We start from the raw sequence: 57,671 nt of genomic DNA on the forward strand, positions 1-57,671 counted from the left end.
TTCAGGAATAAAAAATGTCAGATTTCCGCCAGCAAGCTCTCGATTATCATGAATTTCCAGTAGCAGGTAAAACTGCTGTTAGTCTTACTAAACCTGCTCAAACGAGCCATGATTTATCTCTGGCATACAGTCCTGGTGTTGCCGAGCCTGTACGTGAAATTGCCGCAAATCCTGACGATGCATATCGCTATACCAATAAAGGGAACACTGTTGCAGTTATTTCAAATGGTACAGCAATTTTAGGTTTAGGTAATTTAGGCCCATTAGCATCTAAGCCAGTTATGGAAGGCAAGGCCTTACTGTTTAAGCGTTTTGCGAATATCGACTCTACAGACATTGAGGTGAAACACCGTACCACTGCAGACTTCATCAATACGGTTGAATCGATTGCGGATACATTTGGCGGTATCAACCTTGAAGATATTAAAGCTCCTGAGTGTTTTGAAATTGAGCGTGAGTTGATCGCTCGCTGTAATGTCCCTGTGTTTCATGATGATCAGCATGGTACTGCCATTGTTACCGCAGCAGGAATGTTGAATGCGTTAGAGATTCAAGGTAAAAAAATCGAAGATGCCATCTTTGTGTGCCTAGGTGCAGGTGCTGCTGCCATTGCGTGTATGACAATGATTGTTAAGTGTGGTGCACAACGTGAAAATGTTTACATGCTGGACAGACAAGGCGTTATTCATACTCGCCGTGAAGACATCAATGAGTACAAAGCATTATTCGCTAACAATACTGACAAGCGTACACTTCAAGATGTGATTAAAGATGCTGACGTGTTTTTAGGCCTATCAGGTGCAGATTTATTATCGGCTGACGATATTGCGTTAATGGCGCCAAATCCAGTTATCTTTGCCTGTTCAAACCCCGACCCTGAAATTAAGCCTGAGATTGCGCATAGTATCCGTAAAGACTTGATTATGGGAACAGGCCGCAGTGATTACCCGAATCAGGTTAATAATGTACTTTGTTTCCCGTTCATCTTCAGAGGTGCATTAGATGTGAGAGCGTCACAAATTAATGATGAAATGAAGATTGCGGCAGTTAAAGCCCTTGCTGCTATTGCTAAAGAGCCAGTTCCTGCTGAAGTCCTTGCTGCTTATCCAGACGTCGATTCAATGACCTTCGGTCCAGAGTACGTGTTGCCTAAACCAATGGATCCACGCTTACTAAAAAATATTGCGAGTGCGGTGTCACAAGCGGCTATTGATTCAGGTGTGGCAGTATTAGATAAAGTACCTACTGATTACTCACTGTAAGCGATTGGTAAGGTGAAATACAAAAGGGGCGAAAGCCCCTTTTTTGTGTCTACAGAAATCGATAAAGATTAGGTTTGCCTTTTACTATAAGCTACTGAATAATCATCTACAGTTGAGTGGTGAGTATTTGGCATGATTAGGCCAAATGCTGATAATAATAAAATCTCACAGTATTGCGCTTTAGCAGGACGCTGATAAATGAAATTAACCAAAATTTTAACGAAAAAATTGACCAGTTTTTGGCTATTGTCATTAACTGCTGTCGGAGCGATTTTTTTATTGGTGCATTAATCAGCTTTATCCAGCTCACCTACAAATTTCAGCAACAAAAAGTCACTCAATTAGAATCAATGCTCGTGGAGCATTATCAGGCTGACAGTCATTGGGAGCTACATGCTTGGCTACCGCCGATTTTAATCGCCTACAATACCACTTCATTTAAATTAACTCAGGGCGATACCATTTTATTTGAGTATTACTCGCCAACACCTGAGCCTAATCCAACCTTATATAAACACGTTATCGACGCAGATAAGTCGTTATCGATGGAGCTTAAGCTACCTCAGCCGTTTTTATTACATCAATTAGGCTGGTACGAGTATTTAAGCTTATTGATTTCATTTATCGCGATTGCTTTATTTGTCCGCTATGGTCTTCGCTGGTTTAACCATGAGCTTGATGGTATTGAGCAAGTTGCCGAGCGCAGTATGCTTGTGATTGAGGGGGAGCATGAAAAAGCACTGCAATTTTCAGGCAAAGGCCGCCCTCGCTTAGTCAATAGGGCAATGACTAAGTTGCTTGAACAACTGCAAGATGCGCAAAAAGAGCGTGGCCGCTTTGACCAATTTATTCGCTCTAAAACCTTCCTCGATCCTGCTACTCGTATTGGTAATCGAATTTTCTTTGAAAATAGACTCGAAGCACTGACGCATCAAAGCAGTATGATTGCCCACGGTGTGATCTTGCTCATTAACTTTGACGATTTGGATTTACTGCTTCAACAAGAAGGCGATGACATTGTTAATGAGCAACTTAACGACTTCGTACAAGCGATTACACAAGTTTTACTCCCCTATGAAGATGTCACTTTTGCACGGTATGATTTTAATCAGTTTGTGATTGTCGTCCCTCAGCTTTCTTTAGATGAAGCTGATAGTTTGGCAAACAAACTGCTGAAACTGGCTATTAGGCAACTACAAAATCAGTCAGACACTCAAGATAACTATGTGCATTTAGGCGCTGCTTTTTATAGTGCAGGAGACATGCAAGAACAAGTATTAGAAGAAGTTGAAATGGCACTAAAAGCCGCGCAGCTTCAACGTAGTAATAACTGGTTTATGTATGACAAAGGCGCTGTAGATAAGGAAATAGCAAAAGGCTCTGTGCGATGGAGAAGCTTTTTAGAAAACACATTAGTGAATAAGCGCTTTGTTGCGATTACGGAAAAGGTCATTGATAGTGATGGGCATACTTGCCATCAAGAGGCATTTAGCCGTGCAATTGATAATCAGGGTAATGAAGTTAGGGCGACCTTATTTATTCCAATGGCGAACAAGTGTGGCTTGATGCCTCAAGTTGAAAGGCAATTAATAGAAACAGTCATGTTTGATTTGATGGTGAATAATCAAGATCACTATAGTATTAACTTAAGCCTCGACTCGTTAACGAGTCGTGCATTTAGCCGTTGGTTAAAAATCACCTTGATGGAACATCGTCATTTAGCTTCCCGTCTTACTTTTGAGGTGTCAGAAGATATTGTGGTGAAACATCAGCATAAATTGGTAGAAAATTTGAATATGCTTCGCAAAATAGGAGCTAAGCTGTGTGTTGACCATGTCGGATTGCAAGTTGTGGGTACTCACTATATTCAAGAGTGCCACTTTGACTTAGTAAAACTACACCGTTCGATTATTCACCAAATCCACCTAAAACCTGAAAACCAGTTATTTATTCGTAGCCTAATTGGCGGCTTATATCGTGCTGAAGTGCAGGTATTTGCTGAAGGTGTGACTCAATTTGAAGAATGGCAAACATTGAAAATTTTAGGTGTGAGTGCCGCTCAAGGGGATTTTTTTAATTAACAGCGACCCCAACCCTGTGTCGCACATTGATACCTTCCAATCCAAAGTGGTATGTAATTTGTATTGCTTTATATTTCGCCAAATTAACATCTTATTCACCATTAACAATTGCGCTACATTTGGGGTGTGGTGAGATTGTAAAACTTGAGTATCAAGGCATAACAATCTATCTTAAATGTATACAATATTTTTAAGATTATTTTTCTATAAAATTAAGTGATTAGCAGTTAAAATGTCGTACGGTATTTTTTTGACTTATTTTCCTGCTCAGAACGTTCTTTATGTTACATAGTTGTTGGTTTTGAACTGGTATTTTTGAGTGAAGTGAATCGTTGCTGTGAAGTTGCATGGTCTTTGCCGCTATGTGTTATTTTCCTGATTATCTGGGCACAGGGTTTTGAATGAATAATGGTTTTTTAAGTAAATTGACCTTTTGGCGCCAAACTCAAGTTTCTGCAAAACTTGGGGTGTATATCAGTGCAACTCACATTAGTGTTTTCCAGGCCGATTTATCAGGTACTCAACAGCAAGAACTTGATTCTACTAATCAAAAAAACGCTAACCTCAGTTTATCTGACAACATACAGCAATTTGCCTTTAACGGTGAGAATTGGGCAGAGGTGCTGGCTGAGATTAAAGCGAGCTTTGGTGCGGCGAAATTACACATTGTATTGGCTGAATCATTTTATCAATTGATTGTGGCTGATAAACCCAATGTAGAGGCGAATGAATTAAACCAAGCATTATTATGGGCGGTAAAAGATTTAGTGACCGAACAGGTGACGAACATTCAATTAGATTATTTTGAATCATCGCTCACGACAACAGGAAAAATAAACGTTGTGGTCGCCAATAAAATGCAACTTTCTACCTTGGCACAATCCTGTGAGCAGCATGGCTTTGTAATTGAGGATATCACCATTGAAGAGTTAGTTATGCCGCGTTTATTTGACGATCAAGCACCGCACATGGTGGTGAGTCATGTACCAGAGCAAGAACTGTTACTAACGGTCGTCAAACAAGGTGAGCTGTTGATGCAGCGTCGAGTTCGTGGATTTACCCAAATAGATAAAGCCAGTGCCGCCGATTTGCAGTATGGACTCGCTGACAATCTGAGCTTAGAAATTCAGCGTTCAATGGATTATTTTGAAAGTCAGCTGCGTCAAGCTCCGGTTGCTTCAATTGATTTATTGATTGATGGAGAGTGCCAAGCGTTAGTGCCATTGGTATCGCAGAACTTTAATCAACCAGTCAGCGCAATTGAACATACGTCTGTGGCAAGTCAATTGGCTTATTTGGCCGCGGTGGAATTAACCGGAGGTGATGCATGATAAAAACCACGGTTAATCTTTACAGTGCAGATTTATTGCCTGCTAAATTAAGATTGTCTTTCCAGCGCATGATGATGGCAGTTGGCGGGCTTATCGTATTTAGTATGTTGATTTGGGCAATTGGCTATTGGTCTGTTACAGGTCTGAATGCAGAAGTGTCGAGCGTTTCTGCTGCTAAATCTTCACTTGATACTCAAAAAAATGCACTTGAATTAGAGATATCAACTCGTGCACCAGATCCAGAACTTGTTGCGAGTGTTGAATTGGCTCAACAGCGTTTAGATTTAAAACGTTTATTATCGGGTGAGCTCAAGCAACGTGAGAATTTAATCAGTCAAGGCTATTCAAATTTACTGACCGATCTTGCTAGCGTATCAGATGGTTCGGTGTGGCTCAGCCAAATTAACATTAACCAACAACACTTTGAGTTCGAAGGTTATGGGGCGCAGCCACAAAGTATTCCGTTATGGGTCGAGAAGTTAAAGCACACCGAAACATTGAAAGGGTATGCATTTTCAACCATGACGATGGATAGAGGCGAGTCAAAACCTATTGCTTTTAAGTTATCTAGCACGCCAGACGTGGAGGTAAAAAAATGAAGCAATTATGGCAGCAATTAGACACTAAATTTAATGAGCTGAGTCAGCGTGAGCGGGTCTTAATTTGCATTGCAACTCTAGTTGTTATCGCGATGGTCGTTTACCTTCCTGTTGAAAGTATCTTTAAAGAAAGACAAAAGCTTAATCGACAGTTAAGCCAATTGAATACCGATATATCCGTTTCTGAGCAGCAAATCGCTTTGTATCAGCAACGATTAGCAATGGATCCCAACACAGATTATCGCAACCGATTAACCTTGATTGAAGAGCAAACGGCTGTTGCTGATGCAGAGCTTGATAAACAAATGGTATCTATGGTGCCTGCTAGCTATATGCCAACCGTGCTCACTAACTTGCTTGCCAATGTTCAAGGCGTGAAGCTGTTATCTTTTGGATCGATAGCGCCAACACCGTTATTGCAAGTGGGCGAAGAAGACAAAATGAACTTATACAGTCATGGCATTCATTTGACGTTGGAAGGGAGCTTCTTTTCCATTTTGGCATTTATTGAGTCAATAGAATCCATGCCAGATAAATTGTATTGGAAACGTCTCAATTACCATGTTGATACTCACCCCAATGCCACTGTCGAACTCGAGCTATATACCTTGAGTATTAATAAGGAGTTTATCAGTGTCGCAGAATAAATTAATTTTATTAGTGCTGGGCTTGTGTGTTTTTAGCGGGTTTGCTTCAGCCAAGTCATTAAGAGATCCGACATTACCAGGACAAGGTTATGTGACGGCCTCAAGTGGTGGGGAGCGAGTTGAATCATTGGTACTCAATAGCATTGTAAAAAGTGCTAGCCCTCACGCTGTAATCAATAATCAAATTTTTTCTGTTGGTGAGCGTGTTGATGGCGCCAGAATTGAATATATCGGCAAGAGTTACGTTAATTTGTCTGACGGACGAAAGCTTAAGCTATTTCAGTCGATAACAGAGCGATAGGACAAGAACAACAATGAAATTTATTAAATACGCAACCCCTCTGCTATCTCTTTGTTTGCTAGGTTGTCAAACAACAGACAGACCTGATCCAACGACGTCTAAAACGGAGTTGAGTCAATCACTCGCTGAAGCGCAAACGGCGCAAAATATTGTGCCGCCTCCTGCGCAAATGCCTGAGGAAATTCAACGTGAACTCAATGGTTCCAGTTTACTTGGTGGGGCGACATCTTTACCTAAAGAGCGTCGATTTGATGTGTCTGCTAATGATGTAGATGCAAAAGTTTTCTTCCCAAGCCTTGTTCAAGGAACGCCACTAAGTGTTGCTGTTCACCCTGAAGTTAGCGGGACTATATCCATTTCATTAAACGGCGTAACCTTGTCGGAAGTGATTAAAGTTGTTGAAGATATTTACGGATACGAAGTGAGCCGTGAAGGTCGTATTTTGCGTATTTTCCCTGCTGGAATGCGCACAGAAACTTATCCGCTAAATTATCTTTATATGGAACGAGAAGGGCTATCGTTAACCTCGGTGAGTTCTGGCCGTATTTCAGATAATAATGACAATTCAAACTCCAACTCGAATTCGAATTCGAACTCCAACAGTAGCTCATCAAGTAGCAACTCGAGTAATAATAACAACTCCAACAATAATAACGATAGTAACGACAACACTAACGGCACCTTTATTCGCTCGAAAACGAAATCTAATTTCTGGGGTGAATTAGAGAAAACCTTAGTATCAATTATCGGTAATACAGGTGGCGGGCGCCAAGTTGTGATAACGCCACAAGCAGGCTTAGTGACTGTAAGAGCGTATCCTGATGAATTACGTCAAGTCAGTACATTCCTGAAAAAAGCGGAAACGCACTTACAACGCCAAGTGATCCTAGAAGCTAAGATATTAGAAGTAACATTATCGGACGGTTACCAACAGGGTATTCAGTGGGATAACGTATTAGGACACGCAGGCAGTACCGATATTAACTTTGGGACTTCACCAGGTAGTGGCTTAAGCGACCAAATCACTAATGTCATTGGTGGTGTGACGTCAATTAGCCTTACAGGAACAGACTTTAGCACCATGATCAGCTTACTTGATACCCAAGGCGATGTAGATGTGCTGTCCAGTCCTAGAGTCACCGCTTCAAACAACCAAAAAGCCGTAATTAAGGTTGGTAATGATGAATACTTCGTAACTGATGTCTCGTCAACGACAGTGGCAGGTACAACACCTGTAACGACTCCTCAAGTTGAACTCACCCCTTTCTTTTCAGGTATCGCGTTAGATGTGACACCACAAATCGATGCAGACGGTAATGTGTTATTACATGTTCATCCATCCGTTATTGATGTCTCAGAGCAAGTTAAAGAAATTAAAGTTAGCGGTTCAAGTTTAGAGTTACCACTGGCTCAAAGTGAAATTCGTGAGTCAGACACTGTGATTAAAGCCTCTTCAGGGGATGTCGTTGTGATTGGTGGCTTAATGAAAAGTGAGAACATCGAAGCGTTGTCTAAAGTGCCTTTATTAGGTGATATTCCATTTATTGGAGAAGCTTTTACTAATCGCAGTAAATCAACAAAGAAAACAGAACTTATTATCATGCTAAAACCTACCGTAGTAGGAGCTGATACTTGGAGTAATGAATTACAACGCTCTAAAGATTTACTTGATCGTTGGTATCCTGAGCAGGAGTAACGGCTAAATGCCGTTGAAAATGCTATGTATCAACAACACTTTGGCTTAACTCAGTTACCTTTTACGTTAACACCGAATACGCAATTCTTTTTGGGTTAACGCCGCATGTTGAAGCATTACAAGTGCTGCAAACTGCGATTGAGAATGGTGAAGGCTTTATTAAAGTCACAGGGGAAGTTGGCACGGGTAAAACATTGATTTGCAGAAAGCTGCTCAATGATTTACCGGAACAATACCATTGCGCATATGTGCCAAACCCTTATTTAAGCCCAGAAGAGCTTCGTTGGGCATTAGCGACAGAGTTGGGGCTTTCATTAGATGAGAACTTAAACCAGCAACAGCTAACGAGTTTAATTCAAAGCAGGTTACTTGAGCTTAATCAACAAGGTTTACAGGTCGTTTTAGTATTGGATGAAGCCCAAGCTTTGCCGAATGAAAGTTTGGAAACTTTAAGGCTATTTACCAACCTAGAAACAGAAAGCACCAAGTTAATTCAAGTGGTGTTGTTTGGCCAACCTGAATTAGATGAACGACTTGAAGATAACAAGCTAAGGCAACTAAAACAAAGAATAACCTTTAGTTATAAATTAAGACCACTAGCGTGGGATGAAATCCAAGCCTATATCGACTACAGGTTGTCCGTTGCTGGTTATCAAGGTCATTCATTGTTTAATGACAAAGATGTAAAACTTATTGCCGCTGCAGCACGAGGGGTTCCTCGTTTGGTGAATGTGATTACTAATAAAGCGCTGTTACTTTGTTTCGCAGAGGGTGAAACTCGAGTTCATACAAAGCATTGTAAAGCGGCCATTGTGGATACAGAAGATGCTGAACCCTTGCCGCCTGCTCAGCAACAAGAACGATGGATTTTTTTATTACTACTTTTATGCGCTTCACTGGCGATGCTATATGTCGCTGATGTTGATTGGGTATCGATGTTAAGAGAGTCAATATGAGCGTCATTAATAAAGTATTAAAAGATTTGGATAAGCGTCAGCAACAACATTCTGATGAGAGTCCACAAGGCGCTGAGGCCAACGGATTTCAGCGACCTGAAGTACAGTTTACTAGTCAAGTTAATATGTCAAAAGGGACGACTACTGATAGTGCAAGCTCTTCTAACAAAAGCTTGCTGATGTCTGTACTGATGTTAGTCGCGGTAGCTTTGTTAGGCATAATGCTGTATCGACAGGGAATGCAGCTGCAAAAATTACAGCCATTGACACCTGAACGGGTTAACAACAATGCTTCAGTAGTGGTTAACCCTAATGAGAATTTAGCTGATGATCAGCCTATGGTTACGGCAGTTAAAAGCAGTGATGAATCTATCTCGCTGAGTCAGTCAACGATAGCGGATGCGTCATTTTCATCTAATGAACTTACTGATGACATGAAACAAGATGACGACAAGATTGCCGAAGAGGAAAGTGTCGTCGATAGGGATGTAAAACTAAAAAAGACTGACATCGAGGCGGTGGAAATTGCGAGAAATGAAAGCAAGCAAGATATTGATAGGGCTGTAAAAGTAAATAAGGTTGAGCAAACTCAAACCAATGATTCAGGTTCAGTACAAGTCAGGTTTAGCCAAAACACTCGCAGTTCGGCCATTGTCGCTGATAACCAAAAAGAAACGGCCAATAATGCCGTTACAATCAATGAATCAAAGCCAACGAGTACAACGGCAAGAAATAGCGTTAGCGCGGCAGCGAATAAGGGCAGCATGGCTGTTACTGAGGTTGTGTTATCAAATGCAGAGCTTGCACAAAAGAAATTTGATATTGCAGAGGTTGCAGAGCAGCAGCAAAAAGTAGATAGAGCCATTAAATACTATTACGAAGCATTGATGTTAGAGCCATCAATGCATCAAGCAAGAAAGCAGTTAGCATCTTTGTATTACGCGCTTAATAATTTGGGGCGAGCTGAGCAGATTTTAGCACAAGGCGTGGTTCAATTTCCTGAGGAAGTGGAACTCGCTATTTTAAAAGCCAAAGTTGAGAATGCATCATTTAGTCCTGATAAAGCATTAATCACCTTATCAGGAGTGAGTGATAACAGCGACTGGGCAAGGGATAAATGGATTTTACAAAGTGATATTGCCCAGAAAAATGGCCAATTTGAATTGGCAGAGTCGGCATATCGCTCATTAGTCGGACTGGAGCCTTCACAAGCGCGTTGGTGGATGGGATTAGCATATGCACTCGATTCACAACAAGCATATAAAGAGGCGGCAGAGACTTACCGTAAAGCGTTATCTTATCGAGGCTTATCAACTGGTGCTATGACGTATATAGAACAACGATTAATTCAACTTGAAGGTAGCCAATGAAACCAAAATTAAAAATGCGTTTAGGCGATCTTCTCGTTCAAGAACACATTATTACTGATGACCAATTAACCCAAGCTTTATCTGAGCAACGAAACTCAGGTAAGAAATTGGGACGTACATTAATTGATTTACACTGTATTACAGAAGATCAATTGCTCAAGTTTTTATCTCAGCAATTAAACCTGCCGTATTTAGACATAAGTCGTTTATCGATTCCTTCTGAAGTCGTCAATCTTATTCCTGAAGTGCAGGCTAGACGTTATCGTGCGCTTGTGGTTAAGGCCACTGAAGATACGGTCACATTGGCCATGAGTGATCCTGCAGACTTACAGGCCATCGATAATTTAGAAGTGTTCGTAGCACCAAAGAAAATTACTATTGCGGTGACGCCTGAGCAACAATTACTGGATGCTTTCGATAACTTATATCGTCGAACAGGTGAAATTGCCAAAATTGCAGGTGAGCTTGAAGAAGAATATGCCGCTGATGACATGTTTGATTTGGCGAGCATCACTGACAGCGACAGCGATAACGAAACCACCGTGGTTAAGTTATTGCAGTCAATTTTTGAAGATGCAGTACAAATGCGTGCTTCGGATATTCATATTGAGCCAGGAGAAAAAGTATTACGGATACGTCAACGTATTGATGGCCAGCTGCATGAAAATACATTAGATGAAGTTAATATTGCTTCCGCACTGGTGCTGCGTTTGAAGTTAATGGCTGGTTTAGATATTTCAGAAAAAAGAATGCCACAAGATGGCCGTTTTCATATTGAAATCAAAGGTCATAAGATTGATATTCGTATGTCTACCATGCCAATTTATCATGGTGAATCTGTGGTGATGCGTTTGCTAGATCAATCAGCCGGCCTACTGACGTTAAATGAAACGGGTATGCCTGATCATATTTTGCAACGGATCAGAAAACAGATTAGACGTCCTCACGGCATGCTCTTGGTAACAGGGCCAACAGGTAGCGGTAAAACCACAACCTTATATGGCATTTTAAGTGAGCTAAATACGCCTGATACTAAAATTATTACTGTTGAAGATCCGGTCGAGTATCAGTTACCTCGCATTAACCAAGTACAAGTTAACCATAAAATTGGTTTGAATTTCTCTAACGTATTAAGAACAACGCTGCGTCAAGATCCCGATATCATCATGGTCGGTGAGATGCGTGACCAAGAAACGGTAGAAATTGGGTTAAGGGGAGCATTAACCGGTCACTTTGTATTATCAACCTTGCATACCAATGATGCGATTACCAGTGCATTACGTTTACTGGATATGGGGGCGGCAAGCTATTTGGTTGCGAGTGCATTAAGAGTGATTATTGCCCAGCGACTCGTTAGGCGTGTATGTTCAAATTGTATGACGGATCATCAACCTACAAGCTCAGAATTAGCCTGGATAAACACGATTGCTAAAAAAGATTTTAGTGCTGCGAGTTATAAAATAGGGACAGGTTGTCAAAGCTGTAACGGTTCGGGTTATCGTGGTCGTATTGGTATTTTTGAAATTCTTGAACTTGATGACGATATGGTCGATGCCATGCGTACAGGAAACCCGCAAGACTTTGCTCGTGCTGCGCAAAAAGTCCGACCTTTGTGCCATTAGCTGACTCGGCCTTTGAGTACCTTTATAACGGCATGACAACCATCGAGGAAGTTGCCAAATTGGTAGAAGATGTCAGTGAAATACCAGGCGCAGAAACCATGCCTGCAGATATGGGTATGGGGAGCTAAGTATGCCAACTTACCGGTATCGAGGTCGGAACAATCAAGGCGCAGCCGTAGAAGCCTTTATTGAATCAGCAAATGAAAGTAGTGCTGCTGATGCTTTGATGTCTCGAGGCATCATTCCCCTTGAGCTGCGTGAAGTTAAACAATCTCAGCCATTTAAAATGGGTAGCCTTTTTGCAAGCAAAGTCTCGCTTGAAGAGTTGCAAATTTTTACCAGACAGATGTATTCATTGACTCGATCTGGCATTCCAATTCTGCGGGCGATAGCAGGGTTAGCTGAAACCACGCATTCTCAGCGAATGAAAGATGCTTTAAATGATATCTCAGAGCAATTAACGTCTGGTAGGCCCCTTTCTGCGGCAATGAACCAACACCAAGATGTGTTCGATTCATTGTTTATCTCGATGGTTCATGTTGGTGAAAATACCGGTAAGCTGGAAGATGCATTTATTCAATTATCTAGCTATATAGAACGTGAACAAGAGACTCGACGTCGAATAAAATCGGCAATGCGTTATCCTATTTTTGTATTAATTGCGATTACCATCGCCATGGTGATCCTCAATATCATGGTCATCCCCAAGTTTGCAGATATGTTTTCACGGTTTGGCGCTGACTTACCTTGGGCAACAAAAATTTTAATCACCACTTCAAATGTATTCGTAAATTATTGGCATGTCATGTTAGTTGCTGTGGTTGGTGCAATTATTGGGATTAGATATTGGCATCATACAGAAAAAGGTGAGCGACAATGGGACCAATGGAAACTGCATATCCCAGCTGTAGGCTCAATTATTGAACGTTCAACGCTTTCTCGGTATTGCCGAAGTTTTTCGATGATGTTGGGAGCAGGTGTGCCTATGACTCAAGCGTTAAGCTTGGTCGCCGATGCTGTTGATAATAGCTATATGCACGACCGAATTGTAGCAATGCGTCGAGGTATTGAATCAGGTGAATCAATGCTGCGGGTATCTAATCAAAGTGGACTGTTTACTCCGTTAGTATTGCAAATGGTGGCTGTAGGTGAGGAAACTGGGCAAATCGATCAGCTGTTGAATGACGCCGCAGATTTTTACGAAGGGGAAGTTGATTACGACTTAAAAAACTTAACAGCAAAGTTAGAACCTATTTTAATCGGGTTTGTAGCATGTATCGTATTGATCCTAGCACTAGGTATTTACTTACCTATGTGGGATATGCTGAACGTTGTTAAGGGTTGATTGCAAAATGCAAAAACAACAGAAGTCAGAAAGCGATCTCCTAAGAACCTACGGACGTATTATTACGTTAACCTTAGTCTTGGTTATTATGGCCGTTATCGCCAGTAAGCACTTTTCGAGTGTTGAAAGTATTGGAACAAAGGGGCTGCAGCTTGAGCATAGCCGCCTGTTATATGTGTTGGCTATGGTGAAAAGTCAATGGCTAAGCCAGGGCAGGCCCAGCGCACTTAAACTAAGTTGGGAAGATACAGGTGTTGGTTCAGCAAATCGACAGCCTAATGAGGTTAAGGTTCAGCCTCAAAATAACATTATTCAGATGTCGCCTCAGGGGTGGCCGCTATTAAACTCGAGTGATGAAGCAGGCTGTAGAGCATTATGGCAACAGTTAATGGCAAGTGATTTGCATGACATTAAAGCTGATGTTTTTTTCAAAAAGAGCCAGAAATTTGTCGCTTTACCACAGAGCAAAGTGGCAGCATCAGCTATCAAGCAAGCTCTGGGCGAGTGATTTTTTTAGAAGGCAGTGATTAAAATTTAACTATTACAACTGTTTAAATGTAGAAATGATGCTAAAATTTGTTTACATATAAGCTTTAGCTAGGTAACAATAGTCTTACTGCTGAGATGTTTATTCAATGTTTGTAAGGCGTAAAATAGGTATTTTAGATATGAAATTAAGACAGCAAGGCTTTTCATTAATCGAGCTGGTTATTGTTATTGTTATTCTCGGGTTATTAGCCGCAACAGCAATACCACGTTTTTTAAATGTTACTGAAGATGCGCAAAATGCCAGTATTGATGGTGTTGCTGGTGGACTCGCAACAGCAGTTGGTTTTGTACGTGCTCAGTGGGAAGTTGATGGTCGCCGAAATACGTCCGTTATTTTAGACGGCACAGTGGTGTCATTAGACACGCGATTTGGTTTCCCTACAGGAACAAGTAATACAGATGTCACCGCTATGACAGATGCTACGTGCCAAGAAGTGTTTAATAACGTTTTACAAAGTGCGCCTCGTAACGTGATTTATAATGAAGATGCTCGTGAGCAACGCTACACGGTCAGAGTGCAAAATGGGGTGGGCGGTTCAGCCACGTCTATTGATGGCACAACCGTCACTGGAATTGACCTGTGTGTTTACCACCAAGTAGCGTCTTTAACATTAAATCAAAATTCCGGCGTCCCTTCACCTGCTCCTGACTTGTCTACTGCAGGTGCAAAAGGGGTGACATATAACCCTGGTACTGGGCAAGTGCTTAGTTTCAGCAATGACTAGATTTTATTAATTGTTTGTCAATGAAGGTTTTCAACATTGCCAAACTAAGAGTAACAATTAAAGTCGCAATATAGCGGCTCGAAAAACAACCACAAAATATGGAATGTTGAGTGGGCATTTTACAAATGAACAGATGTACAAAATTCACATATTTGATTTAAATAAAGGGTCTACATTATGCAAAAGCAACAAGGTTTTACATTAATTGAGTTAGTTGTCGTTATCATCATCTTGGGTATTTTAGCGGTAACTGCAGCACCTAAATTTATTAACCTTCAAGGTGATGCTCGTGTATCTGCGTTAGCGGGTATGAAAGCTGCTATTCAAGGAGCCAACACTTTAGTTTACTCAAAAGCAGCTTTAGCTGGTGAAGAGAAAAAGCATACAATGATACTACTCCGCCAGCTGTTGATATCGGAACTGGTACTGATGCTGTGACTCAGTATGGTTACCTACAAAGCTTTTTAGATGAAATTGAAAATGCAACTGATGTGACATTCAATATTGGCACTAGTGCAACAGATCCTACTGTAGTGACTGATAATGGTGGAGATTGGACTATTTTCCCAGGTACTGCTGCTGCGACAGTTACTATTTGGCAAGTTGGTGCTCCAGCAACGTGTACTTTAACGTACACACAAGCAACAAGCACTACAGCTTTACCTTCATTTGTAGCCGTTACAGATCCTGATAACTGTTAATCGCTATCAGAAATTTAAGCCCGCATTATTGCGGGCTTTTTTGTGTCTAAATATCAGGTTTTAAAATACTTTTGTGCTGTCGGTAACACACTATAAATCAACGGAATGATAACATTACCTTGATAAAAGAATATGCTCATGAACATTAATTATAGTGTCAACAAGAGCTGTCGTTGTTCTACTTTTTAGTGAAGGTTTTCAAATGCAAAAGCAACAAGGTTTTACACTTATTGAGTTAGTCGTGGTGATCATTATTTTAGGGATCTTGGCTGTGACCGCGGCACCTAAATTTATCAATTTACAAGGTGATGCTCGAGTTTCCACATTGCAAGGTGCGAAAGCTGCTATTCAAAGTGCTAATAGTTTAGTTTATTCAAAAGCGGCTTTAGCTGGTGAAGAAAAGAAAGATCCTGGCTCTGTTGATATTGGCGCAAGCAGTAATTTGGTGACAGTTTTTGGCTATGCTGAAGGTGATGCCGATGAACTTATTAAAGCGGTTGATATGTCTACTGAGGACTGGGATATTACAGGAACAGGCGGTACGGTGAAAATTCAGCAAAAAGATGCACCAACTAATTGTTATATTGAATATACCGAAGCGCAAACATCAGGAAGTACTCCAACTTTCTCAAGTGGTATTTCTGACGGTAATGGTGGTTTTTTACCTATGCCTACAGCGTCTGACTGCTAACATTCGTTTGTAAATAAAAGGTCTGCATGCAGGCCTTTTTTATTGTCTGAAATATTCTCCTCTATGTCGTGTTGTTACCTTTGAAACATCATTGCTAAAAAGTATTTTTAATAAAGGATATCAAGACGTTTATGTTATATTTTGCCATACTGTGTATATGAAAATGTAATAAAAGGCGTTAACCGTTCGGATGCAGGACAATCAGAGTAAACGATACGCTTCAGGCTTTTCACTTATTGAGCTAGTCACTACGATTTTAATTGTAGGGATTCTTGCTGTGTTCGTCATACCCAAATTGATACCTGAATCGAGCTACAGTGCCTACACTTTGAGAAATGAATTTATAAGTGAACTGAGGCAGGTTCAAATTAAAGCGCTTAATAACAGTGATCAGTGTTATCGCATCACTGTCGATTCGGACGGATATCAATTAACAACCTATAGTCATAACATTAATGCGCCATTTGCGGGGTGTGTCCCAGCCCTGCTGTTACGAACCGATCTAAAGCAAACCTTTAATGGTGGTGCGTATATTGAGCTTGCGAGTAATTCCAGTACCAGCTTTAGCATGGATTTCGATAATTTAGGCCGCTCAACATTGGCTTGTACTGGCAGTTGCTTTGTCGTTGTTGCTGATGAAAGCCTCACTATAGCCATGGAATCCGAGGGATATATTCATGGTTTATAAATGTCGAGACGGAGGGTTTACGTTAATTGAGCTTGTTATTGGCATGTTGGTGCTTAGTATTGCCATCGTGATGTTGACGTCGATGTTATTGCCACAGGCTGATCGGGCTGTTGATACATTATCACGGGTTCGCTCTGCTGAACTTGCTCATTCAGTGATGAATGAAATCTGGGGTAAACGTTTTGATGAAAACACGAACTCTAATGGCGGTATTCCAGCGTGTAATTCCCCTTTAGGTGTCAGTTGCTCTTCTACACTTGGACCTAATGGCGAAAATCGCAATGACTTTAATGATGTCGACGATTATCACGGACTCAACATTAACAGCACCATGCTTGATTCTAGCCAGACCTATGCAGATGTTTATATTGGCTATCAGATGTCAGTCAATGTGGAATACATAAATGGTCAAGCCCAAAAGCTGATTACCATTGATGTCACGACACCTTCAAGCGAAGTTATTACTTACCAAGTGGTAAGGAGTAATTATTAATGAAGCAAAATGGCAAGCGTTATTCGAAGATGAAGCAAGCGGGTTTTACCCTAGTTGAAATGGTCACCGTTATTATCATTTTGGGGATTTTAGTTGTTGGGGTCAGTAGTTTCGTCATATTCGGAACACGTATTTTTGTTGAGTCGAGCTCAATTGACCAAGTCTTGGGGCAAAGCCGATTTGCTATGGAAAGAATGACGAGGGATATACGCAATTCAGTCCCCAACAGTGTCAGAATTAGGACGGCCAACTTAGGTATTTTTCAGTGTATTGAGTTGCTTCCGATTGAGGCAAGCAGTAGCTATTTAGATTTGCCTATTTATCCAGATACATCATCAACGACAGGCACCATTGTTGATAATAATATTAATGTCGCGTCAGGCGTGTTTGCGATTGTTTATCCTCTAGCGAATGAAAGTATTGGCGGCGTTAACGATATCTATCAAGCGAGCCGAAATAAACGTTTTGAAGTGCAATCGAGTAGTTCTGCAGCAGACAAAATCACACTAACGTTTGCAAGTTCGGTTCAATTTGCTGAAGAGTCGCCTATTAAACGAATCTATTTTGCTAATGAGCCTGTGAGCTATTGTTTTGAAAGCGCAATTAACTCTTCGGTTGTCAACCTATATCGTTATGCCAATTATGGTTATTTCATTAGCCAACCAGTGCCATCAAGTATGGGAACTGGGGTATTAATGGCTGAAAATATTACCAATAATTTGTTAGTTGAACCGGCGATTAAAGTCACTGAGCAGAATTTAATGACGAATGCGATAGTCCACCTTGAACCACGCTTTAGTGTGAATGGGGAAACATTTAAATATCAGCATCAAGTGCAGGTGACCAATGTCCCATAACTATCGACTTAATCGAAAACCACAGCAATATGTAAACCTTGGTGCTAGCAAGCAAAAAGGCAGTGCATTAGTTATTGCTGTTTTTGTCATTATTGTGATGTTTTTATTAGCAGGTACCTTGATTCGGATGCTTGAGGATGGAGACGCATCAGTGAACGTTGAAGTCTGGGGGCAAGGGCTTTGTTTAGTGCCAATAGTGCAGCAGATGCAGAGCTAGCAAAGTTATTTCCGCTCTCTGGCGCTGTTGGTGTATGTAGCGCTAATTCAACTTGGACACCGCCTAACTCTGTGGGATTTCATGGTTGCAGTGTCACGGTAACTTGCACACCTATTAGTGTTGATGGAGTAACGCAATATCAAATTATCAGTAATGCAGTATGCGAGACTGGCGATTGCGCTGGTAATGCAGCAACGACAAATTGTTTAAGAGTGAATCGCCAAGTGGAGGTAGAAGCTCGTGGTAATTAATCGATTGAAGTTGTATTCATTTGTAATGCTTGCAGTGCTGTCTTTTCAAGTAAGTGCTTTTGAGGGCATAGATTATGCCCGCTACTTCCCAAATGTCGTTCAAGGACATCATGGTACTGCGGCGAGTTGTGAAAATATCAATCAGCAGTTAGTTATTTACGATGCTCAAATTAATGGAACAAATGGCGTCGCACTCGATTATTGCACAAGTAATTCAAGTAATGAGATTGGAAATCAAACCTGTGATGATGGTGCATCGGGGTATAAAAAGTGCGAAATATCAGGTACTGATATTGATGGTCTTGATTTGAATGCTGCTGGAAATGAGTTTTTGTTTAGCTCAGGTAATACTGGGATCTCATGGGGGCAGTGTTCTAACAATGATCTACTGGGACCTGGAATAACCGAATTTGGGAATGTGATTATTGATAAAAATAATTGCGAATTAACATTCGGTGCTGCGCCAAGTGAACCCTATCGAATCAAGAGCTTAATCTTGGATAAGAAGACCACCATTAACCTTCCAGAAGGTGACTATTGGGTTGAGTCATTTACTATTAATGGTGGCACTCCAGTAATAAATACAACGGGCAATGTCAGATTATTTGTTAATCACAGTACTTCAATTAATGGTGCGTTGACCGTTAATCAAGGTACTGATTCTACATTTACACTGATTGCCTATAACAATATTAATTTTAACAGTTCTGATTCTGAGATTAACGGTTACATATATAGTGACGGTAATATTACCATTAACCGCACCAACACCTTTAATGGCCGTATCACCTCAAGAAAATTAGTGATTAATGATGATACAACCATTAACGACGGATTTCCTGAACCTACTCCTTTCCATATTCAATATGGTAAATCTACCTCTGGTAGCGTGACTTTTGATACGGCTTTTCCTGATGGTGTTACGCCTCTTGTTTTTTTAATGCCGACTATCGAGCAAACGAATACTAATAGTGATGGCCCAGCTTCTGTATTTTTAGATGGCACACCGACGACAACTGGTTTTAGTTGGTCTCAACAGGAATCTCCGTCACCCGCAAGTCGTTATGTTGAATCTGAAGATATGACAGAAATTCACTGGGTTGCGGTGAATGCGGGAACCCATGATTTATCCAATGGTACTCAGCTTATCGCAGGAACAGTAGAGCTTGATACCGCTCTGATTGGCTCCAATAGTCAATACGTTAATGTGGCGTTACCAAGCACACAGAATGTTGTGCTGAATCAATTGCAAACTCAGGTAAATGATTGTTGGTTAACGAGCTTGTCGCAATTTAACAATACAGGGATCCGTTTAGCGATGGATACTTCTGAAGTCAGGAGTAATAACAGTCGGTGCCAGCCAGATAATTTAAATAATAATCAGATTCAGGCTGAAACGGTTGCTTATTTGAGCTTGCAATCAGGCAGTGGCTCAATTGTATTAAACAGTGAAAACCTCAATTATCATTTCGGTCAAGCGCAGACTTTTACCGCAGGTAGTGTTCAAGACCTAAGCTACCAATGCGGCTTTACGACTGCGCTTGAAGGGTTTACTAATCCCCCCATTTTTGTCGCAGGAAAAAATAGCCGCCGTGGTGGTGACGGTGGTTGGTTAAGGCGTTGCCAATTGACAAATTCACTGGTGAGTATGGTGGTTGATGAAGATACCTACCGGGATACTGATCGTCGCCATATATGGGAAAATTATAGTTTTATCGCCTTAGAAAAAGAAGAACAGGTGTTAACGTGTTTTAATGATGACTTTCAGCGCAGTGATGTGGGTGATGATTGGGTCGTTTCTGAAAGTCGCGGTGGGTTTATTCCTACTATTGTGAATAACCGACTTCGGATAACCGAAGCTGCTGGAAATCAGGCTACGTCTTCGACATATCAGCGACTTTTCCCTGCTGCAGGAAACTTAGTGACCATTGAGTTTGATCATTATGCCTATGGTGGCAGTGGTGCTGATGGTATTGCTTTTGTGTTATCTGATGCTTCAATTACTCCTCAGCCTGGTTCATACGGTGGTCCATTAGGCTATGGTGCTCGTTCGAATGTCGACGGTTTTGCGGGCGGTTGGTTAGGTTTTGGTATTGATGAGTATGGTAACTTTTCTACCGAAGGAGGCCCTGGTGGACCTGGTAGAAGACAGCAGTCTGTAGCAGTTCGTGGCTCTGGTTCGGGGACTAGTGGTTACGATTATCTACGTGGTACCTGTAATAATGGGCAAGATAACCCTAGTGGAGGTTGTTTATCGCCTACGGTTGATAATAATGAAAATGCAAATCATCGTTACCGTATAACCGTTGATTCTCAGGTCGCCGGCCAATCAATGGTCAGTGTTGAGCGTGACACTGGCAATGGCTACGAAATGCTCATTTCTCCTTTTGATGCTGCATTAGAACCTAATCAGTCAGCTGTCCCTACTGATTTTTTACTTTCATTAACAGGTTCTACTGGCGGGGCAACTAATAACCATGAAATTGATAATGTTGAAATTTGTGCGCTTGATTCCAACCCAATAGGGGTTGTCATTGACCATTTTGAATTTACTCATACTGGTGCAGCCTTAACCTGTAATGCAGAGCCCATGACATTAAAAGCTTGTGCGAATGCAGACTGTACTCAAACAGTTCCGGATTTTGTTACTGCAACATTGAGTCCTGCAACAATAGCTACTGGTGGCGGTTGGATTGGCGGTAACGTCGTTAGCTTTAGTGGTGGAAGTACCAATTTAGAGTTAAGAAATAATACCGCAGGTTCAGTGACTGTGGATGTAACAGGTTCAACCCCAGGAGCCAAACCATTCAGTACCACTTTATGTAGTATTGCAGGTAATACTCCTACGGCTGCACAATGTACGTTTAATTTTGCAGATAGTGGCTTTATTTTTGATGTGCCGGATAAATTAGCGAATAAACCCACTGGGATGATAAATATCTCCGCAGTAGAGAAAGATAGCGAAACGCTGGAATGTGTTCCTCAATTTGCCGATGTTACCAAGAGCGTGGGATTCTGGAGTGATTATATCGAGCCTAGTACCGTTATCTCAGGCCAAAATGTCTCTGTGACAGGGTCTGGTACTGCAACGAGTATCGGTACAAGTGTTGGCACACGAACGCCAATTAATTTGGATTTTGACAGCAATGGTGTTGCAGAAATTGACGTGAATTACCCTGATGCGGGCGCTATCCAACTTAACGCACAATACGACGGAACAGGTGATGAGGATGGCCTTGTTATGGTCGGGGCTGACACATTTGTCAGCTTCCCTGTCGGATTATGTGTTAGCCCAGTTGATGCTGCTGCGAGTTGTCCTGCTGGAAATCAGACTTGCGCCGTTTATAAAAAAGCGGGCGAAGAGTTTGAATTAACGATTCAAGGTATGGCGTGGGAGTCAGATGGAGATAGCGACTATTGCGATAATCTTGCAACACCAAATTATGCTCATGCAGGAATGACACTCGCAAGTTCCCTTGTGGCACCATCTCCAGGTATCGAAGGTGAAATTGGCTTAAGCAGTTATGATCACCTTGCTGCAGCAAATAACAGCAACACGATTACTCAATCAATCAGTGAAGTGGGTGTATTTGAGTTTACCGTTAAGTCAGATTCAAGTTATTTAGGCTCGAGTTTTTATGATATTCCATTGGCGAGCTCAGGTAATATAGGCCGTTTTATACCCGATAGGTTTGCGATTAGTGGTGTCAGTGTATTACCAGCGTGTACTGTATTTAATTATATGGATCAGCCTTTTTCAATGGCGATGAATATTTCTGCATTTAACATTGGCTCAGATGTCACGGAAAACTATCAAGGCGACTTTGCTTTTGCCACGGCGATATTGGTCGGGGAAAACAGTGATGATGGTGATGATAAGCGAAATCGTTTAAGTGCTTTACCAGTATCTGCTAGTTCATGGAGTGCTGGAGTGGCCACAGTTGATAGTAGTTACATGGCAAGCTTATCCCGATTGGCTGCCCCTAATAAAGATGGGCCATTTGAAGACATGGATATCGGTGTGGTTATGGTCGATAACGATGGCGATAATAGCTTTGTGGCAGATCCTGACATGAATGCGGCTACTGTTGGTAGCTGTGGTAGCAATTGCGATGCTAAGCAAATCACAACCCAACGTTTTCGACATGGTCGAGTGGTGATGGATAATACCTATGGTGCAGAAAATGATACCTTGCAAATGCCCACTCGTGCAGAGTATTGGGACGGCGCTGATTGGAGTGTGAATATTCTGGATAACTGCTCCACGGTGACACCTGCTTTAGCTACACAAGTCGATGATTCAGTATTAGGCTATCAATTCGAGCCTAGTTTAACATCTGGGCAAACCATTGTTAGAACTGGGCAATCTCCGATGTTCGCTGCAGGTGAATTTACCTTACTTTGGAATGCGGTTATTACTGGAACTGCTGCTGACTATCGTGGGCAAGTCACAGCACCACTTATCGTGCCTGAATGGCTACAGTGGTATTGGAACTGGGATAATGCTTCAACGACGACATTATATGATCCAAGAGCCAGTGCTTATTTTGGCCGTTATCGTGGTCACGATAGAATTATCTATTGGCGTGAAAAACGTTAATGGGCAAGTAGAAACCGAGTGGTTATGAGTCAGTATTGAGCGTGAGGTCGTTCACTATGTCAAAAAATGTTGAAAGCGCGTTTTTTTGACACTAGATAACCTTAAACATGCTGCTGTTTTTTTGCTCGAATAGTTGGTGTTTTTCTGCGCTGGTGGATTAATTTAGCATTATTGTAAAAAAACACCTAGATTAGCGATTGTTAACCTGTTCGGTCTTGTGGAAAACCAGTGGCATTGATAAAGTTACCTGATTTTTCTTTTTTCTGATGTTACAGAATACAGGCTAGATACATGTTCAAAAAGCTGCGTGGAGTTTTTTCAAACGACCTATCGATCGATTTAGGTACGGCAAATACATTAATTTACGTTCGTGACGAAGGTATCGTGTTAAACGAACCATCGGTGGTAGCCATCCGTGGCGAACGTGGCAGTAGCGGACAAAAATCAGTAGCTGCTGTGGGAACAGATGCAAAGCAAATGCTAGGTCGTACGCCTGGCAATATTCAAGCTATTCGTCCAATGAAAGACGGTGTTATCGCTGACTTTTATGTGACAGAGAAAATGCTGCAGCATTTCATTAAGCAAGTGCATAACAATAGCTTTTTCCGCCCAAGTCCACGTGTGCTTGTGTGTGTACCGGTAGGTGCAACCCAAGTTGAGCGCCGTGCGATCCGTGAATCAGCCATGGGTGCTGGTGCACGTGAAGTTTACCTAATTGAAGAACCAATGGCTGCGGCGATTGGTGCAGGCTTACCTGTTTCAGAAGCGACTGGTTCAATGGTCGTTGATATCGGTGGTGGTACAACTGAAGTTGCGATTATCTCGCTCAACGGTGTGGTGTATTCATCATCAGTGCGTATTGGTGGTGATAAATTTGATGACGCCATTATCAACTACGTTCGTCGTAATTACGGCAGCTTGATTGGTGAAGCAACCGCAGAGCGTATTAAACATACCATCGGTACTGCTTATCCAGGTGATGAAGTGCTTGAAATTGAAGTTCGTGGTCGTAACCTTGCAGAAGGTGTTCCAAGAAGCTTCACTTTGAACAGCAATGAAATTTTAGAGGCACTGCAAGAGCCTTTATCAGGTATTGTAAGTGCTGTTATGGTTGCATTAGAGCAGTCTCCGCCAGAACTGGCTTCTGATATTTCAGAGCGTGGCATGGTACTGACAGGTGGTGGTGCATTATTACGCGATTTAGATCGTTTATTAATGCAAGAAACTGGCATTCCTGTCATGGTTGCTGATGATCCATTAACGTGTGTTGCTCGAGGTGGCGGTAAAGCCCTTGAGATGATCGACATGCACGGTGGTGACTTATTCTCTGAAGAGAACTAAAGAGCGAAACAACGGCGGTGTTTATTCTGACAAGTATGTTAAGAGTGTCACCGCCTACATATTATGAAACCCATTTTTGTTCGTGGTATATCGCAACAATTTAGATTAACACTGGCAATATTTTTGTCGGTGGTGTTGCTTATCGCCAATGATCGTCTAGATCCCATTCGTCAGTCCATTTCCTCTGTTTTAAGTCCCTTACAATATTTAGCTAATGTCCCCGGTTTATTGCTGGATTGGTCAGCTGACTCCATCGCGACGCGAAATATGTTGGCGATGCAAAATAAAGAATTATTGCGTCAACAACTTATGATGTCTGAGCGATTACAACGCTTTGAACATTTACGTCAAGAAAACGAACGCCTTCGAGCGTTACTCGGCTCTCCAGTGCATATGGATGCTCGAAAAGTGGTTGCAGAAGTCATGGAGGTGGCAAGTGATCCCTTTAGGCATTATGTCGTGTTAAATCACGGTGCACGTACAGGGGTTTTTGTCGGCCAGTCTGTCGTTGATGCCCAAGGGGTTGTTGGACAGGTGATTGAAGTCAGCGAGCTGACGAGTCGGGTGTTATTAGTAACTGATCCTACTCATGGGATCCCTGTTCGAATTACTCGTAATGATGTTCGCGCCGTAGCACAAGGCACTGGGGATATTGACGAAATTGAATTACGGCATGTTGCCAAAAGTACCGATATTGTAGTTGGCGATTTACTGGTTACATCAGGACTTGGGAATCGTTTTCCAGAAGGCTATCCTGTCGCACGAGTGATGACAATTTCACGGGATGCTGGGCAAAGTTATTCGGTTGTTTCGGCTCAGCCATTAGCGGCACTTGATAGGATCCGTTATGTGTTGCTCATATGGCCTGATGATGGCACACAAGAGCAAGTTGATCCAGCTACCATGGTGAACGGGGCTGAACTTGATATTGAATCAGCGGAAGATGAGGTAAGCCAATGAGTGCGCATATCGCCAATGGCCGCTTTGTCGTGCTAGTGACCATATTTATTGGCATGATGTTTCAGATTATGCCGTTACCCAAAATCGTCGAGGCGTGGCGTCCTGATTGGTTATTGATGGTAATGATCTATTGGGCAATGGCATTGCCGCATCGCTATAGTATTTTAACGGCTTGGGTATTAGGAGTATTACTGGATGTGCTATTAGGTGCAACCTTAGGTATTCGTTCACTGGCTTTTTCGATTGTAATTTATGTGATTGTGATGCAATCACAACGATTACGTAATTTTACTCGCTGGCAGCAGTCTATTTTGGTCGCTATTTTTGTTTGCCTGTATCATTTTATTATTTACTGGGTTGAGTTTGTAGTGAACAGCGTGGCATTTGATTGGTCAATGTTTTTACCTGCAGTGTCCAGTATTTTCATGTGGTGGTGGGTATTTTGGGTTTTACGAAATATTCGTCGCCGATATAAGGTCCGTTAATATGGGATGGGTTCTCGCTTCGACTTCGCCAAGACGTAAAGCACTTTTTGCAGAAGCAGCTTTTACAGAGTCAGATTTTACCTTTAGGCAAGTGGCACCAGATATTGATGAGTCGCACCACGATAATGAACCAGCTGCCGAGTTTGTTGTCCGTTTAGCTAAAGAAAAAGCCAGAGTGGGTTTGACCTTATGCATTGATGAGCCAGCTGCGAAAGTGTTGGGTTCAGATACTATTGTCGTTATGGGCGAGGAAATTTTAGGTAAGCCTGAAGACATTAATGATGCAAAGCGCATGTTAACCTTGTTATCGGGTCAAACTCATCAAGTTATGACGGCAGTAGCGGTGACCAACGGTGCAATAACTCTGACTCGTTTATGTCAGACTCAAGTGACATTTTGCGAGATATCATCAGAGGCTATCGATGCGTATATCAACACCGAAGAACCTATGGATAAAGCCGGTGCATATGGCATACAAGGGCTAGGTGGTTGTTTCGTACAATCTATCATGGGGAGTTATTCCGCCGTCGTAGGATTGCCGTTAGTAGAAACGCGCGAACTGCTCCATGAAATGAATCAAATTGAATTAACTTAATCTTTCGTTCGCCAACATGTGAATGTTACCACACCCATTTTTGCTGGTAATACATTATCCTTGAAGCGCGGCGTTAAACAGGTGGCTTATGCACACAAAAGCACAGCGTAAAAAAGGATCTGAATTACTGATTAACGTTACGCCAACAGAAGCCAGAGTTGCACTTGTTGAGCATGGCGTTTTACAAGAAGTTCATATAGAACGCCGAATGAAACGTGGCTTAGTTGGTAATATTTATAAAGGTAAAATCAGCCGAGTATTACCGGGTATGCAGGCCGCATTCGTTGATATCGGACTCGAAAAAGCAGCCTTCTTACACGCATCAGATATTGTGCCGCATACTGAATGTGTTGCCGATGTAGAAAAAGGTAATTTCGTGGTGCGTGATATTGCTGAGCTCGTGCGCCAAGGCCAAGACATTATGGTTCAAGTGGTTAAAGATCCTCTTGGCACCAAAGGTGCTCGTTTAACCACAGATATAACTCTTCCTTCTCGATATCTCGTCTTTATGCCAGGCTCAAGTCATGTCGGCGTGTCTCAACGTATTGAAGAAGAAACAGAACGTGCTCGCCTAAAGAAAATTACCGAACCCTATGTCGATGAAGATGGTGGCTTTATTATCCGCACCGCAGCGGAGGGGGTGGGTGATGATGAGTTAGCCCAAGATGCTGCATTTTTACGTCGTGTTTGGGCGAAAGTGAGCGAACGCCGTAAACGTAAAGGTGCCACTCTCCTGTATCAAGATTTAGCGCTTCAAGTGCGTATTATTCGAGACTTTGTCGGTGAGGAGCTTGATCATATTCAAGTCGACTCAAGACGTACTTTTGCAGAACTTCGAGGGTTTGCTCAAGAGTTCATGCCAGAAATCGCAGACAAAATTGAGCATTACGCTGGCCCTTCTCCTATTTTTGAACTGTACGATGTAGAAAATGAAATTCAGCGTGCATTAGGTCGTAAAGTAGAACTGAAGTCGGGTGGTTATTTGATTATCGATCAAACAGAGGCCATGACAACGGTTGATATTAATACTGGCGCTTTTGTTGGCCATAGAAACCTTGCCGAAACCATTTTTAATACCAATCTAGAAGCAACTCAAGCTATTGCTCGACAATTACGGCTGCGAAATTTAGGTGGCATCATCATTATCGATTTTATCGACATGATGAATGATGATCATAAAAAGCGGGTGTTAGACAGCTTAACAGCAGCGTTAGCAACCGATCGTGTTAAAACGAGTGTAAGTGGTTTTTCAGGCTTAGGCTTAGTTGAAATGACCCGTAAACGTACTCGTGAAAGTTTAGAGCATGTGGTGTGCGGTGAGTGCCCTGCGTGCCAAGGTACAGGCTCAATGAAAACGGTTGAAACGGTTTCATATGAGATATTCAGAGAGATTATTAGATTAAATCGAGCATACGCAGCAGATGAGTTTTTGCTGTACTGTTCACCGGCGGTATTCAAAAGTTTAAGTACTGAAGAAGGCCACTTATTAGCAGAATTAGAAGTGTATATTGGCAAACAGATCCGCCTGCAAAACGAGACTTTATATACTCAAAATAAGTATGACGTGGTGATGGTGTAGTGCCCAAAAGTAAAACCGTAAAAGTGTGTCGTTTTTTGTTCCAATTTGTAGCCGTAGTACTGGTACTATTTGCGCTAGCGGTGAGTCTCATCCGAGGATTAATACCTCAGCTTCCTGAAGCGCGATACGAAGTGGTGAATTACCTCAAAGAGCAATATCAGATTGAAGTTCAAGTGGGTAAACTCAGTGCCGAGTGGCAAGCGTTTGGACCTGCATTAACGGTTAATAATCTCGTTATTCCCCCACAGCCATCGCTACCTGTGACCTTAATCGCCAACAAAGTGCACTTAAAACTCGATTTTTGGCAAACATTACTCTCTCTGTCCCCTAAAATTGAAACCGTAAAATTTGATGGCATCCATGTTGCGTTAAATGTAGATGAGCTTTCTAGTTCGAAAAGCGATGAGGATGCGAGTACCAATTTAGATTGGTTATATGCCTTGTTACTTGAGCAGCTTGAATATTTTTCTATCAGTGACGGTACTTTACAGTTGCTAAGTCATAGCCATGATTTTAGACCAATATTTATCAGTAATTTGATGTGGCATAACCAACCAGGCCTTCACCAAGCGAAAGGCTTTATGCATTTGGATTCAGAAGCGTCAGCAAGTGAATTATTGGCTCTCAGAATTGATGTCACTGGCGATGGCTACAAACCTGATGAATTAGTGGGTCAAATTTATCTCTCTGCTGAATCATTAGATCTAGGTGAGTGGGCTTCACGTCAACATGACCCTTTATTAAAATTAGATAGTATTGAATTTGAAGGTGTTGTAAATCTTAAAGCTTGGCTAGGTATAGAGCATCGAACTATCAATACAGGCTTGTTGATGTTCGAACCAAGCTGGTTGCAGTGGAATACATCTGATCAGCAAAATAATGAACAACTGCAAAAGTTTGCGATTAATGGCGGTGCGTTAAAGTGGCAACCAAATGATAATGGCTGGCAAGTTACAAGCCATGATTTAGACTTTTCGACCAATGGTGTTCCATGGCCTGAGCTTAATTTATTACTGAAAACTAACTACAGTGACTTATCGGTCCGCGTGAATGAAATTGCGCCTGAAGTGCTCACGCCATTGCTCCCTTTATTTCCTAAAATGGGAGAAAAGGGCGTGGCTCAATGGCAAGAGTTGTCACCAAGTGGCGTTATTGGGCCGCTGCAATTACTTAAAGAGTCAGGGAAACCATTCTTACTCAAAACCGAAATTAACCAACTCAAGTGGTCTGCTACAGAGGGAATACCCGGTAGTGCCCCAATTGATTTACGCTTTTCTTGGGCCAATGGTTTAGTCAATGCTGAGTTCCCAGCACAAGATTATCAACTTGATTTTCAAGATGGGTTTGAAGCACCGCTTGCGCTTAAAGGTGATGCATTTCAAGTTCAATATAACGTCGATAAGTCGCGCCTGATATTACCTCATGCTCACTTTAGCAATGCCGATATCGATCTCGCAGCATCAATGCAACTGGATTTATTAGAGCAAGCACACCTTGCCTTAAATGCTAACTTAGCCATCAATAATGTTGAACATGCGGGTCGTTATTTTCCGTTAGATGCGATGAGCGATAACTTGGTAGATTATCTAAATGGTTCGCTTAAAAAAGGCCAAATTCCTGACGCTGAAATTGTCTGGCACGGTCAACTTAATCAGTTTCCATATCAAGATCATTCTGGCATCTTTCAAGCAGGTTTTAATTTAAATGATGGTGCATTTTTGTTTCAACCCGATTGGCCAGCAGTTGAAGCGTTAAGCCTTTATGCATTATTTGAAAATGCGGCAATGGATATTGTTGTTAACAAAGGGAAATTATTGGATGTGGATGCCGACGGTGCACACGTTTATATTCCTTATATGGGTAAAGAAACGACCTTAAGAATTGAAGCTGAGGTTGGCGCTGATGCTGATGCTGCAAAAGCCGTTATTGATAATTCACCGCTTAAAACCTCAGTGGGCTCAACACTCAATGTTGTGCAAATCTCTGGTGACATTGTGAGTGATTTAGATTTAACCATTCCGCTTTATGATGGTGCGAAAGCGAACAATAAAGGCGTGATAACCTTCGATAATAATGCCGTATATATCACCTCTCCCGGGCTGCATTTAAACAGTGTGAGCGGCGCTGTCGAATTTATTAATGCTGAAGTGAGTGGTCAAGAAATCGCGGCAGATTTATTTGAGCAACCATTGCAGTTTAGCTTTGCAACAGAGCAAACGAATAGCGGTGATCTTGCTTTAAGCGTCGATTTGAACGGCCAGTGGGATTTAGATAATTTACCGAATTACATTGATAATCCATTATCTGATTATTATTCAGGAAGCCTAGATTGGGATGGTGGGTTAACGATGATTTTTGATCCGCTTGGTTATCGTTTACAAGTACAATTAAATTCAGATCTCACAGGCACAACATTGTCCTTACCAGCTCCTTTTACTAAAGCAGCCGACGAACATAGAATGCTGCGAGCTGAATTAATTGGTGATAACAAGCAGTCTTCCTTAGGGATCAAGTTAGGCAAAGAAGCTGAGTTTTGGGGCGGGTTTAATGAGCAAAGTGGCGACTACCTCGCACATTATGATCTGTTACTCGGGCGCCATTTTAAACTGGGTGATAAGCTCGTTAAAAACCAAGGTCACATTCAAATTGACTTACCAGAAGCTGAGTTGACCACATGGCTACCTCTTATCAGTAAATTTACTGATAAAGTGACATCCAGTATCGATGTTATCGCAGATAAAGAGTCAATAGTCGTCAGTGATGAAACAGCGCAAACTGCCCCTGATAATACTGCTGAAACGACAAACATTGAGCCAGTTGCTGAACTGGCTAATCAATCTTCTTCAGTAAACGTTGAATCAGAGCCAGTAGTTAACCTTACTGACCTTGATGACAAGGTGAGCTTTTTCCCGCCGTTAACCTTAATCGACGCCCGAATCGGTTCATTGAATATTTTAAGTCAAAACTTTGAGCAATTATCGTTTACAGCCAAGCCGCTTCAGCATGTATGGCGTTTCGATATTGAATCAGAGCAGATGGTGGGTAATATTGATTTTTATCCAAGTTGGCGCGAGCAAGGCCTTAAAATTGTTGCCAGTAAATTGCATTTAGCACCTAATGTGAAAGCGCCAGAAGATGCCGAATTTACCCCAAGCAATTTACTCGATAATTTACCACCACTTGCAGTTGATGTAGATGATTTTGGTTTATATAAAACGCGTTTAGGCCACCTTGTGCTACAAGGAATACCGTATGAGAATGGCTACCGCTTCCAAACGTTGACCTTAACAAGGCCAATAGTCAGCCTGCAAGCCTCTGGAGATTGGACGTTCGCCGCAGGAAAAAGCATGACCACGTTTGATGTCAATGTAAAAGCCAGCAAGTTTGATGCGTTATCTGAAGCGTTAGGCATCAGTCCTGGTCTTAAAGATGCGCCTGTGGACATGGTGGGAGAGTTTTCATGGCAAGGTGCACCGTATGAATTCTCATTAGAAACCTTAAACGGCAAATTACGCTTTGATTTGGGTAAAGGGTATTTATCTGAAGTGAGCGATAAAGGCGCTCGTATTTTCTCCTTGTTTAGTTTGGACTCGTTAGTGAGAAAACTCTCGTTAGACTTCTCTGATGTGTTTGGCAAGGGGTTATATTTCGACTCTTTTGGTGGCTCATTGGATATTGATAATGGCGTCGTAAAAACCACAGATACAGAAATGGATGCGATAGCAGGCAACATGAAAGTACGAGGCTATACTGACTTAACCACTCAAAGTTTGAATTACGATATTCGCTTTATTCCGCAATTAGCCTCGAGCGTCCCAACTGTAGTGCTATTAAGTACCAGCGCTTGGACATTAGGCTTAGGGGCCTTTGCACTCACAAAAGTATTGGAGCCAGTCATTGAAGTTATTTCTGAAATTCGTTTCAGATTAGGCGGTACAATGAATGATCCTTTGCTAGAAGAGTTAGAGCGTAAGAGTAAAGAAATCGAAATCCCTGAATCAATTTTACCTCGCGAAAAAGTGGAAACTGAGCCGCAAAGTAATCTGCAAGGTGCTCAACAAGACCAATTGCAACAGGTGAGCGAGCGATTAGATGTCAATGATTCTGGCAGTCAAACTGTGACAGAGATGACTGTACAAGACAGTTCCAATGTATCTGCAATCAGTATCGAGGCGGATAGCAGCAAAAACAGCGATAACATCATTATTAACAGCAATACTCAAACCGACACTGATCCCGATAACGCTCCTAAAGGGGAGGGTAGTAGTCCGATATCATTTGTTGATTACCAGCAACGTCAGAGCCAAGGAGGCGCTAATGCAAGTCAACTTACTGCAATGTCAGAGCAGCAGGGATGTTCAAGCCAACTTAGCTTTTATCGACGAGCAGCTTAGTCAACTTCCAAGGCAAGAAAACCAGCTTCAGCTCGTTGTATTACCTGAGTGTAGTTTGTTATTTGGTGGTCATGAACAGCAACAGTTATCAGTCGCTGGAGATGATAAAACCAGTGAGCTGAAACAGGCTTTAGCTGTATTGGCTAAACGTCATCGAGTGTATATGGTGGCTGGAACCATTCCTATTTTAGCGAATGATGGACGGGTATATAGCCGAAGTTATTTATTTGATGATACAGGTGATACCTTAGGCAGTTATGATAAGTTACACTTATTTGATGTCGAAGTTGCCGACAGTACACGCTCATATCGTGAAAGTGATACTTTTTGTCCTGGCGATCGTATTAGTGTTATCGATACCCCGTTTGGTAAAGTGGGCTTAGCCATTTGTTATGACGTAAGATTTGCCGATTTATTCCGTGCTTTACGAGCTGCAGGTGCTGATATTATTGCTCTGCCATCAGCGTTTACTAAAGTGACAGGCGAAGCTCATTGGCAAGTGTTAGTGCAAGCTAGAGCGATTGAAAGTCAATGTTATATTCTAGCAGCTGATCAATGGGGCAAACATAATCAAGGTAGCCGAGAAACTTGGGGGCAGAGTATGATTGTTGATCCTTGGGGTCACATTGTCGCCGAACGAAAAACGGGAACAGGTTGGGTGCAAGGTCAGATAGACCGACAACAACTCAACGATATTAGACAGCAAATTCCAGTCGTGGAGCACAACCGTTTTAATTTACCCGTGCTAACGACAGCACTTTAATCAAAGTATTAAAGTCAGAAAGATAAATGAGACATCGCTGTTGCGATTGATGAATTACATTTTTACAAGCCATAGGCTTAAAGAGAGAATTAATGCCATTTCTAGCTCAAGTTGAACAAAGTTTATTACATGATGGGTTAACCCTTGATGGGCTACAGGATTACCTCAATATTATTCACCAACATAATATTGATTTTTCAGATTTATATTTTCAAGGTAGCCGCCATGAAACTTGGGCGTTAGAAGATGGCATCATTAAAGAAGGCAGTTTTCATATTGAACGTGGCGTAGGGGTTCGAGCCATAACAGGTGAAAAGACAGGCTTTGCTTATGCTGATGAAATTACTCCAGCAGCACTGCAATCAGCAGCTGAAGCTGCACGAGGTATCGCAACCGCTGGTCAGCAACATCAGGTGCATGCCTTTAAGCGTCACAATACTCACGCACTATACAAAAGTGACGATCCCATTGCTGCAATGGAAGAAGCGCCAAAAATCAACCTGCTTAAACAAACCGATGCATACATTCGCAGTCTAGATACACGTATTATTCAAGTCGTGGTTAGTTTATCAGGGGTGCATGAAGAAATTTTAGTTGCAGCCAGTGACGGTACGCTTGCTGCTGATATTAGACCTTTAGTTCGTTTCAACTGTAGCGTCATTCTTGAAGATAATGGTAAACGTGAGCGTGGCAGTGCTGGTGGTGGCGGTCGTCATGATTACAGTGTGTTTTTAGCGACAGATGATGCTGGTTTACCTGTTTGTTTTGAGTTTGCTCGAGAAGCTGTACGTCAAGCGCAGGTTAATGTGAAAGCCATTGATGCTCCAGCAGGTGAGATGCCCGTTGTCCTCGGTAATGGCTGGCCTGGTGTATTGTTACATGAAGCGGTAGGGCATGGCTTAGAAGGTGACTTTAACCGTAAAGGCAGTAGTGCATTTAGTGGCAAAGTGGGTCAGCAAGTGGCATCAGAGTTAGTGACGGTGGTGGATGACGGTACAATTGAAAATCGTCGTGGTTCATTGAGCATCGACGATGAAGGCGTGCCAACGCAAAAAACGACTTTGATTGAAAACGGTATCTTAAAAGGCTACATGCAAGATAAGTTAAACGCGCGCTTAATGGGGCAAGCTACGACGGGTAACGGTCGCCGTGAGTCTTATGCACATTTACCTATGCCACGTATGACAAACACCTATATGGAAGCGGGTACTTCGACGCCAGAAGAGATGATAAAGTCGGTTAAAAAAGGCATTTACGCTCCTAACTTTGGTGGCGGCCAAGTGGATATTACCTCGGGTAAATTTGTATTCTCAGCCTCTGAAGCGTATTTGATTGAAAATGGTGAAGTGACCGAAGCAATCAAAGGCGCCACATTAATTGGTAATGGACCGGAAGCCATGAGCCAAATCTCGATGGTCGGTAATGATCTTTCGTTAGATAAAGGTGTGGGTGTTTGCGGTAAGGATGGGCAAAGTGTGCCTGTTGGTGTGGGTCAGCCTACATTGAAATTAGATAGCTTAACCGTTGGCGGAACGGCATAAACGGAAAAATAAAGGTGCTGTAATGGCACCTTTTTATTTTGTACTACACTCATTTAGAATATTTAAAATCAATCTCTTACGCTAGAAGTAAACAGTAAAACTAGTTATAATTCGCCAATTTAGAGTTATTACTCTAACTAAAGGATGAGGTTCATGAGGCATTTAGCTGTTTTCAATATCAAAGTAAGACAAGTCTTGTCACTAGTACCCATTGGGGTATTTGTTATCACTGCTTCATTATCCCATGTGGTTAGCGCTGAATCGCTTTCGTTTGCAAATGCATGGAAACAGTTATTAACTGTCAGTGATAAATTAAAAGCCCAATCCCAAGAAGTCAGCCGTGCTGAAGCTGAAGAGCGAGCCGGTGAAGACATGAATTTGCCTTCATTAAATCTTGCTGGTAGCTATACCCGTCTTGAAAAGCCCATTGAATTAGATTTACGAGATCTGAATCCAATTGCTGCAATTGACCCTGGTGCGCTTCCTCCAGCACTGGGTGAAGCGTTAGCGGCTATTCCTGGCTCTTTATTTGTGACTCCTTTTACTGAGCAGGATATTTTCCGTGCTAGCTTACAAGCTATGTGGCCAATCTATACTGGCGGTAAAATTACTGCGGCTCAAGGTATTCATGCTGCCCATGTCGAAGAGAAAAAACATCAATATTCGCTTACCTCTAGAGACATGTTTAATCAGCTTGTTGATCGTTACTTTGCTGTGGCGGTAACAGAAACCTTAGTGGCAACGAATCAGCAATTAGTGGACTCATTAACGGAACATGAGTCTCACGCACAAAAACTAGAACGTGAAGGACAAATTGCAAAAGTTGAACGCTTAAATGCACAAGTGGCACTAGAAAATGCCAAAGTAAACCTTGGCAGTGCAAAGCGTCAGCATGAAATGGCTCAAATTGCTCTATCAAGAATGCTGCATTTACCTGAATCTGATCCTACTTCAGGGTTATTCAGTTTGCCTCAGTCGCCGTCTTTACCTCGGTTAAGTCAGTTGACCTTAACGCAGCACCCTGCGCTCAAATTACTGGAAGCGAAAGAAGCGCAAGCCAATGGTCTCATTCAACTAGAGAAAGGTCGCTACCATCCAACAGTGTTTTTATATGGTAATTACACCTTATATGAAGACGATAGCTTGTTCTCACAAATTGAACCTGACTGGATGGTTGGAGTGGGGGTAAACGTGCCTATCTTTAGCCGTGATGGTCGTAGTGGCAAAGTTGAGGCTGCACAAAGTGCTTTATTGCAAGCTAAATACACCAAGGCGCAAACCCAACAAGATCTGAGTTTGCTGCTTGATCAAAGTTATCGACAACTACAACAGGCCGATGAAGAAGTAAAAGCATTGAATGCCTCATTAGCGTTAGCAACAGAGAACCTTCGCCTACGCGAACTTGCCTTTAATCAGGGGCTATCAACATCCATTGATCGAGTGGATGCTGAATTAAAATTAAGTGCAGTTAAAACTCAGCAGCTTGGGGCGCAATATCGTTTCGTGCAAGCTTATGCAAGGCTAATGACAATTAGTGGCCAATTAGATGAATTTATCGGACGCACCCAACTTCAGGAGAATCAAAATGCGGGCTAATCGAATTATTGCTGTTATCGCCATTCTTATCCTGTTGGGGATACTGGGTTATGGCCTGAAACTAGCATTTGAGCCGAAAGAGAACCTGTTACAAGGGCAAATAGAGGCTCGTGAATACAATATCTCATCTAAAGTACCGGGTAGAGTTGAGCAAGTGATGGTGCGCCGAGGCGATAAAGTTGCAGTTGGTGATTTACTGTATGCGATTAATAGTCCTGAATTGGATGCAAAGTTAATGCAAGCTGAAGGGGGCGTGATGCTGCCAAAGCCATGCAACAAGAAGCGGATAACGGGGCACGTCAGCAACAAGTGACAGCGGCGAAAGAGCAATGGTTAAAAGCCAAAGCGGCAACCGATTTAATGGCAACCACCTATCAGCGAGTTGAAAATCTATTTGATGAAGGTGTTGTTGCCAGACAAAAGCGTGATGAAGCATTTACTCAGTGGAAAGCAGCGCAATATACTGAACAAGCAGCTTTAGCCATGTATCAGATGGCAGATGAAGGGGCAAGAGTAGAAACCAAAGCCGCTGCCGCTGGTAATGCTCGCATGGCAGAAGGTGCAGTGAAGGAAGTCAGTGCAATTTTAGCTGACAGTCAAATGCGATCGCCTAAAAATGCCGAAGTAAGCGAAGTCTTATTACAGGCTGGTGAGCTAGCACCGAGTGGTTTTCCTGTTGTCAGTTTAATTGATATCACTGATGCATGGGCCGTTATGCAAATACGTGAAGACCAATTGGCAGATTTCAAGCAAGGGCAAACGGTTGCCTTAACCATTCCTGCATTAAAGGTTACTGAGGACTTTACCATTGCGCATATTAGCGTGATGGGCAGTTTTGCGACTTGGCGATCCACTGAAAGTGGCCATGACTTTGATATGCGTACCTTTGAAGTTGAATTACGCCCCAATCGCCCGATTGCAGATTTAAGAGTCGGCATGTCTGTGCTGTTAAGTGTCAATTAGCATCATTAGTTACAAACTGATTAAGGTGCTTCTTATGACTAAGGTGCGAAGATGCGGGTTTTACTAAAACAAGAATTGAAACGCTTATGGTGTTCACCCTGGCAACTGGCTTTGGTGACATATATTCCGTTAATCAGTATTTTGTGCTTGTGGTGGTTATTCAGTGCTGGGTTACCTCGGCAACTGCCTGTGGCTGTGGTTGATCAAGATAATAGCCAACTTACTCGAACCTTAACCCGTAATTTAGCCGCTAATGCCGTAATTAAGCCTATTACCTATACTCAGTTTGCTGATGCAAAGGCTGCGATGACTCAAGCAGAAGTTTACGCTGTGGTTGTGTTTCCGCATGAGTTTAAGCGTAAGTTGTTAACGGGTAGCAGTCCCACCGTCGATATTCGTTATAACAGTCAGTTTTTATTAGTCGGGAAACTATTATCGAGTCAGTTACAGCTGAGTGTAGGCGCTGGACTCATGGAAGTGGCTGGTATGAAGCAGCTTCTCAATGGTGCTAATCGTGCAACGGTTGCGGTCAACTTAAGTCCTGTCACCAGCCAAACCACGGCCTTGTTTAACCGTAACAACAATTACGTGGGATTTTTGGTTCCTCCTGTGTTAATCGCCTTATTGCAGCTTTTGGCAATGATGGTATTTGTAAACTCATTAAACGACAGCCTCATCCGTCAAGGCGAACAGTATTTATTACCAGCAAAGTTTTGGCGGCATGTTGGCGCTAAAGTGTTGTTTTATACCCCTGTAATGTTAGTGCATGGTGGCTTTATCTTAGCATGGTTATACGGCGTGTTGCGTTTACCGATTGCGGGTAATCTATTGTTACTGATAGCAGCGCAAGCAATGATGTTTTTAGCATTGTGGACCTTGGTTATTTTGGTATTTTTATTGATGCGTGAACCAGCGAGAAGCGTCAGTTTTTGCACCGCTTTATTCGCCCCAGCTTTTGCATTTATGGGGATCACTTTTCCTGTCAATGATATGCCAGAGTTAGCGCAGTGGTGGCGTTTAATTATGCCTTCTAGTCATTATATCGACTCCCATGTCAGTATTATCAGCTACGGTGCTGGAGCGCTTCAGGAATTGCAGCAAAGTATTTCTTATAGCTACTTTATTATCGTTTTAGCGTTAGCTTGGGGGTTACATCGTGTTATTTGGAATAAGCAAATTGCGCTGACTACAAGGTCACAAGGTGAAGCTGTAGGGGTCAAGTCATGAGCTGGTTGCAACTGCTATTTGTAGAGCTAAAAGCCATTTTAGCGGATAAAGCCATAGTCGTGACCATGTTTGGTGGCGTGCTGTTTTACTCGGTGCTTTATCCTCTCCCTTATCTGAACCAAGTTCCGACTCAACAACAAGTGGTTGTGGTTGATCACGACAACTCTTCATTAAGTCGCCAGTTGCTTAGACATGCAGATGCTTCTCCCAAAATTACTATCGTTGCTCAGGTGGGCAGTATTGATATTGCACAGCAATGGATATCAGAGTCGAAAGCCCATGGTTTATTAGTCATTCCAGAAGGGTTTAGGCGTAATTTATTACTCGGTAAAGGAGCCACCTTAAGTTACGGTGGTGATGCGAGCTATTTTTTAATTTATTCAGCTGTTGCTGAAGGATTAATTAGTGCAGGCATGGATGCGGGTCGGCAAATTCAGTTAGTGGGGTTGTTAGCACGAGGAGAAAACCCGCAGCAAGCTGAGCAAAGTTTACATTCAGTCAATATTAATAGCGTCCCTGCATTTAATCCCAGTTTAGGTTACACCCCGTATGTGGTGCCTGGATTGTTTTTACTAATTTTGCACCAAACGTTATTGATTGGTACGGGGATTTTAGGGGCAGGACAATGGCGCAAAAAGGGCTATTGGAATCACGTTTCACCTATGGCATTAATTGGTGCACGTCTAACTGTTTTTAGCGCCATTTATGCTTTGTTTGCGAGCTTTTATCTAGGTTATTGCTTTTATTGGTACGATGTCAGTGTGCAAGCGACTTTAACTGAGGTGGCCTTATTGATGGTGCCGTTTATTTTATCCACTGCAGCATGTGGCATTGCGTTAAGTAGTCTATTTGTAAGGCGAGAGTTACCGACACAAGTCTTGCTGTTAGTGTCGATGCCCATTTTATTTGTGTCTGGCTTTGTGTGGCCTATCGCATTAATTCCTGATCTTTTGGTGCAATTATCCCAAGTGATTCCTGCCGTACCAGCTATTATGGCTATGTTAGAGTTAAGTCAAATGGGCGCAGGTTGGACGAGTGTATTACCTTTATGGATACATATGTGGACCCTGTTTGTGCTATTTCTGTTATTGGCTTTTATTGGTGTTAAGCAACGGCTGAAAACGGAGAATGGTTAAGTAAAAAAATAGGCATTAAAGTGTCCACTTAATGCCTATTGGTTCCACATTCACTGGTTGTCGACAGAGTAAGCTTTGCTGTCGCTGTTGGTCATCTTCCAAATTATAAGGTCCCCGTTTCTAGGCTATTAAGTGCAGCTTCTAAACGAGTCAGATTTTGCTTATAAATCGGGTCTTTAGTCGCTTTTGCGGCTTGTCTAAAGTCTTCTAATGCACCAATATTATCATTTGCCAGCACTTTCATTACGCCTCGGTTATTAAAAGCATATGCGCGCATTCTCATCGACGGTAATGTTTCTTCATTGACTGCCATTCTAACGGCATCACTACACGCTTTTTCAGCAATATCAAATTGAGATAACTTAGTATATCCCACGCATAAGTTGAGGTTACGAGTATAGGTATCAATGGCTGAGTGCTTTGCTGATTTCGTTAACTCAATGCCTTCAATTAAGTCGCCTGATTGAATAGCATCTACGCCTGGAGTGTCTTCAATAAGCACCATTTTATAACGACTATTTTCAGCGGCATCAGCCATAACCATGGGTGAGCTTGCAAGTAATAAGCTTGCTGCGATAAGAGTAGGTAATGTTTTCATTGTATATTCCTTTATAGGTAGTAGCGGGTTGCTACGTGGCTAATTTAGGGAATATCTGCTTGGCTGACAAACGAGAAAATTCATTGTGATAGATGAGATTTTTTCACTTATTAGCCGCGCTAGCCTGATTATTGTTGGCCAAAGCGGGCAACCGTCCAATCTATTAATTGCTGGACCTCCATTCTTGCTTCACTTTGCCCGTGTTGCAGTAAGTAGTATTTATCATGGCTATTTAAGGCTTCATTAAAGAGTGCCACTAAACTGCCATTTTCAAACCATGCTTTACTGATAGGCATTGGGATAAGTGCGATGCCAATACCTTGCTCTGCTGCCCGAGCAACGCTAAACATACTGTCCAGTTGAATCACTTGTTTTGGCGAAAAATGCGGTAAGTTAACTGATTCTGCCCACTGTTCCCATGAATGAGGTCTTGCTTGATGAACAATTAATGGGACTTTAGATATCACCGATAGTCCTTGAGAATGCAACTGCTGAAATTGGTGAGGGTTGCAGGCTGGGATGTACTTTAGCGGAAATAATTCATGACTATGCTGATCTTGTTGTTTAGAACCTGACAGAACAATTGATAGGTCGGTTTGTCCAGTTTGTGCCGCCCTAGTTTTTACTGTGTCTAATTTTAAATTTATCTGCGGGTATTCTTGAGACCAGCCGATAAGTTGAGGGACAAATAACTCACTGGCAAAAAACTCTGGCATCGAAATGCTCACCTCTAAAGTGGTATTTGTTTGTGCGAATTGGTTTACGGTTTCTGAAAGTTTTACCATGACAGGTGCAACTTGCTGATAAAACTGCTTACCCGCATCAGTGAGCTTGATTGCCCGCGTTTGGCGTATAAAAAGAGGTTGTTGCAGGTTTTGCTCTAATTGCTTGATTTGATGGCTCACTGCTGAAGGCGTGAGGAATAGTTGATTTGCCGTTTCTTTAAAGCTAAGGCATTCGGCTGCAATACAAAAACAACGTAGTCCTCTAAGGGACGTATGCAGTGGTAACATGATGGACTCGTATAATGAAAGCAAGAAATAAGCAATTGCCAAGCCAAGTCGCTTGAGTGCTTTAACTGCCTTTATTCAGTGTGTTAAGGGCTTATAAGTCTAGTTCAGCGCACCAGTATGGTGCAGCTGAACTAGCCTACAATGCATTGTAAAGATTGGGTTCGTTATTACAGCTTATGGTGATGTTTTAGAAATACAGGTTTTCAACAGGCTTGTTGTTTACAAGCATTTCGCACTTGTCGCCTGTGCTTGATTTTGAAGATTGAATGATTCCAGCAACGGCACCAAATGCACCACCTTGATCGCCTAATACCGAACCAAAATAGCATTTACCTTCGATTTTTAAATCTCGATACTTACTCTTTAGGTTTTGAGTTGGTGTGTATGGTGGAAAGCGCCCTTTCATTAGCGGATCGCCATTAACGGACAGTTCAAGTTTATTTTTTTCAGTATCATAGATACCTGAGAAGACCAAAGTTTGTCCTTCAAACTCAACAGTTTTCTCTTGAGCAACGATAGGTTGAGTTGATGCACATGCAGTGAGTAAAGCGCAGCCAGCAAGTGTGGCTAAAATAGCGGTAGTACGCATTTAAATATCCTTTTAAGCGGTTTTTTAGATTTAATTTTGAGTATTAAACCGTAAGAAAACGAACCCTGTTTTCCCAATTGCGAAAGAGTATATCCTAGTTTTATGATATTTCAATAATAAGAAGCTCGCCGAGGCGAGCTTCTAGATAGTGGGTGATTTACGGGGTAAGCTTGATGACACTAGCTTATGGCACAAGGCATTAGCCCTGTTAAACTATTACCCTATTATAAGATATCACTGCACAGTGACACTTAGGTCCGTTTTCGTAATCAAACCACCTGGGGTTGTCACTGTTAATGTAATAGAGTCTTGACCCACTTCATCAGCAGCTGTGTAGGTAAACTTAGTGGCAACTTCATCACAGGCATGGCTTGCATCATTAGCTGCGAAGCTATAACACGTCGTGTTAGGAACGGTATAACCCTCGAAGTTGATCGTCCCATTTATGGCTGTCACCGTTAATGTCGATCCTGCTGGCATGACCTGTCTAGCACTGTCATATAGCTCCACTAATACTGTCTGCATTGCTTCAGGTGCCAAGACTAAATTAGTCACTGGATTTCTATCCACGTCGGTAGCGATAATATTAGCGGCTGAACCTGACATGGTCAGTACAGTGGCTGCACGAATGTAAGTTTTGTTCGCTTGGCCTTCACCACAAAGACTGCCTTCGCATTGGGGTCCATTGAATTTACCATCAGGGCCAGAGTAACTGGTATTGCCTTCAGCATTGAAAAACGGTTTGCCAGAAACATAAACACCGACTTCATCATCATCTCTAAAGGCATCACCTAAATCGCTAAAGCCACTTTGATGATAGGTTTCCCTGTCCATGCCATTACCAGTACAAGCGATAGGAGCACCTGCGCTATCTAAACAAGCATTAGCTATGGCTGTTCCATCAGCATCATCAAAGATGTTATTGCCGTTAGTATCAAAGAAAGTTTCATGTCCTAACGCGTAAGCGAGTACTGTTACACGATGATCAGCTGGTCGTGGATCGGCTGATGTCCATATCACAGAACAAGTCCCATTAACCGTTGAGCATGAAGGCTGGATTTGACCACCTTCAGTTGTGAAGTTGACCGTAGTGTCATCAGGTGCTGGGTTACCAAAGCTGTCTGATGCAAATACTGTTATGGTGACTTTTTCACCGTTATTGTTTCCCGCCTCTGGGTTAAATAACGAAGGAGAAATGCTAAAGCCTAATTGCTGAGGTAAACCGGTATTCACGGTTAGTTGCTCAGACTGCGTTGTGATGACATCACCCGTATCGCTGTCGGTTGCAGAGGCAAGCACACGCACAGGGGTAGGGATAGTGCCAGACTGAACAGTCACGGTAACTAACCCCTCACTATTGCTGGTTGCTTCACTGGTAATCTCACCATTTGAAAAGCTTAGCCCACCCACAATGGTATCTAAGCTGAAGTCAACAGATTGCTGGGCAGCAGGCTGACCGCTGGCACTACTTATTAAAAATGTCACTAATGACGTTTCTGTTGAGCCAGTTCCGCCTGCGCCTTTAATACGAATTTGCGTAGGTTCGGCAGATATAAAGCTTAGGCTACCAAGCGTTTGGCGTTCTAAGGAAAAATCAAATGTTGCACTAAAAGTTTCGCTACCAACAACCGCTGAAGCCACAATTTGCTCACTACGAACACTATTGCCGCTGCAGCTTGTATCTTGGTATGTTGAACTTGCACGCCCTGCAGAAGTGGTCACAGGAGAGTCTATACTGGCATCAGTACTGGCGACACAATCAGAGGTGAATGAAATGCTGGTTGGGGTTTGTAAAGGAGCAAAGCTGCCGTCATCGGCTTCTACAATAATATCAGCTATCACGCCAAAGCTTGCGCCCGCACCAATAACGTAATCGCCGTCAGTATCTGCAATTAATGTTGAGCCTAACTGATTTTCGTGGAAAGTATTACTGTCATCAATATAACCAAACTTGAGCGTACCATCAGGTATCACTTCATCACCGGCAAGGACTTCATATGCACTGGTGCCTGATACTGTTTCACCATTAAATTCAGTACTGGCTACTAAGGTGTAGGCACCTAGCTCTTCAGTCGATGCAGTATAGCTTATTGTCGCCACACCTTCGGCTGATGTGAGTGCTGTGTTTGGAGATAAACTCGCATTACCTGCTTGGAATGTTACTAGCTGATTGACGATGGGTTGGTTAGTGCCGTCGAGCACATTGGCCGTTAAGATAACAGCATCATCAATTTTGAAACTGGTTATCGTTTGACCTGCTTGAGTAATGCTAGAAACCACAGAAATGGTGTCAGGTGTCGGGACTGTATTGGTGTCTTCGAATTGATAATTACGGGTTGCTGTAACGCTATCTGCATCAGTTGGTGTATGGCTGACTAAAAGGCTGCCAGCACCGACATCGCCACTTGAACTAATAAAAACGCTTGCTAAACCATCGCTGTCAGTGAGCTTACTATCTGCACTTGCTTCACCAAAGTCAGGTGAAAAGTTGATAATCGCACCACTAACATCACTATTAGAAAGTGTTAAATGGGCTACTGCACAAAAACTTTCGTTGATATCAAAAGTGAGTGAGTCGGTGGCTGCATCACATTGTCCGTTTACTACCGTTTGGTAGCTAACACTAATGCTATAACTGCCGTCTTCTCCTCCGTTATCAGCATTGTCATCTGAAGGGCCATTACAACCGATGAGAAAACCAAGTGAAGCGATTGATAAAGGTAGTGCGTATTTTATTTTTTTAGTAGCATCAGCAACATCCCTGTATGAGTATATTTAGTCTGCTAAACCAGCGCGTAAGTATTTGAATAGTTCTTTGTGAGATTTTGATTCTGCATCAGGGCTCTTAGTGAGTTCTTTATTTGCTTGGCGAATCAGTTGACGTAACTTTTGACGTTCAAATGCAGGGTTGTCAGCTAATAATGCTTCTACTTCCTCATTTGGGTTTTCAAGTAAACGAGCACGTAACTTCTCAATAATTTGTACTTGAGCAGTTTCATTGTTGTTTTTATTCAATACGTTATCAAGTGCTGTAATAATCGGTTCGTGATCGAATCCGCGCATAAGTTTACCGATGTACTGAAGGTGACGACGGTAAGCTTCTGTTTTAGGTTTGATGCTTTTTGTTTTTAGTACAGCATCATATAAAAATTCGTCTAAACCAACTTTGTCTAGCTGTGATTTACTTAGGGCAATAAGACGCATGCCAAGCGCTTGAGCTTCCTCACTTTCTTTTTTGAACTCTGTTCTGCTGACGTAATCATCGTCATTGTCATATGGCTGATGGAAGTGGTCGGAATCGCCAACAATTTTCATAGTAAATAACCTCTAATAAATATCCGTGAATAATAACACTTCAAGGGGCATTGCGGCCACTGAATAACGGCTAAGTCGTCAATTTTGCGTAAATCTATTTGTGTTCATTAAGTGATAATTCAACATGATAACTAAAGGTTAGTTTATTTAAGGCAATTTGTGCGCTTAAATCCTTGTTTTGATGGTTATCAATACAGTTTTGAATTTGATATGCTAGTGCCAACAATGGAAACTGAAGAGTAAGTGTGTGTCTACCAATAAAATTGATACTGAATTAGCGGCGCTAAAAGATGCCGTTGCTGTTGCATTAGAGCATGCTAAAAAATTAGGCACCAGTGCTGCAGAAGTGGCGATAAGTAAGCAGCAAGGCTTATCGGTTTCAACCCGTGAAAAGGAAGTTGAAACGGTTGAATTTAATAAAGATGGCGCACTAGGTATTACGGTTTATCGTGATGGCTGTAAAGGCAGTTCATCCACTTCAGATTTAAGTCCTGAAGCAATTGCTGTCGCCGTTAAGGCCGCTGATGATATCGCAAAGTACACTTCATCTGATCCATGTAGCGGTCTTGCTGATAAAGCGCTTATGGCAGAAACCATTCGTGATTTAGACTTATACCATCCACAAGACATTTCACCTGATGAGTTAGCACAGCTTGCTATACGTGCCGAAGAAGCCAGTTTGTCAGTTGATGAACAAGTGAAACATTCTGACGGTGCAACCGCTAACGCTCATACTGCAGCAAAGGTTTACGGGAATAGTCATGGCTTTTTAAACGGCTATTGTAGCTCTCGCTATAGTTTAAGTTGTGTCGTTATTGGTGAAGAAGCCGATGGCAATATGCAACGTGATTACGATTACACCATTGCCCGTAAATATAATGAGTTAATGACACCTGAGTCGGTTGGTTTATTGGCTGCAAATAAGACATTAAATCGCTTAAATGCACGTAAGATCCCTACGGCAAACTTGCCTGTATTGTTTTCTCCAGAAATTGCGACAGGACTCATAGGGCATTTAGTGGGGGCTATTAGTGGGAGTAGCTTGTATCGTAAATCAAGCTTTTTACAAGACTCTATCCATACCCAACTATTCCCTGAATGGTTTAGTATTGAAGAAAACCCGCATTTGATTGGTGCACTTGCTAGTGCTAACTATGATAGTGAAGGGGTGGCGACACAACAGCGTCAGATCATTGATCGTGGTCAATTAGAAACGTACCTCTTAACTAGCTATTCTGCACGTAAACTTGGCCTAACTAATACGGGTCACGCTGGTGGCATTTATAACTGGACATTAAGTCATACAGGCCAAACCTTTGATGAGCTCATTAAGCAAATGGGCACAGGGTTAATTGTGACGGAAGTAATGGGGCAAGGCGTGAATATGGTCACAGGTGATTATTCACGTGGTGCTGCTGGATTTTATGTTGAAAACGGCGAGATTCAATTCCCAGTTGAAGAAATTACCATTGCAGGTAATTTAAAAGATATGTTTATGGGAATTCAAGCTGTCGCGAAAGATCAAGATTTACGCTCTTCTATTCGTACTGGCGGTATTTTATTAAGTGATATGAAAATCGCTGGTAGTTAAGCCAATTGTTGACTTAACCCATTAAAGCACTGCTTAGGCGGTGCTTTTTTATATCTTTAAAATAGTTGAGTTCCCCGAATAAATAGCCATTTACGCAGGCTTTATCATCTTTACACTTCTTTACGGTCAATTACATCCGTGCTCTGTCCTATCTCCTGAGAATGTAATTAAACAGTTAATGGAGTGAGTATGTTTAACAAAAATGTATGTAGTTTGATGATGGTTTGCTTGGGAAGTGTTTCATTAGCAGCATGTGATTCGATTGATGGCAGCAGTGATGATGATTCGGATTCTGTTGCGTACGTACAATTTTATAATGCCTCAGCGGATAGCACAGCGACATCATTAGTTTTAGATGACTACCAATACACAGACGTTGAATTTGGTGATGCAATGCCACGTTACGGATATGACACGGGTAGTGTTGATATGGAAATCTATGGTCTGGATGAATATGAGGATACTGTCAGTATTTATAGTCAGACGATCAGTTTGAGTAATGAGGCAAATCACTTATATGTGCTTTACGGTGATTATGTTTCACCTGAGTTATTAGATATCGAATATGATCGCAGTGATATGGATGATATCAATGATGACGAGGATAGTGACGACAGTAAAATGCAGGTATTGGTTGCCAATGTAACCAGTGAAGATAACGCTTATGACGCCTATATCTCGCTTGATAGTGACAGTTATCAAGATGCCACTATGATAGGCAGTATCAACTACGGAGGTTATACTTCAGAGCTGATGCTAAATACCGATGAGTACATCATTTACCTGACAGAGCAGGGCACAGATAACGTGGTTTATACCACTGATAGCATGAGCTTAACCAGTGAAACGGTTTATAAGTTTGTTCTAAGAAATAGTTTTGGCTCTGGCGATTTAAAAATCACTTTGGACAGTGTTGATTCAACATCAACCCCTGTGACTTACACCAATATTGATTCAACGGCCGACTTTAGAGTGTTCAATGGTTTAGAAGATACCACGTTAGATATTGATGTCGTAAGTAAGTTAGAGTCCCACTATTTGAAAGACATTACGCCATTTACTACCAGTGAGTATTCGCAAACAGGGTTTAATGATTATGGTGTGACGGTAACCAATGCGGAGACTAGCGAAGTCATTTTAGACAATGTGCTTGTGACGTTTAACCAAGACGACATCCGCACTTTATTGTTGTATCGAGATGATACTGTCAAAGGCATGGTGATAGAGCATGACCTTCGCCCAAGAGCTTATGAATATAATGTTGATGTCGCTAACCTATCTCAAGATTACGATGATGTGATTGTGTACTTTGTCAGCAGCACTGAAACCATTGAGTCAGCACAATACACCATTGAAAACCTCGATTTTGAAGAGCAAGATAGCTTGGTTATGCCGCAAGATGACTATGAAATAAATGTTGTATATGAATCTGATAACGGCACACAGACCTTGCTATACCAGTCTGATTTAATCAGTTTTGATGGTGACACGAATTACAGCTTTGTACTTACCCAAGATAGCCAAAGTCAGTTTGGCTATACATTACACCAATTGTAATCTTTCGTAGAGTGCCAATAACATTACTGCGAATGGAAGCAGTTTCATAAAAAATGCCGATAGTTGATGCTATCGGCATTTTTGTTATAAGGCTTTGGCCTGTCGATGTTTGAGCTTTAAAGCATACGTCGTTATCAAACCTATTTAGGCTGTTTGATAGTTACTTAAAATTCGGCCTAAGTTGGCTGATGCTTCAGATAAATCAGCAACACCACTTGATGACTGATTAGCAAGATCTCTGATGGTATTAGATTTAACACGAATTTCCGTCAGCTCTTTAGCAATATCGTTTGCCACCGCGCTTTGTTCTTCTGAAGAGGTTGAAATATGGAAACTCATGTCCATAATCGAACGAGAAGACTCGGCAATTGAGTTCACGTCTGTCCCAATGTTGGCAATTAAATCACTGCTACTTTGCGCTTGCTTAACTGTATCTTGGGTAATGCTATCAATGTTAAGGGTTTCAGATTGCAATTGCTCAATCATGCTCTGGATTTCAACCGTTGCTGATTGTGTACGACTGGCTAAGGTACGGACTTCGTCTGCAACGACGGCAAAGCCTCGTCCCATTTCACCCGCTCGAGCTGCTTCAATAGCGGCATTTAATGCCAATAGGTTCGTTTGTTCTGAAATAGCATTAATGGTAGTAATCACTTCATTAATTTTGGTCGCGTTTTCTTTCAAGCTGCCTACGGAGTCTGAGGTTTTTTCAATGTATGTTGATAATTGCTCAATCTCTTCGATTGCTCTTTTTACACGATTGTAGCTTTGCTTAGTGTATTCAGAATCTTGCTCAACTTGCTGAGTGGCGTTTTTAGCAATGTTTGATACCTCTAACGACGATGCCGTCATTTCTTCCATCGCAGTCGCAACAGAGTCTAAAGAGACATATTGTTGATCTATTTGCTCGGCGCTTTGCTGTGTTTCATCGGCAAATGAAGACGAGGTATGGTGCAAGGTATCTGCGCTTTGCTTAACCGTCACAACCAGTTCGGTTAATGTGTCCATCGCTTTATCTAATGCGCAACCTATGGTGCCGAACTCATCACGACCTGGGTGGAAGCCCAAGCGAGACGTTAAATCACCATTGCCAATTTTTTTAGTGGTATCCCACAGCACGAAAAGTGCGCCGCCAATAAAGGTCGCATTCCAATAAATCACTAATGCAAAAGGCAGTACCCATAAATACGTGAGCAATAAGCTATAAAGTGCCGCTTGTTTGGCATCTGCCTCTAGTTGATAAACAGACTGGTTAAGCGAGAAGTATTGTCCATTTGATTGCATTACTGCGGTAATGTTGTTGCCATTACGTTCGCTTTGCTGATGATAAGTCGATACCGATAAGCCAGTGGTTGCAGCTTGTTCGATTTGATCAGTGGCGATAAGCGTATTAACTGTGGTGTTGACCTTTTCAGTTAACATTGCCATTGATTGTTGTTCTATCTGATCGATACGGTCTAGGTAGGTATTAATTGAGACAAAGCTCAATATTACTAAGAATAACCCGAAAATTGCCCAGAACTTGTCGTTAATAGACATTTTGATAAACAGTTTATCAATATTACGAAATTCAACTTGTTTCATAAAATCAGCACTTGAATAGAAGAAATTAATTGGATTCTAGAGCAGGTGGCGTCGATTTGATATGGTTTTTTCACAAAAAAAGCGCTTTTTTATCGGTTATGCTACATAGGGAACATTGACTCAACAAACGCTGGCGCAGTCTGATTATACACAGCTTAAAACAGTGCTAAGTAAAGATGTGTTTTCATTTATTTATTCAATAAATTAACCATGAAACGCCTAAAGGCATTTTCAAAGGCATGTAACAAATCCATATCGTGATCGAGAATGTGGTTCATCGCGCCATAAGATACTGCTTGATGGGCATAACAGATCCCTTCGGCTAAGTGCCAAGCTTCATGAAGCGCCTCCATATCAGCATAACTTTGCCATTGGGATAAATAGGCTTGAACAATTTGCTGCTTTGCAGGTGTTTTTTCCATACGAAAGACATAGGTGCCATCGATAAATGGGTGGCTAATACATGCATCACTCCAATCAAAATAGATAAACGGCTCGCTTGCTTGTTCAGTTGCTAATGCAGTATTGGGTGCAATATTTTCGATGTGTAAATCACTATGCACTAAGGTGTTAGGGAGGCCAAGTTGCAGCAATGCATTAATCTGTTGTGTCAATTTAGTCATGACCTCGCTGATTTGCGCAGCAGATTGTGGCATGTCCTTAGGTAGGCGAGCGGTTATGTTGTCATCAGCAAACATTGCTGTTAATTGATCGGGTAAGTTACGAATATCACGTTGTATGCAGCCAGAATCGATTAATTTATCGAGATGCTGGATAGAGCGCTGCTGCAATTTTGCAAAGGCATTAAAGGGGAGCGCCCAATCTGACAATGGCACAGTATCAACAAAAGCAGTGCCAAAATCAGCGGTTAGTAACCATTGTTGCCTAGGTTCATAAGCCAGCGTGGTTGCTATAGCATTTGGAAAAAGGTCATACAATGTTGCACATAACTGCGATTCATTAGAAAACAAAGGTAGTGAAGCAGTGGCTTTAAAAAATACATCACCTTTGTTTGTCTTTTGTTTATAAACGTACCCGAGACTCCAGCCTTTTATCAGCGCTAACGAACCAATCACTTGGTAATCCAGCTCCCTTAATGATCGATTTACCCACTGCTGTGCTTGCTTGGGCCAATCAGGTTGTAACCAAGATTGAGATGTTACCTGTGTCATTAAGCGACCTTAAATGTGAATGTACGTTTGCTTACGATTATTGTTGATCTTTTTTATACTTTAAATTCAGTTGCTTATTTGGGTTTAAGAGCAGTCGCGGGCTGAGGTCATATTACTGTGATTGCACTTCTTATGATTTGGTAATTTAATAAGATCACATCAATACCCTAATATAGATAACAAAAAGAGAACAGGTATGAAGCTAATTCCCCTCGCGGCTGTGATGGTCAGCGTTGTATCAATGATGACAGTAAGCGACGTTATTGCTGACCAAAGTAATGAAGCGTCAGCTCATAAGCAGACAAATGTCAGTATGCATAGTCGTCAAATTGCCATTGATGAAACGGTAGTCACTGAACATAAAACGAAAGTGAATGGTAATAGCTTTTCTTATACTGCAACGGTTGGTACTCAACCTGTGTGGAACGAAAATGGTGATGCGGTCGCAACCTTAAGTTATACCTATTATCAGCGAGATAACGTTAGAAATAACGCCAAACGTCCTTTATTGATCTCATTTAATGGTGGTCCAGGTTCAGCGTCTGTGTGGATGGACATAGGTTACACAGGTCCTCGTGCCATTAACGTTGATGACGAAGGCTATCCTTTGCAGCCTTATGGGGTTAAAACCAACCCATATTCTATTTTAGATGTTGCCGATATCGTGTATGTAAACCCTGTTAATACGGGTTATTCACGGGTGTTACCTAATAAAGATGGCGAGATGCCATCAAAAGATGAACAACAGGAAATGTTCTTTGGGGTTAATGCTGATATTAAGTATTTAGCAGAATGGCTAAATACCTTTGTGAGTCGCAATGAGCGCTGGCGTTCACCTAAATACTTAATCGGTGAAAGTTACGGTACTACACGTGTATCTGGTTTGGCATTGGAGTTACAAGATCGTCAATGGATGTATTTAAATGGCGTCGTGCTGGTTTCACCAACCGATATTGGTATTGAACGTAAAGGCCCTGTAAAAGCCGCTAACCGCCTTCCTTATTTTGCCGCCGCCGCTTGGTATCACAAGGCGTTATCTGCCGATTTACAAAATACAGATTTAACCGAGTTTTTACCTGAGGTTGAGGCATTTACCATTAATGAATACATACCTGCGTTGGCAATGGGTGGTTTTATTGCGCCTGATCATAAGCAAAAAATTGCTGAGAAAGTAGCTTACTTTTCAGGCTTAAGTGTCGATGCTGTATTGAAGTCTAATCTAGATGTTTCAACTCGCTTTTTCTGGAAAGAATTATTACGTGAGCGTGGTCAAACTGTGGGGCGTTTAGATTCTCGTTACTTAGGGATTGATAAGCAAGATGTTGGCGATAGTCCTGATTACAATGCTGAGTTAACGTCATGGTTACACTCTTTTACACCAGCAATTAATGCGTACATTCGTGAAGAGTTAAACTATAAAACCGATATTAAGTATTACATGTTAGGTGATGTGCATCCGTGGGATCGCACTAACAATAAAACCGGTGAAAACCTCCGTCAAGCAATGGCACAAAACCCGTATTTAAATGTCATGGTACAAGCTGGTTACTATGACGGTGCGACCAACTACTTTGATGCCAAATACACCATGTGGCAACTTGATCCAAGTAGCAAGATGAAAGACCGTTTAAGTTTTAAAGGTTATCGAAGTGGTCATATGATGTACTTACGTTCTGAAGATCTAAAACAGTCAAACCAAGACTTACGTGAATTTATTGAGAACACCATGCCTAAACCAGATATGGCGGCAAAATATTAATAAATCATGTTTCAGTTGCGCAAGCGGCGATTTAAGCTTGACTGGATGACACATAAAATGGGAGCTTCGGCTCCTATTTTGATTAGGAAATCAACCTAGTTGTTGATTGAGTTATTTAGTTATTTTGTATTACAAAGCAGAAAGATAATAAGTTGGAGTGGTCAATGAGATTAAGGATGTTATCGGCAGTATCGCTAGGGATTATGTTGTCCATGCCGATGTGGTTACAAGCTAAAACGGTCAATGAAGCAGCATCAACGGCGAGTGATGTGCTATGTGAAGCTGCCTCGATTACCCCGATTTCTAAGATCCAAGGCACAGGAAGCAGTAGCCCTTTTGTGGTGGAAGGCACAAATGAATCGGTTAATGAATTAACCACTCGAGGCGTGGTAACAGCTCGAGCTGATAGATTATACAAAGGTTTCTTTATTCAAGATCCTCTCGCTGCAGGTTCACCTTTAGCATCAGACGGTATTTTTGTGCATTGGGGAGCGTCTGCACCCGCAGAAATCGTCCCAGGGATGGAAGTCTGTGTCACAGGTAAAGTACAAGAGTATTCAGGCTTTACCCAAATCAATATAGAACAACAGCAAAAATTTACACTCGGTAACCATGTTGGTGAGCTTGCTGCTACGCCTTTATTGGTTCAAGAAGGTCAAAGTTTGGCTCAAGCTCTTGAGCGATTTGAAGGCATGAAAGTTGTGTTAACAACAGCGAGTGATATGAAAGTCACACGTTCATTTAGCCTCGATTATGATTCATACCGTAATAATATGGTGTTGTCACATCAAGCACCATTAATGAAAGCCACCCAGGTTTATTCACCTTTATCCACTGACGCAATCGCATTACACAGTGCCAATCTCAGCAATCAACTTGTGGTTGAATCTGACTATAAAGCTGCGCATGGCGAGGTGCCGTATTTTTTAAATTTTAATGCCGATAACGGTTATATTCGTATCGGAGATACCTTGACCAACATTGAAGGAGTCATTGGCTATAGCTACGATCAATACCGTTTGATGCCAACCAATAGCATCAATGCTAGCGACTTTATTCGTAATCAAGACAGAACGGCGGCACCTACGATTGCAAACCAAGGTGATATTCGGGTCGCCAGTTTTAATGTGCTGAATTTCTTTAATAGCGAATTTGGCGGAGATGCTAACCCATTAGGCCATAACCGAGGGGCAAAAGTTGAGTCAGAAATGCGATTGCAACGGACAAAAATCGTTAATGCAATGGCGGCAATGAATGCAGATATTATTGGTTTAATGGAAGTTGAGAATAATGGCTTTGGTGAATTAAGTGCCATTCAAAACTTAGTCACAGCGCTTAATGCAAAGCTGCCTGCTGAACTTGCTTATCAATTTGTTGAAGTCACTGACAATGGCGGTTTTGTCGGCTCAGATGCTATTGCTGTCGGTATATTATATCGACCTTCTGTGGTGACTTTAGATGGAAAAGCAAAGGTGATACCAACGCCTGAACAGCATCTAGAAGAAGGGGTGATTACACGTAGAAATGGCGATGTAAAAGAAACGAACCCTGCATATCATAAATACCAGCGCCATAGCTTAATGCAAGCTTTTATGATTGATGAGCAAAAACTGACAATCGTAGTGAATCACTTTAAATCTAAAGGCTCAGGCTGTGTCGAAGATTGGTTAAGCTTCAATGAAGAATCAGAGCCAGTAGATTTACAAGGCAAGTGTAATGCGTTTCGAGTCTCTGCTGCTAAGGTCATAGGCGAGTCGGTTAAAGACATAGAAGGGGATGTATTGGTTATTGGTGATTTAAATGCCTATGGTAAAGAAGATCCATTAGCAGTGCTAACTGATTATGATGCAGCGCTAAGTGAACGAGTCATTAAAACGGCATCACATACCCGTTTAAATGGCGTTGAGTATGAAGCAGCAGGCCAGGTAATTGATAAAGGCTATGGGTTTATTAATTTAAATACGCAAGCCCATGGCGCAGCGACGTACTCATACAGTTATCGAGGTGAACTAGGCAATTTAGACCACGCCTTAGGTAATGCCAGCTTAGCAGCACGTATGGTAGCCATTGAAGATTGGCATATCAATGCGGTTGAATCTAACTTGTTCGAATACAGCAGTAAATATACCGGAGAGCTAGCCAAGTCTGACAATGTTTACTCTTCATCAGATCATGATCCAGTGCTCATAGCGCTGGCATACCCTCAAGCGGCAGTATCAAAAGTAAAAGTCGGTGAAATTAAACAAGATGCTGGTGGCAGTTTAGGTTACTTGGGTTTATTACTTTTATTGACCTTATGCCTTGGCCGTACGTTTTCGCTTCAAAATGAGTTAACTCATCACTAATGGCGAGATTGGGTATGGTAGGTTAGTAAAAAGGAGCCTTTGGCTCCTTTTTTATTGGTTGTTGTCACTTCAAGCCAATGGCTGAGAGCCTATGGCCACTCTGGCTCGTTTGGATGCGGATTTTTGCTGACGCCGATTCCAATATAAATATAAGCCTGTGAAGCCTAGTAGTACTGGCATTAACCCTACAATACACCAAATAATACGAGTAATGAGTCCGCCAAAGTAACCAAAGTGCAGTTTTCTAAAACTGTCTAAAAACACCATTAATAAACCCGCTTCTCGAATATCTTGTTTATTAAGGAGTTTGCCTGTGGTTTTGTCAAAACTGACAGTGCTTGCGTACTCACTATGTAAAGGGTTACTGCTTTGTACTGCGCCATAAAAAGTAATATCTCGTTCGGGCTCATGGGGCATAGCCAAGTAGCCAGCTTGGTAACTGGGTATTTCAGCATGGCTTTTTAGCCGCAATGACTCGAAAGAAATCTCAGGGCTATGAAGTGGAGCAGTGATGTAAACATGGCCGCCATCACCGTGTTCGTTTATTTCATGCAAGATGCCAGCAATGTTCCAGTAGCCACCGGTAAAAGCCATGATGATTAAAATTGGTGAGCTTAAAATGCCGATGAACTTGTGAATATCACTGAATAAAACACGCTTAACGGCTTTAAAGCGCATGGTGAACAACTTTGCCCAAAAACGACGGTATAAAATGATGCCGCTGATCCCTAAAAATAACATGATCAGTGCGGCAGTAAAGCCAACCCAAGCGCCTTTAACATCGAGTAAAAAGGTGTAATGCAATTCGAGCAACCAATCAGTGATGTAGTGTCCCATTGGCTGGGAGACTGACAATAACTCGCCGTTATATTGATTGATATAAATCTTTCCCCATTGTTCAGTGCCATGCTTAATCAAGTAACCTGCATCTGAACGGTGCTTATCGTCAAATAATTCCCATCCACCGAGCTCGTAACCTGGATTTGCAGCTAGTGTCGTTTGCATTAAGGTATCTAGGCTAACTCGTTCGCTGGTTGTTGTGGCATCAACGACCATGTGTGATGGGCGCAATAGGCTGTCTATTTCGACCTTAAAAACCAAAATGCTGCCAGTTATTGAAATGATCAATAACGGCAGCATCGCAATTAAGGCTCCATAGGAGTGCCATTTAAATAATGTTTTTCTCATAATTGACTCTAATTGGATCAAAAAAGGCTTCTTGCTTTACAGCAAGAAGCCCTTACATCAGCTTATAATTTCCAGCTTAATGTCGCGCTATAATTTGTTGGAGCACCATAGAAACCTTGCGCCCAGTATAGGCTCGTTAAGTATTTCTCGTCGGTGATGTTTTTAGCATTAACGCTTAGCTCAATATTTTCGTTAAATTCATAACGAGCCATCAGATCAACAATGGCATACGCATCTTGCGTAGTCACAACTGTTTTCGTTGGTTCTTGGTAGCGGAAAATATCATCCTGCCAGCGCATGTTTGCACCAATTGTTAAGCCTTCTAAGAATGGAATTTCATAAGTGGTGCCTAACTTGAATAATTTTTCAGGAGTGTAATTAGCTACCTGATTCGTTTCGTCGCTAGTACTGATATCAAAGTCAGTGTAGCCAAGACTCACATTTAATCCTGGGTAAACTTCGCCAGCGACATCAAGTTCAAAGCCTTTACTCTCGATACCATCTGCACCGTAATAACGCTGTTCAGTCGGTGGAAGCTCAGCGGTATCTGGGTCTAGCGTCGCTAAGTTGGTTTGAATGACATTGAAGTAAGCCACAGTGGTGATCAACCTGCCATCAAATAACTCACTTTTTAGCCCTATTTCGCTGCTTTCGCCCGTAACAGGTTTCAAGATGTTGTTATTGATATCTTTTTCTGTTTGAGAGGTGAATGTTTCGGTATAACTCGCATAGGCTGAAAGTTCAGGAATGATATTATAAACTGCGCCAACATAAGGAATGAATTCAGCATCTTCTACAGTTTGATCATTACCATAAGCTTCTCCATCAACCTGCCAGTCATTAAAGCGACCGCCAGCAATCAAGTGGAAACCTTCGAATAAATTAAATCTACCGGTGAAGTAAGCCGCTTTTTGGGTCGCTTCAACATCACTGCCACTCAGGCCGTCAGCAAAAGTTGGTTTAGGAGTATTACCATCCCAGGTGTTGAGATCTGGCATTGCTGGGAAACCATTACCAGTGGTGTAATCATATAAGGATGTGTCGATATAACTTACTTTCGCATAGTTCACACCCACGACCAGCTGATGGTCTCTTCCAAACAGTTCAAAGTCACCATTTAAATATACGTCGACTAAATCATGTTCATCATCAAGATCATACTCACTGCCATAACCAGTTAATCCGAGCTCCGTTTCTTTATCAGGTGTGCCATATACATAGAAGAGCTCAGTATCTTCATCGGTGGTGCGGTGTGAGTAGGTTGCACGTAAATGCCAGTCATTATTAAAGTAATGGCTTAGCTCTGCGACAGTATTGTTTTTGACAACTTGCCAATTTGACCAGTCAGCTGAAGTATTGGTTGAACGATCATAATTGGTTGGGCTGCCATCAGTATAG

At 41.9% G+C, this 57,671-nt stretch carries 42 protein-coding genes and 4 pseudogenes (1 of these 46 only partly in view); 37 read left to right on the plus strand and 9 right to left on the minus strand.

From position 1 onward, the window contains the following. Positions 1–14 precede the first annotated feature (14 nt). The 33 genes and pseudogenes from ACGEDC_RS10755 (at position 15) to ACGEDC_RS10915 (ending at position 39,562) form a co-directional block, all read left to right on the plus strand. On the plus strand, positions 15–1,262 hold the full coding sequence (locus ACGEDC_RS10755) for a malic enzyme-like NAD(P)-binding protein (RefSeq protein ID WP_394498152.1): 1,248 nt from the start codon (positions 15–17) through the stop codon (positions 1,260–1,262). A 239-nt stretch (positions 1,263–1,501) separates the two neighbouring features. Next, complete coding sequence (gene csrD / locus ACGEDC_RS10760) at positions 1,502–3,343, plus strand: RNase E specificity factor CsrD (RefSeq protein WP_394498154.1); 1,842 nt, start codon at positions 1,502–1,504, stop codon at positions 3,341–3,343. A 401-nt stretch (positions 3,344–3,744) separates the two neighbouring features. Continuing rightward, positions 3,745–4,674: an MSHA biogenesis protein MshI gene (locus ACGEDC_RS10765; protein WP_394498156.1), complete on the plus strand. Its 930-nt coding sequence runs from the start codon at positions 3,745–3,747 to the stop codon at positions 4,672–4,674. Then, positions 4,671–5,273: a PilN domain-containing protein gene (locus tag ACGEDC_RS10770; protein WP_065109623.1), complete on the plus strand. Its 603-nt coding sequence runs from the start codon at positions 4,671–4,673 to the stop codon at positions 5,271–5,273. Before ACGEDC_RS10765 ends, ACGEDC_RS10770 begins: the two co-directional genes overlap by 4 nt. After that, positions 5,270–5,920 (plus strand): MSHA biogenesis protein MshJ, encoded by a 651-nt coding sequence (locus ACGEDC_RS10775; RefSeq protein ID WP_065109624.1) that lies wholly within the window; start codon positions 5,270–5,272, stop codon positions 5,918–5,920. The genes ACGEDC_RS10770 and ACGEDC_RS10775 overlap by 4 nt, the downstream gene beginning before the upstream one ends. Next, the gene (locus ACGEDC_RS10780; RefSeq protein ID WP_394498159.1) at positions 5,907–6,221 is read left to right on the plus strand and encodes an MSHA biogenesis protein MshK; all 315 of its coding nucleotides are present in this window, start codon (positions 5,907–5,909) and stop codon (positions 6,219–6,221) included. The genes ACGEDC_RS10775 and ACGEDC_RS10780 overlap by 14 nt, the downstream gene beginning before the upstream one ends. A 13-nt stretch (positions 6,222–6,234) precedes the next feature. Beyond that, the gene (gene mshL / locus ACGEDC_RS10785; protein WP_394498161.1) at positions 6,235–7,917 is read left to right on the plus strand and encodes a pilus (MSHA type) biogenesis protein MshL; all 1,683 of its coding nucleotides are present in this window, start codon (positions 6,235–6,237) and stop codon (positions 7,915–7,917) included. A gap of 24 nt (positions 7,918–7,941) precedes the next feature. Beyond that, positions 7,942–8,873, plus strand: a pseudogene (locus tag ACGEDC_RS10790) (ExeA family protein). Next, positions 8,870–10,243: a tetratricopeptide repeat protein gene (locus ACGEDC_RS10795; RefSeq protein ID WP_394498163.1), complete on the plus strand. Its 1,374-nt coding sequence runs from the start codon at positions 8,870–8,872 to the stop codon at positions 10,241–10,243. The pseudogene ACGEDC_RS10790 and the gene ACGEDC_RS10795 overlap by 4 nt, the downstream one beginning before the upstream one ends. Beyond that, positions 10,240–11,993: pseudogene (locus ACGEDC_RS10800) on the plus strand (GspE/PulE family protein). Before ACGEDC_RS10795 ends, ACGEDC_RS10800 begins: the two are co-directional and overlap by 4 nt. A 2-nt stretch (positions 11,994–11,995) precedes the next feature. After that, positions 11,996–13,210: a type II secretion system F family protein gene (locus ACGEDC_RS10805; protein WP_394498165.1), complete on the plus strand. Its 1,215-nt coding sequence runs from the start codon at positions 11,996–11,998 to the stop codon at positions 13,208–13,210. Positions 13,211–13,217: 7 nt separating this feature from the next. Next, entirely contained in the window at positions 13,218–13,718 is a 501-nt protein-coding gene (locus ACGEDC_RS10810; RefSeq protein ID WP_394498167.1) for an MSHA biogenesis protein MshF, read from the plus strand. Positions 13,719–13,878: 160 nt separating this feature from the next. Beyond that, positions 13,879–14,484, plus strand: a complete 606-nt coding sequence (locus ACGEDC_RS10815) for a prepilin-type N-terminal cleavage/methylation domain-containing protein (protein ID WP_055022915.1) — start codon at positions 13,879–13,881, stop codon at positions 14,482–14,484. 177 nt (positions 14,485–14,661) lie between these two features. Then, complete coding sequence (locus tag ACGEDC_RS10820) at positions 14,662–14,922, plus strand: type II secretion system protein (protein WP_394498170.1); 261 nt, start codon at positions 14,662–14,664, stop codon at positions 14,920–14,922. Next, positions 14,919–15,185 carry a hypothetical protein gene (locus tag ACGEDC_RS10825; protein WP_394498172.1) on the plus strand — a complete coding sequence of 89 codons (267 nt, stop codon included), beginning with the start codon at positions 14,919–14,921 and terminating at the stop codon, positions 15,183–15,185. Before ACGEDC_RS10820 ends, ACGEDC_RS10825 begins: the two co-directional genes overlap by 4 nt. 202 nt (positions 15,186–15,387) lie before the next feature. Next, positions 15,388–15,876 carry a type II secretion system protein gene (locus ACGEDC_RS10830; RefSeq protein WP_394498174.1) on the plus strand — a complete coding sequence of 163 codons (489 nt, stop codon included), beginning with the start codon at positions 15,388–15,390 and terminating at the stop codon, positions 15,874–15,876. Between the two features lie 190 nt (positions 15,877–16,066). Then, positions 16,067–16,564: a type II secretion system protein gene (locus ACGEDC_RS10835; RefSeq protein ID WP_394498176.1), complete on the plus strand. Its 498-nt coding sequence runs from the start codon at positions 16,067–16,069 to the stop codon at positions 16,562–16,564. Next, positions 16,554–17,057: a type IV pilus modification PilV family protein gene (locus ACGEDC_RS10840; RefSeq protein WP_394498178.1), complete on the plus strand. Its 504-nt coding sequence runs from the start codon at positions 16,554–16,556 to the stop codon at positions 17,055–17,057. Before ACGEDC_RS10835 ends, ACGEDC_RS10840 begins: the two co-directional genes overlap by 11 nt. After that, positions 17,057–17,914 carry a PilW family protein gene (locus ACGEDC_RS10845; protein WP_065109634.1) on the plus strand — a complete coding sequence of 286 codons (858 nt, stop codon included), beginning with the start codon at positions 17,057–17,059 and terminating at the stop codon, positions 17,912–17,914. Before ACGEDC_RS10840 ends, ACGEDC_RS10845 begins: the two co-directional genes overlap by 1 nt. Further along, positions 17,904–18,382: pseudogene (locus tag ACGEDC_RS10850) on the plus strand (MSHA biogenesis protein MshP). Before ACGEDC_RS10845 ends, ACGEDC_RS10850 begins: the two are co-directional and overlap by 11 nt. 25 nt (positions 18,383–18,407) lie before the next feature. Next, positions 18,408–22,982: a DUF6701 domain-containing protein gene (locus ACGEDC_RS10855; protein ID WP_394498311.1), complete on the plus strand. Its 4,575-nt coding sequence runs from the start codon at positions 18,408–18,410 to the stop codon at positions 22,980–22,982. A gap of 291 nt (positions 22,983–23,273) precedes the next feature. Continuing rightward, positions 23,274–24,323, plus strand: coding sequence for a rod shape-determining protein (locus tag ACGEDC_RS10860; protein ID WP_055022908.1), 1,050 nt, complete (start codon positions 23,274–23,276; stop codon positions 24,321–24,323). Between the two features lie 63 nt (positions 24,324–24,386). Continuing rightward, positions 24,387–25,283, plus strand: coding sequence for a rod shape-determining protein MreC (gene mreC, locus ACGEDC_RS10865; RefSeq protein ID WP_394493164.1), 897 nt, complete (start codon positions 24,387–24,389; stop codon positions 25,281–25,283). After that, the gene (gene mreD / locus ACGEDC_RS10870; protein ID WP_394493166.1) at positions 25,280–25,768 is read left to right on the plus strand and encodes a rod shape-determining protein MreD; all 489 of its coding nucleotides are present in this window, start codon (positions 25,280–25,282) and stop codon (positions 25,766–25,768) included. Before mreC ends, mreD begins: the two co-directional genes overlap by 4 nt. Before the next feature lies 1 nt (position 25,769). Next, complete coding sequence (locus ACGEDC_RS10875) at positions 25,770–26,363, plus strand: Maf family protein (RefSeq protein WP_394493168.1); 594 nt, start codon at positions 25,770–25,772, stop codon at positions 26,361–26,363. Positions 26,364–26,451: 88 nt separating this feature from the next. Then, positions 26,452–27,942 (plus strand): ribonuclease G, encoded by a 1,491-nt coding sequence (gene rng / locus ACGEDC_RS10880; protein WP_394493170.1) that lies wholly within the window; start codon positions 26,452–26,454, stop codon positions 27,940–27,942. Further along, on the plus strand, positions 27,942–32,336 hold the full coding sequence (locus ACGEDC_RS10885) for a YhdP family protein (RefSeq protein ID WP_394493172.1): 4,395 nt from the start codon (positions 27,942–27,944) through the stop codon (positions 32,334–32,336). Before rng ends, ACGEDC_RS10885 begins: the two co-directional genes overlap by 1 nt. Then, entirely contained in the window at positions 32,260–33,099 is an 840-nt protein-coding gene (locus ACGEDC_RS10890) for a carbon-nitrogen hydrolase family protein (protein ID WP_394493174.1), read from the plus strand. The genes ACGEDC_RS10885 and ACGEDC_RS10890 overlap by 77 nt, the downstream gene beginning before the upstream one ends. Before the next feature lie 92 nt (positions 33,100–33,191). Beyond that, the gene (gene tldD, locus ACGEDC_RS10895) at positions 33,192–34,640 is read left to right on the plus strand and encodes a metalloprotease TldD (RefSeq protein ID WP_394493176.1); all 1,449 of its coding nucleotides are present in this window, start codon (positions 33,192–33,194) and stop codon (positions 34,638–34,640) included. Between the two features lie 153 nt (positions 34,641–34,793). After that, positions 34,794–36,236, plus strand: a complete 1,443-nt coding sequence (locus ACGEDC_RS10900) for a TolC family protein (protein ID WP_144430117.1) — start codon at positions 34,794–34,796, stop codon at positions 36,234–36,236. Beyond that, positions 36,226–37,199: pseudogene (locus tag ACGEDC_RS10905) on the plus strand (HlyD family secretion protein). The gene ACGEDC_RS10900 and the pseudogene ACGEDC_RS10905 overlap by 11 nt, the downstream one beginning before the upstream one ends. A 51-nt stretch (positions 37,200–37,250) precedes the next feature. Further along, a complete protein-coding gene (locus ACGEDC_RS10910) occupies positions 37,251–38,426 on the plus strand; it encodes an ABC transporter permease (RefSeq protein ID WP_394493179.1) in 1,176 nt (391 codons plus the stop codon). Then, on the plus strand, positions 38,423–39,562 hold the full coding sequence (locus ACGEDC_RS10915) for an ABC transporter permease (RefSeq protein WP_055022898.1): 1,140 nt from the start codon (positions 38,423–38,425) through the stop codon (positions 39,560–39,562). Before ACGEDC_RS10910 ends, ACGEDC_RS10915 begins: the two co-directional genes overlap by 4 nt. A gap of 103 nt (positions 39,563–39,665) precedes the next feature. Here the strand turns inward: ACGEDC_RS10915 and ACGEDC_RS10920 are convergent, their stop codons facing one another. The 5 genes from ACGEDC_RS10920 to yjgA all read right to left on the minus strand — a co-directional run bounded on the left by ACGEDC_RS10920 (position 39,666) and on the right by yjgA (position 45,077). Continuing rightward, entirely contained in the window at positions 39,666–40,160 is a 495-nt protein-coding gene (locus ACGEDC_RS10920) for a hypothetical protein (RefSeq protein ID WP_080914748.1), read from the minus strand. 128 nt (positions 40,161–40,288) lie between these two features. Further along, positions 40,289–41,164, minus strand: coding sequence for a LysR substrate-binding domain-containing protein (locus tag ACGEDC_RS10925; RefSeq protein ID WP_394498313.1), 876 nt, complete (start codon positions 41,162–41,164; stop codon positions 40,289–40,291). Positions 41,165–41,360: 196 nt separating this feature from the next. Next, positions 41,361–41,762, minus strand: coding sequence for a hypothetical protein (locus tag ACGEDC_RS10930; RefSeq protein ID WP_055022895.1), 402 nt, complete (start codon positions 41,760–41,762; stop codon positions 41,361–41,363). Between the two features lie 234 nt (positions 41,763–41,996). Next, complete coding sequence (locus ACGEDC_RS10935) at positions 41,997–44,042, minus strand: Ig-like domain-containing protein (protein ID WP_394493182.1); 2,046 nt, start codon at positions 44,040–44,042, stop codon at positions 41,997–41,999. A 495-nt stretch (positions 44,043–44,537) separates the two neighbouring features. Further along, a complete protein-coding gene (yjgA, locus tag ACGEDC_RS10940) occupies positions 44,538–45,077 on the minus strand; it encodes a ribosome biogenesis factor YjgA (RefSeq protein ID WP_055022893.1) in 540 nt (179 codons plus the stop codon). 247 nt (positions 45,078–45,324) lie between these two features. Here yjgA and pmbA point away from each other — a divergent pair, with 247 nt between their 5' ends. Then, positions 45,325–46,668: a metalloprotease PmbA gene (pmbA, locus tag ACGEDC_RS10945; RefSeq protein ID WP_394493185.1), complete on the plus strand. Its 1,344-nt coding sequence runs from the start codon at positions 45,325–45,327 to the stop codon at positions 46,666–46,668. A gap of 189 nt (positions 46,669–46,857) precedes the next feature. Next, entirely contained in the window at positions 46,858–48,225 is a 1,368-nt protein-coding gene (locus ACGEDC_RS10950; RefSeq protein WP_055022891.1) for a hypothetical protein, read from the plus strand. A 144-nt stretch (positions 48,226–48,369) separates the two neighbouring features. On the opposite strand, the gene ACGEDC_RS10955 is transcribed toward ACGEDC_RS10950, so the two are convergent. Both ACGEDC_RS10955 and ACGEDC_RS10960 read right to left on the minus strand, forming a co-directional pair. Further along, positions 48,370–49,809, minus strand: coding sequence for a methyl-accepting chemotaxis protein (locus ACGEDC_RS10955; RefSeq protein ID WP_055022890.1), 1,440 nt, complete (start codon positions 49,807–49,809; stop codon positions 48,370–48,372). Positions 49,810–49,997: 188 nt separating this feature from the next. Further along, positions 49,998–50,981: a phosphotransferase gene (locus ACGEDC_RS10960; protein WP_282166459.1), complete on the minus strand. Its 984-nt coding sequence runs from the start codon at positions 50,979–50,981 to the stop codon at positions 49,998–50,000. A 196-nt stretch (positions 50,982–51,177) separates the two neighbouring features. On the opposite strand from ACGEDC_RS10960, the gene ACGEDC_RS10965 reads away from it, so the two are divergent. Both ACGEDC_RS10965 and ACGEDC_RS10970 read left to right on the plus strand, forming a co-directional pair. Further along, positions 51,178–52,740 carry a S10 family peptidase gene (locus tag ACGEDC_RS10965; RefSeq protein WP_394493188.1) on the plus strand — a complete coding sequence of 521 codons (1,563 nt, stop codon included), beginning with the start codon at positions 51,178–51,180 and terminating at the stop codon, positions 52,738–52,740. A gap of 164 nt (positions 52,741–52,904) precedes the next feature. Continuing rightward, on the plus strand, positions 52,905–55,085 hold the full coding sequence (locus tag ACGEDC_RS10970; RefSeq protein ID WP_394493191.1) for an ExeM/NucH family extracellular endonuclease: 2,181 nt from the start codon (positions 52,905–52,907) through the stop codon (positions 55,083–55,085). 69 nt (positions 55,086–55,154) lie between these two features. Here the strand turns inward: ACGEDC_RS10970 and ACGEDC_RS10975 are convergent, their stop codons facing one another. Together ACGEDC_RS10975 and ACGEDC_RS10980 are read right to left on the minus strand one after the other, a co-directional pair. Next, positions 55,155–56,273 (minus strand): PepSY-associated TM helix domain-containing protein, encoded by a 1,119-nt coding sequence (locus tag ACGEDC_RS10975; RefSeq protein ID WP_394493193.1) that lies wholly within the window; start codon positions 56,271–56,273, stop codon positions 55,155–55,157. Positions 56,274–56,335: 62 nt separating this feature from the next. Then, positions 56,336–57,671 carry the 3' portion of a TonB-dependent siderophore receptor gene (locus tag ACGEDC_RS10980; protein ID WP_055022886.1) on the minus strand. 797 nt of this gene lie beyond the right edge of the window, so only the last 1,336 of its 2,133 coding nucleotides appear in the window; the start codon falls outside the window, past its right edge; its stop codon occupies positions 56,336–56,338.

The sequence above is a fragment of the Shewanella sp. ENK2 genome (assembly GCF_043568515.1).
Lineage (GTDB): Bacteria > Pseudomonadota > Gammaproteobacteria > Enterobacterales > Shewanellaceae > Shewanella > Shewanella japonica.

Excerpts from the sequence above, each read along its gene's own strand:
- ACGEDC_RS10815 (WP_055022915.1), top strand. The coding sequence starts at position 13,879 with ATGAAATTAAGACAGCAAGGCTTTTCATTAATCGAGCTGGTTATTGTT.
- ACGEDC_RS10765 (WP_394498156.1), top strand. The coding sequence starts at position 3,745 with ATGAATAATGGTTTTTTAAGTAAATTGACCTTTTGGCGCCAAACTCAA.
- mshL (WP_394498161.1), top strand. The coding sequence starts at position 6,235 with ATGAAATTTATTAAATACGCAACCCCTCTGCTATCTCTTTGTTTGCTA.
- yjgA (WP_055022893.1), bottom strand. The coding sequence starts at position 45,077 with ATGAAAATTGTTGGCGATTCCGACCACTTCCATCAGCCATATGACAAT.
- ACGEDC_RS10890 (WP_394493174.1), top strand. The coding sequence starts at position 32,260 with ATGCAAGTCAACTTACTGCAATGTCAGAGCAGCAGGGATGTTCAAGCC.
- ACGEDC_RS10805 (WP_394498165.1), top strand. The coding sequence starts at position 11,996 with ATGCCAACTTACCGGTATCGAGGTCGGAACAATCAAGGCGCAGCCGTA.
- ACGEDC_RS10860 (WP_055022908.1), top strand. The coding sequence starts at position 23,274 with ATGTTCAAAAAGCTGCGTGGAGTTTTTTCAAACGACCTATCGATCGAT.
- ACGEDC_RS10955 (WP_055022890.1), bottom strand. The coding sequence starts at position 49,809 with ATGAAACAAGTTGAATTTCGTAATATTGATAAACTGTTTATCAAAATG.
- ACGEDC_RS10855 (WP_394498311.1), top strand. The coding sequence starts at position 18,408 with ATGCTTGCAGTGCTGTCTTTTCAAGTAAGTGCTTTTGAGGGCATAGAT.
- ACGEDC_RS10775 (WP_065109624.1), top strand. The coding sequence starts at position 5,270 with ATGAAGCAATTATGGCAGCAATTAGACACTAAATTTAATGAGCTGAGT.
- ACGEDC_RS10840 (WP_394498178.1), top strand. The coding sequence starts at position 16,554 with ATGGTTTATAAATGTCGAGACGGAGGGTTTACGTTAATTGAGCTTGTT.
- ACGEDC_RS10910 (WP_394493179.1), top strand. The coding sequence starts at position 37,251 with ATGCGGGTTTTACTAAAACAAGAATTGAAACGCTTATGGTGTTCACCC.
- ACGEDC_RS10915 (WP_055022898.1), top strand. The coding sequence starts at position 38,423 with ATGAGCTGGTTGCAACTGCTATTTGTAGAGCTAAAAGCCATTTTAGCG.
- ACGEDC_RS10770 (WP_065109623.1), top strand. The coding sequence starts at position 4,671 with ATGATAAAAACCACGGTTAATCTTTACAGTGCAGATTTATTGCCTGCT.
- ACGEDC_RS10795 (WP_394498163.1), top strand. The coding sequence starts at position 8,870 with ATGAGCGTCATTAATAAAGTATTAAAAGATTTGGATAAGCGTCAGCAA.
- mreD (WP_394493166.1), top strand. The coding sequence starts at position 25,280 with ATGAGTGCGCATATCGCCAATGGCCGCTTTGTCGTGCTAGTGACCATA.
- ACGEDC_RS10970 (WP_394493191.1), top strand. The coding sequence starts at position 52,905 with ATGAGATTAAGGATGTTATCGGCAGTATCGCTAGGGATTATGTTGTCC.
- mreC (WP_394493164.1), top strand. The coding sequence starts at position 24,387 with ATGAAACCCATTTTTGTTCGTGGTATATCGCAACAATTTAGATTAACA.
- ACGEDC_RS10835 (WP_394498176.1), top strand. The coding sequence starts at position 16,067 with ATGCAGGACAATCAGAGTAAACGATACGCTTCAGGCTTTTCACTTATT.
- ACGEDC_RS10900 (WP_144430117.1), top strand. The coding sequence starts at position 34,794 with ATGAGGCATTTAGCTGTTTTCAATATCAAAGTAAGACAAGTCTTGTCA.
- ACGEDC_RS10810 (WP_394498167.1), top strand. The coding sequence starts at position 13,218 with ATGCAAAAACAACAGAAGTCAGAAAGCGATCTCCTAAGAACCTACGGA.
- rng (WP_394493170.1), top strand. The coding sequence starts at position 26,452 with ATGCACACAAAAGCACAGCGTAAAAAAGGATCTGAATTACTGATTAAC.
- ACGEDC_RS10950 (WP_055022891.1), top strand. The coding sequence starts at position 46,858 with ATGTTTAACAAAAATGTATGTAGTTTGATGATGGTTTGCTTGGGAAGT.
- ACGEDC_RS10930 (WP_055022895.1), bottom strand. The coding sequence starts at position 41,762 with ATGCGTACTACCGCTATTTTAGCCACACTTGCTGGCTGCGCTTTACTC.
- ACGEDC_RS10830 (WP_394498174.1), top strand. The coding sequence starts at position 15,388 with ATGCAAAAGCAACAAGGTTTTACACTTATTGAGTTAGTCGTGGTGATC.
- ACGEDC_RS10920 (WP_080914748.1), bottom strand. The coding sequence starts at position 40,160 with ATGAAAACATTACCTACTCTTATCGCAGCAAGCTTATTACTTGCAAGC.
- tldD (WP_394493176.1), top strand. The coding sequence starts at position 33,192 with ATGCCATTTCTAGCTCAAGTTGAACAAAGTTTATTACATGATGGGTTA.
- ACGEDC_RS10820 (WP_394498170.1), top strand. The coding sequence starts at position 14,662 with ATGCAAAAGCAACAAGGTTTTACATTAATTGAGTTAGTTGTCGTTATC.
- ACGEDC_RS10875 (WP_394493168.1), top strand. The coding sequence starts at position 25,770 with ATGGGATGGGTTCTCGCTTCGACTTCGCCAAGACGTAAAGCACTTTTT.
- ACGEDC_RS10755 (WP_394498152.1), top strand. The coding sequence starts at position 15 with ATGTCAGATTTCCGCCAGCAAGCTCTCGATTATCATGAATTTCCAGTA.
- ACGEDC_RS10960 (WP_282166459.1), bottom strand. The coding sequence starts at position 50,981 with ATGACACAGGTAACATCTCAATCTTGGTTACAACCTGATTGGCCCAAG.
- ACGEDC_RS10845 (WP_065109634.1), top strand. The coding sequence starts at position 17,057 with ATGAAGCAAAATGGCAAGCGTTATTCGAAGATGAAGCAAGCGGGTTTT.
- ACGEDC_RS10965 (WP_394493188.1), top strand. The coding sequence starts at position 51,178 with ATGAAGCTAATTCCCCTCGCGGCTGTGATGGTCAGCGTTGTATCAATG.
- ACGEDC_RS10975 (WP_394493193.1), bottom strand. The coding sequence starts at position 56,273 with ATGAGAAAAACATTATTTAAATGGCACTCCTATGGAGCCTTAATTGCG.